Below are 55,979 nucleotides of genomic sequence, written 5' to 3'. Positions count from 1 at the left end.
GATCTACCACGCGCTGAAGCAGATGGCGAAGCAGGGACTGCTGCACGCGCACGAGGTGGCGCAGAGCGAGGTCGGCGGCCCGCCGCGCGTCGAGTACGAGCTGACGGAGCGGGGCACGGAGGAGTACTTCGCGCTGCTGCGCGAGGCGCTGACCACCTACGACCAGAAGATGGACGTCCTGTCGGCGGGCATCGGCTTCATCGTGGACCTGCCCCGCGAGGAGGCCGCCGAGCTGCTGCGCCGCCGGGTGCGGGCGCTCGACGAGTGGCGTGCCTCGGTCACGGAGTACTACACGCCGGAGGGCGGCCCCGCCCAGCTCGGGCACATCGGCGAGATCATGCACATGTGGGTCCACTCGGCCGACGCGGGCAAGGAGTGGACGCTCGGCCTGATCGAGCGGATCGAGGGCGGGGCGTACGTGTTCGCCGGCGAGGGGGAGCCCTTCACGGGCGTGCTCGCCGACGGCGAGGAGAACCCCTTCGCGACCTGAGCGGGCCCCCGGGGGATTCCACTCATCAAGTTTGACTAGCTGATGCCGAGGGCATACCTTGCTCCGTCGGCGGCGACTGGTCAAATTTGACTAAGAGGATTTCGGGAGGAATTGACATGGCGGCGGATGCGATCCTCGTAGAGGGTGCGCGCAAGCGGTACGGGACGAAGGACGCCCTGGCCGGCCTCGACCTGACCGTCGGGCGCGGCACCGTCCACGGGCTGCTCGGTCCCAACGGCGCGGGCAAGACCACGACGGTACGGATCCTGGCCACCCTGCTGCGCCACGACGAGGGCTTGGTGCGGGTGGCCGGACACGACGTGCGGACCGAGGCCGGGGAGGTGCGGCGGCGGATCGGGCTGCTCGGGCAGCACGCGGCCCTCGACGAGGAGCTGGGCGGGCGGCAGAACCTGGAGATGTTCGGCAGGCTCCACCACCTGGGCGCCCGGCGTGCCGGGACGCGGGCCGACGAGCTCCTGGAGCGCTTCGGCCTCGCCGACACCGGGCGCAAGCCCGTCCGGCAGTACAGCGGCGGCATGCGGCGGCGGCTCGACCTGGCCGCCTCGCTGATCACCGAGCCCGAGGTGCTCTTCCTCGACGAGCCGACGACCGGGCTCGACCCGCGCGGCCGCGGCGAGGTCTGGGAGTCGGTGCGCTCGCTCGTCGGCGGGGGCACCACGGTCCTGCTGACCACGCAGTACCTGGAGGAGGCCGACCGGCTCGCGGACCGGATCTCGGTGGTGGACGGCGGCCGGGTGGCGGCCGACGGCACGGCCGACGAGCTCAAGGCCCGGGTCGGAGCGGACCGCATCGACGTGGTCGTACGGGACGCGGCGCGGCTCGACGAGGCGGCCCGGCTGCTGCCCGCGGCGCGCGGCGAGGTGGCCGTGGACGCCGACCGGCGGCGGCTCAGCGCGCCGGTGGAGGACCGGATGGCCTCGCTCGCCGAGACCGTGCGGGCCCTGGAGGCGGCCGGGATCGAGGCGGAGGACATCGCCCTGCGGCGGCCGACGCTGGACGAGGTCTTCCTGCATCTGACGGACGGCGGCCCGGACCGGGAGCCGTCCCGGGGGACGGAGGTGACGGCGTGAGCGCCGCGTACGTGGTGGGCGACTGCTGGACGATGACCCGCAGGGAGCTGGCGCACTGGGCCCGGCAGCCGGTGCAGGTCCTCGTCGGGCTCGTCTTCCCGGTGATGATGCTGCTGATGTTCGGCTATCTGGTCGGCGGCGGACGGGACGTCGACGGCGACTACGTCGACTTCCTGGTGCCCGGGATGCTCACCCTGACCATGGTGTTCGGGCTCGAAGGCACCATGACGGCGGTGACGCGCGACCTGGAGAAGGGCGTGGTCGACCGCTTCCGGTCGATGCCGATGGCCGACGGCGCGGTGCTCGTCGGCCGGGCTGCCGCCGACATGCTCCAGTCCACGGTGGGGCTGCTCGTGATGGTCGGCGTCGGGTACGCCATCGGATGGCGGGCGCACGAGGGGCCGGCGAGCACCCTGGGGGCCTTGGGACTGCTGCTCCTGCTGCGGTTCGCGATGCTCTGGATCGGGATCTTCCTCGCCCTGGTCGCGGGGCGGGCCGAGCTGGTGCAGGCCGTGCAGATCCTGGTCTGGCCGCTCGGCTTCCTCTCCAACGCCTTCGCCTCGCCGGAGTCGATGCCGGGCTGGCTCGGCACGTTCGTGGAGTGGAACCCGATGTCGGCGACGGCGACGGCGACCCGGGAGCTCTTCGGCAACCCCGGCGGCGAGCCGGGGCACGTCATGGCCGCGGTCGTCTGGCCGCTGGTTCTGCTGCTCGTCTTCTTCCCGCTGGCGGTGAGGAGGTTCGGCCGGCTCGGGAAGTAGTCGCACGGAGGTGGGAACCCGGAGGCGGCGAGCGGTGTATTCAAAGCAGCGGTTCACCGCGGGCCGCCCGGGGGACGACAGGGGGACGTGCGATGCGCAGGCCGGTGGCAGTGGCCGGCGCCGTCGTGGCGCTGGTGATGGTGATGCTGAGCGGATGCACGGGGCCGGGGGAGGGCCCGAGGCAGGGGGCCGGGGCGAGGGGTTCGGGATCCGTCGCGTCGGCGGGGGCGTTCGGGGCGCCGCCCCGGATCCCGTCCGGGGAAGGGCTGCCCGGCTGGGCGCACAGCCTGGGATTCGCCCGGGACGGCAGCGGGTTCGCGCTGCTCGTCGGGTGCGTGAGCGCCGAGGCGGCGCCGGGGAGCGGCTTCTGCCGGCAGCAGGTGGCCGTGCGGGACGCGGGGGCGGAGGAGTGGGCCGTGCGGCGGTCGCCGCTGCCCGAGATACCGGTGTCGGAGGGCGTCTCGGCGAACCTGCTGGCGCTCGGGCCCGGCCGGGCCCTGATCGAGGACGGCGGCGGCGACCGGCCGGAGCGGACCTGGTTCACCCGGGACGGAGGTCGGAGCTGGCACCCCGTGGACCGGCGGACGGTCGGCGAGGCCGCGGGGATACCCGCCGGCGCGGTGCTCACCACCGAGTGCGCGGCACCGGCCGGGGCGCTCCCCGACGCGTGCGTACGGGAGCGGCTGGTCGTGGTGTCGCCGCAGGACGGGCGGCGCCGCACGCTGGCCGGGGCGCCGCTTCTCGGGGCGCACCCGCAGCCCGCGGGGCAGCCGGAGCCCGACGGGTCCTGGTGGGTCTCGGGGACGGATCCGCTGTCCGGGCGGGTGGCCGTCGCCTTCTCCCGGGACGCGGGCCGGAGCTGGACGGTGAGCCGGCTGCCGAGTCCGACGGACCGGCCGGGGTGGCGGGTCGTGGTCGCGGTCGGACCGGACGCGGTGTACGCGGCGGAGATGGGGGAGTTGACGGGCGGCGAGCCCGTCAAGAACCCGATGAGGGCGCTGCACCGCTCGGTCGACGGCGGCGTCACGTGGCAGCGGATGTGGACCACGGGCCCGAAGAAGGAGCCGCGCACGCTGATGGGCCTGCCGGTGCCGGGCCCGGGCGGCCGGGTGGAGATCGGCGGGGAGCTGTCCGGGTACGCGAGCGTGGACGGCGGCCGTACGTTCGCCGGGCTCGGCGGCGGCCACTACGTCCGCCGCACCCCGCTCGGCCTGCTGCGCGAGGGGTCCCGCTGTCAGTACGCGCTGACCGCGGACGGGGTGCGGTGGTCGGAGTTCCGGCTCGCCTGCGGGGACGGGGCCGGCTGAGGGCCGGCCCCGGGGCGGCTCAGTGGTGGAAGGAGGTCGCCGCTTCCGTGTCGGCGGTGAGCGGGCCGGACTGGCTGCGGAGTTCGGGCAGGAGTTGGTGAAGGTCCCGGGCGAAGAGGTCGGCGAGGTCGGCGGAGAAGCCGTTGCGGCAGACCACGCGCAGGACGGAGAGGTCCTCCCGGTGGGCGGGGAAGGTGTAGGCGGGGACCAGCCAGCCCTGTTCGCGCATCCGCCGCGAGACGTCGAAGACGTTGTAGGCGGTGACGTCGGGGGTGGTGGTGAAGGCGAAGACGGGCAGTTCGTTCCCGCGGGTGAGGAGGCGGAAGTCGCCCATCGCCTCGATCCGTTCGGCGAGGCCCCGGGCCACGTCCCGGGCGGTCTGCTGCACCGCCCGGTAGCCCTCCCTGCCGAGCCTGAGGAAGGTGTAGTACTGCGCGACCACCTGGGCGCCGGGGCGGGAGAAGTTGAGGGCGAAGGTGGGCATGTCGCCGCCCAGGTAGTTGACGCGGAAGACCAGTTCCTCGGGGAGTTCGGCGGGCGAGCGCCACAGCGCCCAGCCGACGCCCGGGTAGACCAGTCCGTACTTGTGGCCGGAGGTGTTGATCGAGGAGACGCGGGGGAGGCGGAAGTCCCAGACGACGTCCTCGTCGAGGAAGGGGGCGACCATCGCGCCGGAGGCGCCGTCGACGTGGACGGGGATGTCGAGGCCGGTGCGTTCCTGGAGGGCGTCCAGGGCGGCGCAGATCTCGGCGACCGGCTCGTAGGAGCCGTCGAAGGTGGAGCCGAGGACGGCGACGACGCCGATGGTGTTCTCGTCGCAGAGCGCGGCGGCGGATTCGGCGTCGAGGTGGAAGCGGTCGCCCTCCATGGGGACGAGCCGGGCCTCGACCTCCCAGAAGTTGCAGAACTTCTCCCAGCAGACCTGGACGTTCACGCCCATGATCAGGTTGGGGCGGGCGCTGCCCGGGTAGCGGTCGGCGTTCCGCTTGGCCCAGCGGCGCTTGAGGGCGAGGCCCGCGAGCATGCAGGCCTCGCTGGAGCCGGTGGTGGAGCAGCCGACGGCGGTCGCCGGGTCCGGGGCGTTCCACAGGTCGGCGAGCATGGCGACGCAGCGGCGCTCCAGTTCGGCGGTGCGCGGGTACTCGTCCTTGTCGATCATGTTCTTGTCGCGGCACTCGGCCATGAGGACACCGGCCTGGGGCTCCATCCAGGTGGTGACGAAAGTGGCCAGGTTGAGCCGGGAGTTGCCGTCGAGCATCAGCTCGTCGTGGACGAGCTGGTAGGCGCTCATCGGCGGCAGCGGTCCGTCCGGCAGGCGGTGGTGCGGGGGAGCCTCGGTCATGCCGCCGACCGGGTTGGCCTCCCCGTAGAAGGGGTTGAGCGAGAGCCGGCGCTCGGGCGGGGAGGGGTGGGGACCCTGGTGGAGCGGCATGGGGTACTCCTTCTGTCCGGTGGGGGCCCGCCCGGTGGGGGCGGGGGATGCGGGGGCGGGTGGTCAGCGCAGGGAGTTGCCCTGCTGGTCGAGTTCGAGCTGGGGGCGGCCGGTGACGATCAGCCAGGCCGGGAGGGAAGCGAGGCAGAGCAGGGTGAGCATCGCGGCGGAGGGGGCGAGGATCGCGCCGGTGAAGAGGCTGATCCAGCCCTGCCGGGTGGTGGCGAGCAGGACGCCGAGGACGGCGGAGGCGACCGCGACCGCCGGGTGGACCTCGGGGACCAGGGCCTGGGCGAACAGCCCGAAGGCGGCTCCGATGAAGACGGCGGGGAAGATCCGGCCGCCCCGGAAGCCGCAGGACGCGGCGACGACGAGGGCGACGAGTTTGATCACGGCCATCTTGGCGAGTTCGCCCGAGGACCAGCTGCCGATCGACGCGGTCAGCTCCTCGACCTCTTCCAGGCCCTTGAAAAGGGTCAGCTGCCCGCCGACGGCACCCAGCAGGCCGAGCACGAGGCCGCCCAGGGGCAGCATCAGCATGGGGTGGCGCAGGCGCCCGAAGGCGGCGTGGAGGTGGGGGAAGAGGTAGCAGCAGCCGAGGCCGAAGACGGCCGCCGCGGAGGCGATGACCAGGGCGGCGAGCAGGTCGCCGTAGCCGGGGTCGGTCAGCGGCGGCAGACCCATGTCGAAGCTCGGGCCCACCAGCAGCTGGGTGGTCATCGAGCCGGTGCCGGCGGCGACCAGCGGGGCGAAGAGCCGGTCCCACAGGGAGCCCTGGCCGGGCCGGCCCGCCAGGGCCTCGGACAGGATGAGGGCGGCCGCCACGGGCGTCCCGAAGAGGGCTCCGACGGTGGCGGCCGAGGCGAGGGCGACCCAGGCGGCGGCCGGGACCGCGGGGGAGATCCGGTGGCCGAGCCAGTAGATGAGGGCGATGTTGCTCGCGATGATCGGGTTCTCGGGGCCGAGGCTGACGCCGCCGGCGAGCACGAGGACGCTGGCGAGGAGGAGCCCCGGCACGATGCCGACGGGGAGCGGCGCTCCGCCGAGGCCCATGGAGGCCGGGTCCGGCCCGGCGTGTCCGGGCACCTTCCAGACCACGAGCCCCACGGCGACGCCGGTGGCCGTGAGCATGCAGATGATCCAGAGGGAGGAGTAGTGGCCGATGCCGAGGGCGTCCGGCAGGTCGTTCCAGAGGACGCCTTCGAGTTGCTCCGCGAGGGTGCTGACCCCCAGGAACAGCAGGCTCGCCAGCAGCCCGACCACGAGTGCGGGCAGCACCTGGGGCAACAGGATCCGCAGCGGGGTCTCGGCGGCGCCGGACGTCGGCGCGGGCGGAGCATGATCGGTGGCCACCGACCCACCATAAGTGAGCAAAAGCCGCATAACATCCCGAGATTCGGGCCGGAGGGGACTTGCACCTCACGTCGCGTCAGGTCCGAGGCTGTCCCGCGTACCGACAGAGAAAGGGGAGGAAAGCCGATGGACCACTCCGTGGGACGGGTCGCCGGGCTCGCCGGGGTCACGGTGCGCACCCTGCACCACTACGACGCGATCGGGCTGCTCTCACCGAGCGGCCGCAGCGCGGCGGGGCACCGCCGCTACGACGACGCGGACCTCGACCGGCTCCAGCAGATCCTGTTCTACCGGGAGCTCGGCTTCCCCCTCGAAGAGGTCGCCGTCCTCCTCGACGACCCGCACGCCGACCCGCAGGAGCACCTGCGGCGCCAGCACACCCTGCTGACCGCGCGGATCGGCGAGCTCCAGAGGATGGCGGCGGCCGTCGAGCACGCCATGGAGGCGAAGAAGATGGGCATCAACCTCACCCCCGAGGAGAAGTTCGAGGTGTTCGGGGACAAGGACCCCGAGCGGTACGCCGAGGAGTCCGCCCGCCGCTGGGGCGGCACCTTCTCGCACGAGCTGGCGCAGGCCCGCGCCGCCACGTACGGCAAGGAGGACTGGCAGCGCATGAAGGGCGAGGTGGACGCCTGGGGCGCCGCCTACGCGGCCCTGATGGACGAGGGCCGCGCCCCCGGCTCCGAGGAGGCGATGGACCTCGCCGAGGCCCATCGCCGCCACATCACCACCTGGTTCTTCGAGTGCCACCCGAAGACCCACGAGGGCCTCGCGGAGATGTACGTCGCCGACGAGAACTTCCACGCCTTCTACGAGTCGATCCACCCCGGCCTCCCCGAGCACCTCCTCGGGGCCGTCCGGGCGAACGCGGCCCGCCGGGCCGCCTGACCGGAGCGGGGCCGCCCGCCGCGCGGGGGGCCGGGCTCCGCCCAGGGCGGCCCGGCCCCCGGCGAAGGGACCGGTCTCGCCATGAGGCCGGTCCCAGGAGCCGGACGGTCAGGCGTGCGGAGCGATCACCACCGCCGTGCCGTAGGCGCAGACCTCCGTGCCGACGTCCGCCGCTTCCGTCACGTCGAAGCGGAACATCAGCACGGCGTTCGCACCGCGCGCCCGGGCCTGCTCCACCAGGCGTTCCATGGCCTGGTTGCGGGTCTGCACGAGGGTCTTCGTGAGGCCCTTGAGCTCACCGCCGATCATGGACTTCAGCCCGGCGCCGATCTGGCTGCCCAGATGGCGCGAGCGCACGGTGAGCCCGAAGACCTCACCGATCACCTGCTGGACCTCGTGTCCCGGCACGTCGTTCGTGGTCACGACCAGCACGTCGGGGTGCGGCCCCTGGCCGCCTCCGTACTCCTCGATGCCCATCGGCATGCACCTCCTGATCCCCTACCCTCAGGGGCGGGAGCCCGGTCCGCATCCCGTGGGATCCGGGTGGAACCGGGGGCGTCCCGCCCGCGTTGATAGCTTGGGACCAGCCGTCCCCCACACCCCCACCGACCGCAGGAGCCCGGAACCCGTGAACACGCTTGCCCTCGGACCGAGCTGGCTGGACCCGGACTATCTGATCCAGACCTTTGGTCTGATCGGTGTCCTGGTGATCGTCTTCGCCGAGTCCGGTCTCCTCATCGGGTTCTTCCTGCCCGGCGACTCGCTCCTCTTCACCACCGGCCTCCTCGTCACCACCGGCAAGCTGGACACGCCGCTGTGGCTGGTGTGCACCCTGGTGGTGGCCGCCGCCGTCGTCGGCGACCAGGTCGGCTACCTCTTCGGCCGGAAGGTCGGCCCGTCCCTCTTCAAGCGCCCCGACTCCAAGCTCTTCAAGCAGGAGAACGTCGAGAAGGCGCACGAGTTCTTCGAGAAGCACGGCCCGAAGTCGCTGATCCTGGCCCGCTTCGTCCCCATCGTGCGGACGTTCACGCCGATCATCGCCGGTGTCAGCCGGATGAACTACCGCTCGTTCATCACGTTCAACGTCATCGGCGGCGTGCTGTGGGGCGCCGGCGTGACCCTGCTCGGCGCCTCCCTCGGCAAGATCGACTTCGTGCACAAGCACATCGAGATGATCCTCGTCGGCATCGTCCTGATCTCCGTGATCCCGGTCGTCATCGAGCTCCTCCGGGCCCGCTCCCAGTCCAAGAAGGCGGCCCAGGCCGAGAACGACCACGACGCCCCCGGCACCCCGAACCCGGGCGGGTCCCGCGGCGGCCGCCACGCCAAGCGGTAACGACAGCCCCTAGAAGCCTCGGGTCCGCTTCGCCGCCCGCCGCGCAGACGCCGCGGCGGGCGCCTGCATGAAGAGCCGGGCCAGCTCGCTCCCCAGGTTCACCCCGATCGCGATGGCCAGGGCCAGCGCCGCCGCCTTCGCCAGCGAGGCGAAGCCCTGGTCCAGGTTGTTCTGGGCGATGGCGAGCACGCCGAAGTACGTCGCCGAACCCGGCAGCAGCGGGCCGATCGCCGCCGTCACGTACGGCAGCGACGAGGTGTGGTGGTAGCGGGCGATCAACTGCCCGAAGAGCCCCACCAGGCCCGCCGCCACCGCCGTCGCCATCACCGTCGACCCCTGCGCCGTCACCGCGATCGACGCGTAGATCACCCACGCGACCCCGCCGTTCAGCGTCGCGAACAGCACCGTCGACCGCGACTGCTGCAGCAGGACCGCGAAGGTCGCACACAGCACCATCGACGCCAGGATCTGCGTCACCGGCCGCTCCACCGCCCGCAGCGCCCCCTCGGGGTTCAGCTGCGCGTCGAACTGCACGGCGACGTACAGCACCGACAGCACGCCCACCACGATCGCGACGAAGAAGTACGCGACCTCCAGGAGCCGCGCCGAGGCCGTGATGTAGAAACCGGTCAGGCCGTCCTGCACGGCCGCCACGAGCGCCCGCCCCGGAATCAGCGCGAACAGGCCACCGGTGATCACCGCCGACGGCCGCAGATCCGCGTGCAGCAGCGTCAGGAGCACCCCCATCGCCGCCGGCGGCATCGCCGCCACCAGGAACTGGTAGAACTCCGGCAGGCCCCGCCCCGCGCACAGCCACGCGAGCCGGTCGCCGAGCACCGCGCCGAGCGCCGCCACGAAGAACACCGTCGGACCGCCGCCGAGCAGCACCGAGGCCGCACCGGCGAGGACCCCCGCCGCCGCCGTCAGCACCCACCCCGGATACGGATGCCGGTTCCGCCGTATCTCCGCGAGCCGCCGGTACGCCTCCTCCGGCGACACCTCGTGCGCCCGCGCGTTGATGTCCGCGAGCAGCTGGTACACCGCCGCGAGCCGCGTGTAGTCCGTGCCCCGGCGCCGTACGGTCCGGTTCGCCGTGATCGGGTCGTCCACGAGCGACGGCTGGTACGTGACCGACAGCAGGGTGAACGTCACCGTCGGCTCCACCCGGTCCAGACCGTACGAGCGGCAGATGGCGAACATCGCCGCCTCGACGTCCTCCGCGCCCTCCCCGCCCGCGAGCAGCAGCTCGCCGATGCGCAGGGTCAGGTCGAGCACGCGCGGCACCGAAGGCCCGGACTCGTCCTCCTTGCCGGCCGACTCCGGCACCGGCCGCTCGTGCACCGGCAGCCGCAGCATCGTCCGCATCCGGTCCTGCCACGGCGCGTCCTGCGAGAGCCGCACCAGGGGAACCCCGTACGCCGGGGTGAACACGGGCGGCGAGGTCTTCGCCGAGTACGTGGCGGGCGTCGCGAACGCCGAACCCTCCTGCTCCGCCGGCTGCTCCGCCGTCATCCCCGGCGGTAGCGCGAACTCGGAGGTCGGATGCTCCTCCTCGGGCGGTGCGGGCTGCTCCACCCCGGCCGGCGGGACGAACGCGCTCCGCGCCTCGTCCGACTGCGGCTTCCGGTCCTCAGGAGCCTCTTCGGGGCCCTCCGGCTCCGCCACCACTCTCTCCGCCTCATCCCCAGGGAATCGTGAATTCCAGTATGAAGGTGCGACGGACGTGCGAAAGGCGGTACACCCGGAGAGGTGCACCGCCTTCACACGATCACGACAGCAGGGGCTCAGTGGCCGCCCTGCTCCTTGGCGCGCGCGTAGGACTTCTCGATCTCTTCCTCGGCCTCGGCGCGGCCGACCCAGTCGGCGCCCTCGACGGACTTGCCCGGCTCCAGGTCCTTGTAGACCTCGAAGAAGTGCTGGATCTCCAGGCGGTCGAACTCCGCCACGTGGTGGATGTCCCGCAGGTGCTCCATGCGCGGGTCCGTCGCCGGGACGCACAGCAGCTTGTCGTCGCCGCCGGCCTCGTCCGTCATGCGGAACATGCCGATGGCGCGGCACTTGATCAGGCAGCCCGGGAACGTCGGCTCGTCGAGGATGACGAGCGCGTCCAGCGGGTCGCCGTCCTCACCCAGGGTGTTCTCGACGTAGCCGTAGTCGGTCGGGTAGGCCGTAGACGTGAAGAGACGACGGTCCAGACGGATGCGACCGGTCTCGTGGTCGACCTCGTACTTGTTCCGCGATCCCTTGGGGATCTCGATGAGAACGTCGAACTCCACGGGTGGCTCCTCCTGAATCAACACAAGTGAATGCTCGCGACGACGCGCGGTGATTAAGTGTCCCTCACGCACGTGTGTGATCGCGAAAGGGGCTGGTCAGCAGATGCCGGAGCCGAGAACGTGGCAGCTCACGGCGGGCTCCGCCGCCCTCGGACTCGCCCTGGCGGCCGTGGCGGTGACCGCGGCCGGACCATGGGACGGAGGTCAGCGTACGGCGGAGCGGGCCCGCGCCGCCGCCCCCGCGACGGGTGTCACGCGTCACGCCGCCGCTCCGGCCCCCGCCGCACCCCGCCGCCCCGCCCCCGCGCCCAGCGCCCCCGGCGTCCTCGCCGCCCTGCACGCCCCGGCGCCCGCGGGAAGCCCCGCGGACCTCGCCCGCGTCCTCGCCCCGCTCCTCGCCGACCCCGGCCTCGGCCCGCTCCGCACCGCCTCGGTCGTCGACACCGCCACCGGCGGGCAGCTGTACGGCCAGGGCGCCGCCACCCCCATGACCCCCGCCTCCACCGTCAAGATCGCCACCGTCGCCGCCGCGCTCTCCGCCCTCGGCCCCGACCACCGCATCGCCACCACCGTCACCGCCGCCCCCGACGGCGGCGCCGTCACCCTCACCGGCGGCGGCGACCCCACCCTCGACCCGACCCGCCTCAAGGCCCTCGCCACCGACACCGCGCGCGCCCTGAAGAAGCAGGGCCGCACCTCCGTACGCCTCACGTACGACACGCACCTCTACCAAGGCCCCGAACTCCACCCCATCGGCCCCAACGAGAACATCGCCCCCGTCGTCGCCCTCATGACCGACGAAGGCCGCCTCGACGACAGCCGCAGCGGCCCCGCACCCCGCAGCGCCGACCCCGCCGGCGACACCGCCAGGACCTTCGCCGGCCTGCTCGCCCGAGCCGGCGTCAAGGTCACCGGCGACCCCGTGCCCGGCCGCGCCCCGCAGAACGCCCCCCTCGCCCGCACGTACTCCGCGCCCCTCGCCGACCTCGCCGAGCGCACCCTCACCCACAGCGACAACGACCTCGCCGAAGCCCTCGCCCGGCAGACCGCCCTCGCCCACCGGCGCCCCGCCAGCTTCCAGGGCGCCGAACGGGCCGTACGCGACGAGATCGCCCGCCTCGGCCTCCCCGTCGCCGGGGCCCGCTTCGCCGACGGCAGCGGACTCGACCGCCGCGACAAGGTCTCCGCCGCCCTCCTCACCGGGCTCCTCACCCGCGCGGCCGACCCCGCCCGCCCCGCCCTGCGCCCCGTCCTCACCGGCCTCCCCGTCGGCGGCTTCACCGGCACCCTCGCCGGCCGCTACGGCGCCGCGCCCGCGGGCGCCGGATTCGTCCGCGCCAAGACCGGCACCCTCACGGGCGTCAACACGCTCTCCGGCACCGTCGTCACCCCCGACGGCCGCCTCCTCGCCTTCGCGTTCCTCGCCGGCCGCACCCTCTCCCCGTACGAGGCCCAGCCCGCCCTCGACCGGCTCGCCGCGGCACTGGCCGGAACCGACTGACACCTGCCCCGACCCGCACCGAACCGACACCGATCGGGCGCCGAGACCGTACGGTTGACGCATGACGAGCACCGGTGGCGCAGGCACATCAGGGATGGTCGACTGGAACCTCGCGGTCGCGACCGCGACCCGCCTCGTGCGGCCCGGACCCGAAGTCAGCCGCGACGAGGCCCGCGAGGTCGTCGCCGAACTCCGCAGGCACGCCAAGGCCTCCGAGGAACACGTCCGCGCCTACACGCGGATGATCCCCGAAGGCGTCGCCCCCCACGACACCCCCGTCCTGGTCGTCGACCGCGCCGGCTGGATCAAGGCCAACGTCGCCGGCTTCCGCGAACTCCTCACCCCCCTCCTCGGCAAGATGCAGGACCGCCGCGCCGGCACCTCCGGCAGCGCCGTCCTCGGCGCCGTCGGCGGAAAGGTCACCGGCGTCGAGCTCGGCATGCTGCTCTCGTTCCTCGCCTCCCGCATCCTCGGCCAGTACGAGACCTTCGCCCCCGCCACCCGCGACCTGCCGGCCGGCGCGAACGGCGGCGGACGCCTCCTCCTCGTCGCGCCCAACATCGTCCACGTCGAACGCGAACTCGACGTCTCCCCCCACGACTTCCGACTCTGGGTCTGCCTCCACGAGGAGACGCACCGCACCCAGTTCACCGCCGTCCCCTGGCTCCGCGACCACCTCCAAGGCGAGATCCAGTCGTTCCTCGCGGCCACCGACGTCGACCCCGGCACCGTCGTCGAACGCCTCCGCGAAGCCGCCCAGACCCTCGCCGGCGGCCGCCCCGAAGGCGAGGAGGGCGAGCCCGCCCCCTCCTTCGTCGAGCTCGTCCAGACCCCCGAGCAGCGCGAGATCCTCGGCCGCCTCACCGCCGTCATGTCCCTCCTCGAAGGCCACGCCGACTACGTCATGGACGGCGTCGGACCCGAGGTCGTGCCCTCCGTCGCCGAGATCCGCGAGAAGTTCCAGCAGCGGCGGGCCCGCGGCGCCTCCCGCCTCGACCTCGCCCTGCGCAAGCTCCTCGGCCTCGACGCCAAACTCCGCCAGTACCGCGACGGCGAGCGCTTCGTCCGCGCCGTCGTCGACCAGGTCGGCATGGACGGCTTCAACCGCGTCTGGACCTCCCCCAACACGCTCCCCACCAAGACCGAGATCGCCGCCCCCGCCGACTGGATCGCGAGGGTGCACCGTAAGGCAGACTCGTGAGACAGGTGCGGCAGACGACGTAGGAACACGTGAGAACACCCCACCAATCACCCATCCGAGGGACCCTGGGCAGGGGGTGAGGCGTGCAATGCTCGGGTAACGGCCGGGTTTCTGTCACCATCGTCGCACTCTGAGTGACCGAAACCCCCTTTCCGACCGTTAAGACTCCGACCGAGGCACCCCACCCCATCACGAAGGGCACCGGACATGGGTCCCCATCCTGCGGTCGCGGCGATACGCCTGGCGGTCCGCCGCGTACTCCACGACGTTCTCACCGAGCACCAGACCGACCCCACCACCGCACCCGACGCACCCGCACCCCTGGTGCTCGTCGCGTGCTCCGGAGGCGCCGACTCCATGGCGCTCGCCTCCGCCCTCGCCTTCGAAGCCCGCAAGCTCCCCGTGCGGGCCGGCGGCATCACCGTCGACCACGGCCTCCAGGACGGCTCCGACAGCCGCGCCACCGAGGTCGCCGGACGCATGACCGCCCTCGGCCTCACCCCCGTCGAGGCCGTCACCGTCACCGTCGGCCGCGAAGGAGGACCCGAAGCCGCCGCCCGCGACGCGCGCTACGCCGCACTCGACGCCGCCGCCGCACGCCACGGCGCCACCGCCGTCCTCCTCGGCCACACCCGCGACGACCAGGCGGAGACCGTCCTCCTCGGCCTCGCCCGGGGCTCCGGCATCCGCTCCCTCTCCGGCATGGCCGCCGTCTCCGGCGCCACCCGCCGCTACCGGCGCCCCTTCCTCCAGCTCGACCGCCAGACCGTCCGCAAGGCCTGCATCGCCCAAGAACTCGCCGTCTGGGACGACCCCCACAACAGCGACCCCGCGTACACCCGCTCCCGGCTCCGCCACGAAGGCCTCCCCGCCCTCGAAAAGGCCCTCGGCAAAGGCGTCGTCGAAGCCCTCGCCCGAACGGCCCAGCTCTCCCGCGACGACGCCGACGCCCTCGACACCTGGGCCGCCGACGCCGAGACCGCCGTACGCGACGAAGCGGGCGCCCTCGAATGCGCCAAGCTCTTCGGGCTGCCCCCCGCCGTACGCCGCCGCGTCCTGCGCCGCGCCGTCATCGCGGAGGGCGCTCCCGCCGGCTCCCTCTTCGCCCGCCACATCGAAGAAGTCGACCGGCTCATCACCGGATGGCGTGGTCAGGGAGCCATCAACCTGCCCGGCCGCGTCGAAGCCCGCCGCCAGGGTGGCAGACTGGTCATCCGGCAAGGCTGACGCACGCTGCAACGAAAGTGACCCGGGTGAACGAGAAGGACATGGGCACCGACCTCCAGTCGGTGCTCATCACCAAGGAAGAGATCGACGCCAAGCTGGCTGAGCTGGCCGCGAAGATCGACGCGGAATACGCGGGCAAGGACCTGCTCATCGTCGGTGTCCTCAAGGGCGCCGTGATGGTGATGGCGGATCTGGCTCGCGCCCTTTCCACCCCCGTCACCATGGACTGGATGGCCGTCTCCTCCTACGGCGCCGGCACCCAGTCCTCGGGCGTCGTCAGGATCCTCAAGGACCTCGACACCGACATCAAGGGCAAGCACGTCCTGATCGTCGAGGACATCATCGACTCCGGCCTGACCCTGTCGTGGCTCCTGTCGAACCTCGGCTCGCGCGAGCCCGCCTCCCTCGAGGTGTGCACCCTGCTGCGCAAGCCCGAGGCCGCCAAGGTCGCCATCGACGTGAAGTGGATCGGCTTCGACATCCCCAACGAGTTCGTCGTCGGCTACGGCCTCGACTACGCCGAGAAGTACCGGAACCTTCCGTTCGTCGGCACGCTCGCCCCGCACGTCTACGGCGGCTGAGCACCCCGCCGGCGGTCCCGCCGTTCGGGGAACCCGCACCGCCTTCCCCCCGTTGAACCATGGGAAGGCGGTCGCGGGCGACGATGCTGAGGTACCGTCCGAAGAACAGCTTTTTCACATAGCAGCACTCACAGCAGCATTTTCCTACGGGCAGGAGGGACGGGGCGTTCTCGCCCCGTATGGATGGACGTGAAGCGATACTTCCGTGGGCCGGTCATGTGGATCGTGCTGGCCGTCCTCGCCGTGGTCGTGCTGATGCAGGTCGTCGGCTCGTCCGAGGGCTACAAGACGGTGGACACCGGCAAGGTCGTCCAGGCGATCGACAAGAACCAGGTCAAGCAGGCAAAGGTCACCACCGGCGACGAGCAGATCATCAAGATCGAACTCATCGACGGCCAGAAGATCGACAAGAGCAGCAAGGTCCAGGCCAGCTACATCGGCAGCCAGGGCGTGGACATCGCCGACAAGCTCCAGGAGAAGTTCGAAGCCGGGCAGATCGAGAAGGGCTACACCGTCTCCCCGACGAAGCAGTCGCCCTTCGTCTCGATCCTGCTCTCGCTCCTCCCCTTCGTCCTGATCGTCGTCGTCTTCCTCTTCCTGATGAACCAGATGCAGGGCGGCGGCTCCCGCGTCATGCAGTTCGGCAAGTCCAAGGCGAAGCTCATCACCAAGGACACCCCGAAGACCACCTTCGCCGACGTCGCCGGCTCGGACGAGGCCGTCGAGGAACTCCACGAGATCAAGGAATTCCTCCAGGAGCCCGCGAAGTTCCAGGCCGTCGGCGCCAAGATCCCCAAGGGCGTCCTGCTCTACGGCCCGCCCGGAACCGGCAAGACGCTCCTCGCGCGCGCCGTCGCCGGCGAGGCCGGCGTGCCGTTCTACTCGATCTCCGGCTCCGACTTCGTCGAGATGTTCGTCGGCGTCGGCGCCTCCCGCGTCCGCGACCTCTTCGAGCAGGCCAAGGCCAACGCACCGGCCATCGTCTTCGTCGACGAGATCGACGCGGTCGGCCGCCACCGCGGCGCCGGCCTCGGCGGCGGCCACGACGAACGCGAGCAGACCCTCAACCAGCTCCTGGTCGAGATGGACGGCTTCGACGTCAAGGGCGGAGTCATCCTCATCGCGGCGACCAACCGCCCCGACATCCTCGACCCCGCCCTCCTGCGCCCCGGCCGCTTCGACCGGCAGATCGCCGTCGACCGCCCGGACATGCAGGGCCGCCTGGAGATCCTCAAGGTCCACCAGAAGGGCAAGCCGGTCGCCCCGGACGTCGACCTCGGCGCCGTCGCCCGACGCACCCCCGGCTTCACCGGTGCCGACCTCTCCAACGTCCTCAACGAGGCCGCGCTCCTCACCGCCCGCAGCGACCAGAAGCTGATCGACAACAAGGCTCTGGACGAGGCGATCGACCGCGTGGTCGCGGGCCCGCAGAAGCGGACCCGGATCATGTCGGACAAGGAGAAGAAGATCACCGCGTACCACGAGGGCGGCCACGCCCTGGTCGCGGCGGCCTCGCCGAACTCCGACCCCGTCCACAAGATCACCATCCTGTCCCGCGGCCGCGCCCTGGGCTACACGATGGTCCTCCCGGACGAGGACAAGTACTCGACCACCCGCAACGAGATGCTCGACCAGCTCGCCTACATGCTGGGCGGCCGCGCGGCCGAGGAGCTCGTCTTCCACGACCCGACCACGGGCGCGGCGAACGACATCGAGAAGGCCACCGCCACGGCCCGCGCGATGGTCACCCAGTACGGCATGACCGAGCGGCTCGGCGCCATCAAGTTCGGCGGCGACAACACCGAACCGTTCCTCGGCCGCGAGATGGCGCACCAGCGCGACTACTCGGAAGAGGTCGCCGCACTGGTCGACGAAGAGGTCAAGAAGCTCATCGAGACCGCGCACAACGAAGCGTGGGAGATCCTCGTCGAGAACCGCGACCTCCTCGACAACCTGGTCCTCGCCCTCCTGGAGAAGGAGACGCTGGGCAAGGAGGAGATCGCCGAGATCTTCGCCCCCATCGTCAAGCGCCCGGCCCGCCCGGCCTGGACCGGCTCCTCCCGCCGCACGCCCTCGACGCGTCCGCCGGTGCTCTCCCCCAAGGAGCTCGCCCTGACGAACAGCGCCAACGGCATCGCGAACGGTTCGGCCACCCCCGTGGACACCACCAAGGGCATCGACATCGCCCCGGTGGACAACCCCGAGGACTGACCGCCCCACCCCGGAATGGCTGCCGCGCCCCCACAGGTTTTAGCCTGTGGGGGCGCGGCTTTTCCGCGCACATCAGTCAGACGGAACGAGGCACAGAGATGACCGACCCGGTGACCCTGGACGGCGAGGGCACGATCGGCGAGTTCGACGAGAAGCGCGCCGAGGCCGCCGTCCGCGAACTCCTCATCGCGGTCGGCGAGGACCCGGACCGCGAGGGTTTGCAGCAGACGCCTGCACGCGTTGCTCGTGCATACAGGGAACTGCTGGCGGGGATGCGGCAGGAGCCCGAGGATGTCCTGACCACGACTTTTGACCTCGGTCACGATGAAATGGTCCTGGTGAAGGACATTGAACTCGTCTCCTTCTGTGAACATCATTTGCTCCCGTTCCATGGTGTGGCCCATGTGGGCTACATCCCGGCGGAGAGCGGCAAGATCACGGGACTCTCGAAGCTGGCCCGTCTGGTCGACGTCTTCGCCCGGCGGCCGCAGGTCCAGGAGCGGCTGACCACGCAGATCGCCGATTCGCTGATGAAGATCCTCGAGGCCCGTGGTGCGATCGTCGTGATCGAGGCCGAGCACATGTGCATGTCGCTGCGCGGCATCCGCAAGCCGGGCGCGAAGACGACGACTTCGGCGGTACGTGGTCAACTTCGTGACGCTACTACACGCGCTGAGGCCATGTCCCTGATACTGGCCCGCTCGTAGCGGACTGTCCGTCCTGCTCCATACCGTCCCTGATCAGCGGAGTCGATCGCTGATCAAGGGGGGCGGTATGGGGTACGGACCGACCAGCAAGATGCTGGTCAACCTGGTGGACGGTTGTGCGCAGGCCAAGAACGTGGTTTCGGGCCATGCCATGTGGACGCTGGACGGCGACCGGACGGTGCGGACCACGGTCGTGGACGTGACCGCGGTGAAGGGACGCGAGGCTGTCGAGGTGGTCACGGACCACATGGCCTTCACCGCCAGCCCGGATCTGCTGCTGCTCACGCCGGACGGATGGAAGCACGCGGCGGAGGCGGCGGGGACCGAGGTCGCCTGGACGTACGCGAAGAAGCTGTGCCGGGAGCGACTGACGATCCGGCCGGGCTACGAGTTCGGCTACTTCGTGGGTGCCACATGCGCTGATGGGACAGTCGGCAAGAACTACGTGTCGCTGGTCGTGAACGAGGAGGCCTTCGCGGCGCGCTACGCGACGGCCCTGACGGCCTGCACGGGCCTTCCGGCTCGCCTGGAGGCGGTGACCCGGCCATCCGGCTATCTGAAGCGGGAGCTGCCCGGCTTCCGCGTGCGGGTGGTCTCCTCGTACCTCTCGGACACGCTGCGGCACTACGTCGGTGGGGACGCCCACCACATGAGGCAACGCTTCCCCCGGGTGGTCCTACGGGACACCGAGACCTTCGAAGGGTTCCTCGACGGATACATCGAAGGGGACGGCTGCCCCATCAAGGGGTGGGGTGGGCGCGTGGTCACGAGCGCCAACACCCCTTTCCTGGCCGAGATCGCTCCGATCATCGGGGCACGGTTCACCCCGAGAGCCAGGGCCAAAGGAGCCTCGCGGCTCTACGTGTCGAATCGCTGGGCCGACCGAGGCACCTTCCACCCCGAGCACCACCCCCTGCACCCGCCCGAGTCCTCCTGGGTCCAGGTCCGCGAGGTTCGGCCACGACCCGCGCTCGGGGCGAAGCCGTTCACGTTCTACGGCTATCGGCTCGCACCGCACCCCACGTTCCTGGTGAACGGGCATGTCGTGCGTGGGGCCCGGTAGCGCCTAGGCCGCTGGGGCGTGGTTCTTGTCGTCGTCTTCGGGGAGCTTGCAGACGCGCTCCAGGAAGAGGGCGGCGGCGATGACGCCGATGCCCGCCACGACGGCGAGGGCGGCGTAGAGGGCTTGGTCGCGGCGGGCGGGGACGTCGAGGGAGCCGAGGAGGAAGACGCCGGTGCCGCCGTACATGCCGGCGACGATGGCGGCGACGAGGGCGCTGGCCTGGCCGAAGACGACGGCGCGGGCCGCCATGAGGGGTTCGACGCCCTTGGCGCCGGGGCGCCGCTCGCGCTGGGCCTTGAGGCGGACGCGGAGGGAGAGGGCGGTCGCGGTCAGGACGACGGCGATCACGGCGAGGACGATGGGCGCGGCGATCGGCACGCTGGGGAGCGTGCCGACCGAGTCCCAGAGTCGGGCGGCGCCCCAGGAGAGGATTCCGGCCACGAGGAACAGTCCGGTGAGCACCTTGAGCCGCAGTTGTTTCACCGGGTGTCCTTCATGTGGTCGCGGGGCGGTCTGCCACGAGCCTAACGACTACTCGGGCAGACGGAGTTCCAGGTCGACACGGGGAGTGACGCCTTCGCTGCCGAGGGCGGCGAGGAGGGCGGCGACGGTGCCGTGGCCGGGGAGCTGTGCTTCGGGGTCGACGTCGTGCCAGGGGGCGAGGACGAAGGCGCGCTGGTGGGCACGGGGGTGCGGGAGGGTGAGGACGGGGTCCTCGGAGACGACGTCGGCGTACGTGATGATGTCGACGTCGAGGGTGCGGGCGCCCCAGCGTTCCTCGCGGACGCGGTGGAAGGCCTCCTCGACGGCGTGGGCCCGCTCCAGGAGGGAGGAGGGCGGCAGGGTGGTCCGTACGAGGGTGACGGCGTTGAGGTACGAGGGCTGGCTGCCGGGTTCGACGCCCCAGGGCTCCGTCTCGTAGACGGGGGAGACGGCCTTGACCCGGAGGCCCGGGGTGTCGGCGAGGGCGTCGAGGGCCCCCTGGAGGGTCTCCAGGCGGTTGCCGAGGTTGGCGCCGAGGGCGAGGACGGCCCAGCGGGGGTTGGAGAGGGTCGTGTCGGCGGCGTCGACGGTCGCGACGACGGAGGCCGGTACGGGCTGGACGGTGGGGTCGCTCTGCGTCGGCTTCATCGTCGGCTCCGGGTGATGGTGATGGTCACGTCGTCGAAGGGCACGGTGATGGGTGCGTCCGGCTTGTGGACGACGACTTCCACCTCTTGGACCCCGGCGTGGCTGAGGCATTGCTGGGCGATGCGCTCGGCGAGGGTCTCGATGAGGTCGACGGGCTCGCCCTGGACGACGTCGACGACCTCTTCGGCGACGACGCCGTAGTGCACGGTCTTCGCCAGGTCGTCGTCGGCCGCCGCGGGGCGGGTGTCCAGGCCGAGGACCAGGTCCACGATGAAGGTCTGGCCCTCCTCGCGCTCCTTGGGGAAGACGCCGTGGTGGCCTCGGGCCTTGAGGCCGCGCAGCGCGACACGATCCACGCGAATCACTCCTGCTGTCGTAGTTCGGGTGGCCACGCAACCGGGTGCGGACGGCCGGGTGTCCACTCTCGAATCTACCTGCGGGGACCGACAGCGCTTGCCCTCGGGGGCCGTGGGCGGGTCAGACGGGGGGTTCGGCGCCGTCGGGGCCGGGTTGGTCGGGGGTGTCCTCGTCGGTGTCGGTGAGGACGGGGGAGGCGTGGTGGGACCAGAGTTTCCAGCCTTCGGGGGTGCGGCGGAAGACGTTGGTGGCGACGACGAGCTGGCCGACGAGGGGGCCGAGCTCGGCGCCGTCCTCGGCGGGTCCGCCGCTGAGGATGTTCTCGGTGCAGGTGACGACGGCGGTGCCGTCGGCGAGGGAGATCTCCAGGTCGGTGAGGAAGAACTGGATGTACTCGGTGTTCGCCATGATCAGGGCGTAGGAGCGGAGCACGTCGCCGCGGCCGGTGAGGACGGGCCAGCCGGGGTGGACGCAGGTGATGGGGGTGGCGCCGTCGTCGAGCCAGAGGCCGGAGACGCCTTCGAAGTCGCCGGTCTCCATCGCTTCGTAGAAGGCGGTGTTGGCGGCTTCTACGGCCGCCTCGTCGGTGCTGCGGTCCGTGCGGCTCACGCGGCTCCTTCGACGGCTCGGGCGACTCGTACGGCGTCGGCGGTGGCGCGGACCTCGTGGACGCGGACGGCCCACGCGCCCGCGTGGGCGGCGAGTGCGGAGACGGCGGCGGTGGCGGCGTCGCGTTCGCGGGCGGGGGGCGGGGCGGCGCCCTCGCGGGTGAGGACGTGGCCGAGGAACCGCTTGCGGGAGGCGGCGACGAGGAGGGGCCGGCCGAGGGCGCGGAGCTCGGGGAGGTGGGCGACGAGGGCGAGGTCGTGGGGGGCGAGCTTGGCGAAGCCGAGGCCGGGGTCGACGACGATGCGCTCGGGGTCGACGCCGCCGGCGACGACGGCGTCGAGGCGGGTGCGGATCTCGGCGACGACTTCGCCGACGACGTCGTCGTACACGGCGAGGCTGTTCATGTCCTGGCTGAATCCGCGCCAGTGCATGACGACGAAGGGGACCTCGGCGGCGGCGACGGCGGGGACCATGTCGGGGTCGGCGAGGCCGCCGCTGACGTCGTTGACGAGGACGGCGCCGGCTTCGACGGCGCGGGCGGCGACACGGGCGCGCATGGTGTCGACGGAGACGGTGACGCCTTCGGCGGCGAGGCCGCGGACGACGGGGACGACGCGGCGGAGCTCTTCCTCCTCGTCGACGCGGGTGGCGCCGGGGCGGGTGGACTCGCCGCCGACGTCGACGAGGTCGGCGCCTTCGGTGACGAGGTCGAGGCCGTGTTTGACGGCGGCCGTGGTGTCGAACCAGCGGCCGCCGTCGGAGAAGGAGTCGGGGGTCACGTTGACCACGCCCATGACCGCGCAGCGGTCCCACTCCGGCAGGCCTCGGGCGGTTCCCCGGTCGATCGTCGTACTCATGTGTCCAGCGTAGGGCCCAGGGGCGAGATCAGGCCGCGCGGACCTCGCGCTCGCCCGTGGGGGCGGTGACGATGTGGGTGCAGGGCCGGGGGGCCCGTGCGGGGCGCTTGCGGGTGAAGGGGCGGGGCAGGGAGAGGTTCACGAAGCCTTCGGCCTGCATGGCGGCGAAGCCGATGCGGGGCAGGTCGCGGCTGGTGCGGTAGACGACGAAGCGGGGTTCCCAGCGTGGCCGGAACTTGGCGTTGAACTTGTAGAGCGACTCGATCTGGAACCAGCGGGAGAGGAAGACGAGGAGTCCGCGCCAGACGCGGAGGACGGGGCCGGCGCCGATCTTCTCGCCGCGGGCGAGGGCGGAGCGGAACATGGCGAAGTTCAGGGAGACGCGTTCGATGCCGAGGTCGGGGGAGGCTTGGAGGGCGGCGACGATGAGCAGTTCGTTCATGCCGGGGTCGGCGGAGCGGTCGCGGCGCATGAGTTCGAGCGACATGCCGTCGGGGCCCCAGGGGACGAAGTGGATGATCGCCTTGAGGTCGCCGTAGGGGGAGTCGGTGTCGTCGGCGTCGTCGGTCTTGTGGGCGGTCGCTATGACGGCGTCGCCGTCGCCGGGGGCGCCGATGCGGCCGAGGGCCATGGAGAAGCCGCGTTCGGTGTCGGTGCCGCGCCAGTCGGCGGCGGCGCGGCGGACGCGGGCGAGTTCGGCCTCGTCGAGGTCGCGGACGCGGCGGACGCGGGTGGTGTAGCCGTTGCGCTCGATGCGCTTGACCATCTGGCGGACGTTGCGCATGGCGCGGCCGGAGAGGGAGAAGTCGGCGACGTCGACGACGGCCTCGTCGCCGAGTTCGAGGGCGTCGAGGCCGGTCTCGCGGGTCCAGACCTGGCCGCCGGTCTCGGAGCAGCCCATGACGGCCGGGGTCCAGGAGTGGGCCTTGGCCTCGTCCATGAATCGTTCGATGGCCCCGGGCCAGGCTTCGACGTCGCCGATGGGGTCGCCGCTGGCGAGCATGACGCCGGAGACGACGCGGTAGCAGACGGCGGCCTTGCCGCTGGGGGAGAAGACGACGCCCTTGTCGCTGCGGAGTGCGAAGTGGCCGAGGGAGTCGCGGCCGCCGTGCTGGTCGAGGAGGGCGCGCAGTCGGGTCTCGTCGGCGGCGGTGAGGCGGGCGGCGGGGTGTTCGGGGCGGAAGGCGAGGTAGATGGTGGTGAGGGCGGTGAGCATGCCGAGGGCGCCGAGGGAGTAGCCGACGGTCCAGTCGACGCCCTTGGTGTAGCCGACGGGGCCTTCGACGCCGAAGAGTCCGTACAGGACGTGTTCGAGGCGGTCGGCGAGGCTGGGGTCGCCGATGACGCGGCGGGGGTGGGCGCTGACGATCACGAGGCCGAGGGCGATGGAGCCGGCTCCCATGACGACGAAGTTGGCGAGGGCGCGCCAGCGGCTGCGGGGGTCGGGGAGGGCGGCGAACTCACTCCGGTGGCGTAGCAGGAGGGTGAGGAGTGCGAGGGAGAGCAGGGCGCCGAGGACGGAGTGGCGCCAGACGAACTGGGCCAGGCCGCCGAGGGGGAGGAGGACGACGGCGGCGCGCCAGGCGCGGCGCTTGTGGCGCTTGAGGCCGTGGGCGAGGAGCAGGAGGAGGACGCCGGCGCTCAGGGAGAGGGCGGCGGAGAGGGGGCCGAGGGTGCCGGGGAGGACCTCGGCGACGGCGTGCATGCGGCTGGCGCGGAAGCGGGGGAAGACGCCGGCGGCGATGTCGATGAGGCCGATGAGGGTGCAGGCCGTGCCGACGAGGGTCGGGACTTTCTCGGGGGCGGGGCCGCGGAGAATCCGGCGTACTCGAACCGGAACCATTCCGGATTTGTCCCCATCTACCGTGACAGACATGGCTTCCCGTGCTCCCGTGGTTCCTGTGGTCCCGCGAGGGGTCCTGCGAGGGTTCTCGACTCCGGTCGGGCCCCGGTCGCGTGTGCGGCGGGCCCCTCCGGCTGGTGCGCCTTCTAGGACGGAGCCGTGCGGAGTCGGGTTCATCGGTGCGCAGGAAATTCTCGGAAAGAAGGCTCGGACGCCTCATGGGTCTCACCAGCAACAAGGTCCTCTGGTCGGCTGTGGTGCTGGCCGTGGTGCTGTTCGCGGTCACGGTGGTGCTGTGGCCGCGGCTCGCGCGCGGTGGGTGGCGGAGCGTGGTGGGGCGGGTGGGGCTGCTGCTCGTGACGCAGGTGGCGCTGTTCGCGGCGGTGGGCCTGGCGGCGAACCGGTCGTTCCTCTTCTACGGCTCGTGGGCGGACCTGTTCGGGCAGGAGCAGGACATGGGGGTCGTCGTCGACCACGGGGCGGGTTCGAAGGACGTACGGGTGGTGGGGACGCAGGCGCTCGACGTGCCGGGCGGCGGCCGTCCGGCGGTCGGCGGCCAGATACAGAAGGTCGTCATAGCGGGGGACCGGTCGGGCATCGTCTCGCCGGCGTACGTCTACCTGCCGCCGGAGTACTTCCAGGCGCGGTACGCGAAGCGGACGTTCCCGGCGGCGGTGGTGCTCACCGGGTACCCGGGCACGGCGGAGAACCTGATCAAGGGGCTGAAGTACCCGAAGACGGCCTACCTCCAGGCGAAGGAGGGCCGGATGCAGCCGATGGTCCTGGTGATGCTGCGGCCGACGGTGGCGCCGCCGCGGGACACCGAGTGCGTCGACGTGCCCGGGGGCCCGAAGACGGAGACCTTCTTCGCCGAGGACCTGCCGAGGGCCGTCTCGGAGACGTACCGGGTGGGGACGAAGCCCCGGAACTGGGGGTTCATGGGGAACTCGACGGGGGCGTACTGCGCCCTGAAGATCGCGCTGCACCATCCGGACCGGTTCTCGGCGGGGGCGGGGTTCTCGGCGTACTACCGGGCCGCGGAGGACGTGACGACCGGTGACCTCTTCCACGGGGACGAGGCGCTGCGCCGGCGGTCGGACCTGCTGTGGAGCCTGGACCACCTGCCGCAGGGGGACTCGTCCTTCCTGGTCACGACGTCGAAGCGGGGCGAGGACAACCTGAGGGGGACGCGGGAGTTCGTCCGGAAGGTGAAGAGCCCGGCGAAGGTCTCGTCGATCACGCTGGAGAGCGGCGGCCACAACTTCAACACGTGGAACCGCGAGATCCCGCCGGGCCTGGTCTGGATGGGCGGGAAGCTCAGCGCGGGCTGACGCTCACCGCGGGGTGGCCCGGCGCAGCGCGCGGTGGACGCCGGCCGGGGTGAGGACGCCGAGCGGCGTCCCGTCGGCGCCGGTGACCGTGAGGCGGCCCGTGTCGTGCTGGAGGAGCGCGGCGAGGGCGTCCTTGAGGGAGGTCCCGAGGGCTACTTGGGCGTCGCCCTGGTACCCCTCGGGGCCCCCGGCGTACCGCTCGGTGCTTTCTCTCCAAGAGTCGAGGTCGGCCTCGGTGACGGGGGTGACGGCGAGCCGCTTGAGGCCGCGGTCGCTGCCGACGAAGTCCGCGACGTACGGGGTGGCGGGGGAGCCGAGGACGGTCGCGGGGGCGTCGAACTGCTCGATGCGGCCCTGCCCGTAGACGGCCATGCGGTCGCCCATCCGGACGGCCTCCTCGATGTCGTGGGTGACGAGGAGGACGGTCTTGCGGACGGTGGCCTGGAGGGCGAGGAACTCGTTCTGGAGGCGCTCGCGGACGACGGGGTCGACGGCGCCGAACGGCTCGTCCATGAGGAGGACGGGCGGGTCGGCGGCGAGGGCGCGGGCGACGCCGACGCGCTGGCGCTGTCCGCCGGACAGCTGGGCGGGGTAGCGGGAGCCGTACGTGGCCGGGTCGAGGCCGACGAGGTCGAGGAGTTCGGCGGCACGCGCGCGTGCAGCGGCCTTCTTCCAGCCGAGGAGGGCGGGGACGGTCGCCGTGTTGTCGAGGACCGTGCGGTGGGGGAAGAGCCCGACCTGCTGGATGACGTAGCCGATCTTGCGGCGCAGGGCGACCGGGTCGACGCCGGCGATGTCCTCGCCGTCGACGAGGACGCGGCCCGAGGTCGGCTCGACGAGCCGGTTCACCATCATCATCGTGGTCGTCTTGCCGCAGCCGGACGGCCCGACCAGGGTGACGAGTTCGCCCTCGGCGACTTCGAAGGAGAGGTCGTCTACGGCCGTGGTGCCGTCGGCGTACCGCTTGGTCACGTGCTCGAACCGGATCATGGTTCCCCATTCTGGCCCCTGGGCACCGGGGGTGTGTGAAGGGCGTGTTGCCGCATTGTGGCGGGTCCGGTGGATTGTCGGTGGCGGGGGTTAGGGTCGTCAGACAAGCGTTCGGGAAGGTGGACGGCCCGGGGGAGGGACGATGAGCGCGCCGAACTGTCTGGTCGCGAACGACTGGATCTGCGGGGAGTATCTCCGCACCCGCAGCACGGAGTTGACGGAAGCGCTGCTCCAGCATGTGGGAATCACGGCCGCGTCCGTGCTGATCGCCCTCGCGGTCTCGGTCCCCCTCGCGCTGCTGGTGCGGGCCAGGCCCCGGTTCGCCGGACCCGTCCTCGGTCTGACCACCCTGCTCTACACGGTGCCGTCGCTCGCGATGTTCTCCCTGCTGCTGCCCTTCTTCGGCCTCTCCGCGGCGCTCGTGGTCACCGGCCTCGTGCTGTACGCCCTGACGATCCTCGTGCGGAACACGCTGGCCGGGCTCGCCGCGGTGCCCGCCGAGACGCGGGAGGCCGCCCGGGGCATGGGGTACGGCTCGTGGCGACTGCTCTGGCAGGTCGAACTCCCGCTGGCGCTGCCGGTGCTGATGGCCGGCATACGCATGGCGACGGTCTCCACGATCGCGCTGACCACGGTCGGCTCGGTCGTCGGCCGCGGCGGCCTCGGCAATCTCATCGAGGACGCGCTGCCCACCTTCTTCAAGGCGCAGATGCTCGCCGCGTCCGTGCTGTGCGTCCTGCTCGCCGTCACCGCCGACCTGCTCCTCCTGGGCCTCCAGCGGCTGCTCACGCCGTGGACCCGGATACGGACCGCGCCGGGAGGTGAGTGAGGTGGGGGTCGTGACGGATGCCTGGGCCTGGCTCACCACCGGCGCGCACTGGACGGGCGAGGAGGGCGTCGGGCAGCGCCTCGCCGAGCACGTGTACGTGAGCGGGGCGGCGCTGCTGATCGCCGCGGCGCTCGCGCTGCCGCTCGGCCTCTGGCTCGGCCACCTCGGCCGGGGCGGGACCCTCGCGGTGAACGTGTCCAACGTGGGGCGGGCGGTCCCCGTCTTCGCGGTCCTCGCCCTCTTCATGGTGTCGCCCCTGCGGAACGCCGGCTACGTGCCGACCGTCGTCGCCCTCGTGCTCTTCGCGATACCCCCGCTCCTCACCAACGCGTACGTGGGGATGCGGGAGGTGGACCGGTCCGCCGTGCGGGCCGCGCGCGGCATGGGGATGACCGGCGGCCAGCTCTTCCGGCAGGTCGAACTCCCGCTGGCCCGGCCGGTGGTGATGACCGGGGTGCGCTCGGCGGCGGTGCAGGTGGTGGCCACGGCGACGGTCGCGGCGATGGTCGGCCAGGGCGGTCTGGGCCGGATCATCACGGCCGGCTTCGCCACCTACGACACCGCGCAGGTGGTCGCGGGCGCCGTGCTCGTGGCCCTGCTCGCCCTGCTCGTGGAGGGCGTGCTCGTGGGCGCGGACCGACTGCTCGCGGGGCCTGCGCGGGCCCGACGACTCGACGGCTGAACGAACGATCTGAGATGGGTGATTCGGTGAACAGGATCTCGCGTATCGCGGGTGCGGTGCTGGGCACGGCGGCGCTGACCGTCGCCCTCGCCGCGTGCGGCGGCGACAGCCTGGAGGGAAGCAAGAAGGGCTCCGGCAGCTCGGGCGGCTCCGGCTCCGGCGGCGCGACCGCCGGGGGCAAGGGCTCGCTGGTGGTCGGCGCGGCAGCGTTCACCGAGGCCAAGGTGCTCGCCGAGCTGTACGCCCAGTCGCTGGAGGCCGCCGGATACTCGGTGTCCATCACGACCGTGAAGAACCGCGAACTGTACGAGCCGTCCCTGGAGAAGGGCGAGATCGACGTCGTACCGGAATACGCGGCGACGATCGCGGAATTCCTCAACGCGAAGGCGAACGGGCCGAAGGCGCCCGAGGAGAAGCCGGTCGCCACGGGTGACGCGGCGGCGACCGTCGAAGCGCTGAAGAAGCTCGCGGAACCGCGCGGTCTGAAGGTCCTCGCGGTCGGCGATGCCGTCGACCAGAACGCCTTCGCGGTGACGAAGGAATTCGCCGCGAAGAACAAGCTGACGACGCTTTCCGATCTCGGCCGTTCCAAGCTGAAGGTGAAGATCGCGGCCGGCGACGAATGCGCGGTGCGACCGTTCTGCGCGCCCGGTCTGAAGAAGACGTACGGGATCGACGTGACCGGCATCGACCCCAAGGGCGTCGGCACCCCGCAGGCGAAGCAGGCCGTCAAGGACGGCGTGGACCAGCTGGTCCTGACCACCACCACGGACGCCACGATCGACGGCTACGGCCTCGTCTTCCTCACCGACGACAAGAAGCTGCAGAACGCCGACAACGTGCTTCCCGTGGTCAACGCGAAGGACGCCGGTTCCCCGGAGATAGCCGCCGCGCTCGACCGGCTCACCCGGGTGCTGACCACAGCGGATCTCGCCGAACTCAACCGCAAGGTGGACGCCGAGCGGGCGAAGCCGGAGGACGTCGCCAAGGCCTATCTGGTGGAGAAGGGGCTGGTCGACAAGTAGTCCACGGGCGAGGGCAGTCGGCTCGAAACGGAACCGGAACGGCCTATATCCACTTCTCGCGGCGAGAAGTAGCCAAGAGATTGCCGGGGCGACCCCCCACGTGCCGCCTACGCACGGTAAATTTCAGGCCATGCCACGTGGACGCCACCGCCATTCCCCGCCTCTGCACAAGCTGCTTCCGCCGTCCGCGGTCGCCGGCGCCGCGGTCGTGTGCGCCGCGGCCGCCTGGCTGCCCGGCGGCCTGGTGGTCGCCCGGCTGCTCGCCGCCGCCGCGGCGGCCGCGGCCGTGACCGGTGCCGTCCTCATGCGCAGTTGGGACCGGGGCGCCGGACTCCGGGTCGCCGAACTCGACCGGGCGCGCGCCGCCGACCAGTGGAAGGCCGAGGAGCGGACCGCCGAGCTGGAGTCCGACCTGGACGAGTCCCGCGCCCTGCGCGGCAAGCTCGACGCCAAGCTCCGCGCCAAGCGCGTGGAGCTCGCCGGCCTGCGCGGCGAGCACGCCGACCTCCTCCGCCGGTACGCCACCGCCGAGACCGAGCGGGCCAGCGCTCTGGAGGGCGCCCGCGTCCTCGCCCTGGAGACCACCTCCGAGGCCAAGGCGCTGCCGGCCGCCGGTTCCGCGCCCACCCCGGAGGCCTACCGCCGCGCGGCCCAGGCCCTGCGCGACCTCCCCCGCAACGCCGCCGCACAGCAGGCCCGCCGCACCACCGAGGCCGCCCGCGCCCGCGACCTCGCCGAGCGGGCCCGCGAGACGGAGGAACCCCAGGGGAAGCACGCGGCGGCCGCCGGAACCGAGCACACCCGCCCGGCCGCCTCCACCCTCGCCCTCCCGCCAGCCGCACCCGCCGCCACCGCCCTGCCCGCGGTGCCGACCGCGAGCGCGATCGTCCCCTACGCGGCCCGCAGGCCCGTCCCGCGCCCCGAAGGCGGCTTCGACTTCTTCGGTACGCAGAAGGCCGCCGCCGCCATCGAGGCCGTCCAGCACACCGACCTCGCCGACGTCGTCGGCGAAGAGGTCCTCGCCGCCGAGACCTCCACCGGCGCGCCCCTCCTCACCCCCGTCGCTGCGTCCGCCCCGCCGCGCACCATCGGCCACGTCATCGACCTCACCGCCCACGACGAAACCGAACAACTCGACCTCGCCCACCTCCGCGGCGCCGTCAACTCCTGACCCCACCCACACCACCACGGCGCCCACACCTGGTACGCCCGACGCCCACGCGTCGCGCGGGCCCGCGCTCGCGCCCCGTGCGGGCTGCACCCGCCGCCCTGCGCCCGCACGCCGGCCTACCGCCGTGTGGGCAATCGTCCCTCCCCCCGGACGAAGTCTGGGGGAGGAACGAATGCCCACAACGGGGGTGGCGGGTGCGGCGGGGGTTATTTGTCGATGTCGCCGACGACGAAGAAGAGGGAGCCGAGGATGGCGACCATGTCGGCGACGAGGGTCCCGGGGAGCAGTTCGACGAGCGCCTGGATGTTGTTGAAGGACGCGGAGCGGAGCTTGAGGCGGTAGGGGGTCTTCTCGCCCTTCGAGACGAGGTAGTAGCCGTTGACGCCGAGCGGGTTCTCGGTCCAGGCGTACGTGTGGCCCTCGGGCGCCTTGAGGACCTTGGGCAGCCGCTGGTTGATCGGCCCTTGGGGGAGCTCGGCCATGCGGTCGAGGCAGGCGTCGGCCAGGTCGAGGGAGTTGTGGGTCTGGTCGAGGAGGCACTCGAACCGGGCGAGGCAGTCGCCCTCGTCGCGCACGGCGACCCGCAGGGTGTCCTGGAGTTCCCCGTAGGCGAGGTAGGGCTCGTCGCGGCGGAGGTCGAAGTCGACGCCCGAGGCGCGGGCGATCGGCCCGGACACCCCGTACGCGTGCACGGCGGCCTGCGACAGGACGCCGATGCCGCGGGTGCGGCCGCGGAAGATCTCGTTGCCGAGGACGAGTCGGTCGTACACGTCCATCCGCGACCGGACGTCGGCGACGGCCTGTCGGGCCCGGCCCAGCCATCCGGCGGGCAGGTCCTCCTTGAGGCCGCCGACCCGGTTGAACATGTAGTGCATCCGGCCGCCGGAGACCTCCTCCATGACCGCCTGGAGCTCCTCGCGTTCCCGGAAGGCGTGGAAGACGGGTGTGATTCCGCCCAGTTCGAGGGGGTACGAGCCGAGGAACATCAGGTGGTTGAGGACCCGGTTCAGCTCGGCGAGCAGCGTCCGTGTCCATACGGCGCGCTCGGGGACCTCCATGCCGAGCATCCGCTCGACGGCCATGACCACGCCGAGCTCGTTGGAGAACGCGGAGAGCCAGTCGTGCCGGTTGGCCAGCATGATGATCTGCCGGTAGTCCCGGGCCTCGAAGAGCTTCTCGGCGCCCCGGTGCATGTATCCGATCACCGGCTCGGCCTCCCGCACGACCTCACCGTCGAGCACGAGCCGCAGCCGGAGCACTCCATGGGTCGAAGGGTGCTGCGGCCCGATGTTCAGCACCATGTCGGTGCTCTCCGCCGCCCCGCCGATCCCGACCGTCGTCTCCGTCATGCGGCCCAGTATCCCCCGTGCCCCCGGCGCCCGTTCGCCCCGCTCACAGCGGGACCCGCTGGGTGAGCCAGAGGAAGTCGCCGAGGCCGCCGGGGGCGGTGAGTTCGGCGGCCTCGCCCGCCGAGGCGAGCGCGCGGACGTAGCCGGTGGGGTCGGTCGAGGCCAGGGCGAGGGGCGGTCGTTCCCCGGACACGCCGAGCCGTCGCAGGGCCTCCCGCTGGGTGACCAGTTCCGGGCCGGAGGCCGTGGACGCGCGCGCGTGGGCCTCCGGGCCGGGGCTCGTGGACGCGCGCGCGTGTGCGTCCGGGGCCTGGCCGTCCGAGCCGGGGACGTGGGCGTCCGGGCCGGGAACGCGGGCCTCCGAGCCGGGGGCCTCCGAGCCGGGGGCGCGGTCGTGGCCGCGGTCGTGGCGGGGTTCCCCGGCCGGCAGGCCTCCGCAGGCGTCCATGGCGACGTGGGAGGTGAGGTCGCAGGTGCCGTCGGGGACGGGGGGAACCTCGCGGCCGGCGCGGAACCCGGTGAGGGTGCCGAAGGGCGGCCGGGCGCCGCGGACGTGGGCGTAGTCGACGGCGACCGCGCGGCCGGCCGCGAGGGAGGCGACGGCGAGGGCCCAGGCCCGGTCGCGGGGGAGCCCGATCTCGGCCCGGGCGCCCGGCTCGGGCAGGGGCCACCAGCGGGTCAGCCAGTCCGCGTCGGGGCCGGAGACGGGCGGGCCGAGCCGTTCGGTGCCGTCGGCGCGGACCTCCACGTACCGGGCGGTGCCCGTCGCGTCGGCCTCGGCGACGTCGACCGGCACGTTGTCGAGCCATTCGTTCGCGAAGAGGAGCCCGCGCACGCCCGGCGGGATGCGGTCGGTCCACTCGACGCGGGGGTCGAGCCCGGTGGGCCGGGCGGCGCGCTCCACGGCGACCGCCCGGACGGCGAGGCCGCTGCCGGCGGTCGCCGCGAGCACCCCGGTGAGCAGTTCGCCGCGTCCCGCGCCCACGTCCACCAGGTCCACCTCGGCCGATCCCAGCTCCTCCGCGACCTCGTGGAGGAGCCGGGCCACGGCTCCCGCGAAGAGCGGGGAGGCGTGCACGGAGGTGCGGAAGTGCCCCGCCGGTCCCTCGGGCCGCAGATAGAAGCCCCCGGGGCCGTACAGCGCCCGTTCCGTGGCCTCGCGCCACCCCTGCCACTGACACGTCTCATCCGTCACGGGCCCCAGTCTCCACCTCGGGGAGTACGGGCTCCGCGCCAAGGATCGACCCCACGGTTGATCCCTGCACCATCTCGCTGTCCCTACTCTGGGTGACGTGCAGCGCCTCTACGACTTCCTCCGCAGACACCCGACGGGCGTCGACACCTTCTGGGCCGTCGTCCTCCTCGGGTTCTCCCTGCTGTGGGTGGGGTCGACCCACCCGGCGGCCGACCACCCCGTCGGCTCCGGTGTCGTCGCCGTGCTCTTCTCGCTGGTCGTGGCCCTGCGCCGGCGCGCGCCCGAGAAGATGCTGCTGCTCTCGGTCGCCCTCGGGATCGTCCAGCTCGTGTTCGGCCTCGTGCCGTTCGTGGCCGACTTCGCCATGCTCGTGATCATCTTCACGGTCGCGGCACACGACGGACCCCGCTGGGCGTCCCGGCTGGCACTCGCCGGCGGCCTCTGCGCCGCCACGCTGTCCCAGCTGAGATGGCCGATGGAGGGCACCGACTCCGGCGCCGCCAAGGTCTTCTTCACGGTCATCATGACCGTGCCGTTCGCGCTGGCCTGGGTGCTCGGCGACTCGCTCCGCACCCGCCGGGCCTACTTCGCGCAGCTTGAGGAGCGCGCCTCCCGGCTGGAGAAGGAGCGCGAGGCCCAGGCCAAGGTCGCGGTCGCCGCCGAGCGCGCCCGGATCGCCCGCGAGCTGCACGACGTCGTCGCGCACAACGTGTCGGTGATGGTCGTCCAGGCCGACGGCGCCGCCTACGTCATGGACACCTCCCCGCAGACCGCCAAGCAGGCCCTGGAGACCATCTCCACGACGGGCCGGCAGGCCCTCGCCGAGATGCGCCGGCTGCTCGGCATCCTGCGCACCGGGGAGCACCAGGAGGCCGGGGAGTACGTGCCCCAGCCCGACGTGCGGCAGATCGAGGACCTCGTCGAGCAGGTCCGCAGCGCCGGTCTCACCGTCGACTTCGCGATCGAGGGGAGCCCGCGCCCGCTGCCGAGCGGCGTCGAGCTCACCGCGTACCGGATCGTGCAGGAGGCCCTCACCAACACGCGCAAGCACGGCGGGCCGGACGTCGGCGCCAGTGTCCGCCTGGTCTACTTCGACGACGGTCTCGGGCTGCTCGTCGAGGACGACGGCCGGGGAGCGCCGCAGGAGATGTACGAGGACGGCGGCGCCGACGGCCGGGGGCATGGTCTGATCGGCATGCGGGAGCGGGTCGGCATGGTCGGCGGCACGCTGGACGCGGGCCCGCGTCCGGGCGGCGGATTCCGGATCAGCGCCCTGCTCCCCCTCAAGTCCGCGCACTGACGACCCTTAAGGAACTGACCTGATGTCCATCCGCGTGATGCTCGTCGACGACCAGGTGCTGCTGCGCACCGGTTTCCGCATGGTGCTCGCCGCCCAGCCGGACATGGAGGTCGTCGCGGAGGCGGGCGACGGCGTCGAGGCCCTTGAGGTACTGCGGTCCACGGCGGTCGACGTCGTCCTGATGGACGTGCGGATGCCCAAGCTGGACGGGGTGGAGACGACCCGGCGGATCTGTTCGGAGCCGGACGCCCCGAAGGTCCTGATCCTGACGACCTTCGACCTCGACGAGTACGCGTTCTCGGGTCTCAAGGCGGGTGCGAGCGGCTTCATGCTGAAGGACGTGCCGCCCGCCGAGCTGCTCGGCGCGATCCGTTCGGTGCACAGCGGCGACGCGGTGGTGGCGCCGTCCACCACCCGCCGGCTCCTGGACCGCTTCTCGCCGATGCTCCCGTCGTCGGGGAAGGAGCCCGAGCACAAGGGCCTCGAACGGCTGACGGACCGCGAGCGCGAGGTCATGATGCTCGTCGCCCAGGGCCTCTCGAACGGCGAGATCGCCGCCCGGCTCGTCCTCTCCGAGGCCACCGTCAAGACCCACGTGGGCCGCATCCTCACCAAGCTGGGCCTCCGCGACCGCGTCCAGGTCGTGGTCCTCGCGTACGAGTCCGGCCTGGTCCGTGCGGGCGGCGGCCCGGCCTGACACCACCCGTCGGACGCCGCGGGCGGCCGCCAGGGGGTGTCCCCGCCCCCGAGGGCGGCCGCTAGCGCAGGACCGACTCCAGGAAGTCGCTGCCGAGGCGGGCGATGACGGACACGTCGAGCTGGTGGAGGACGTACCGGCCGCGGCGCTGGGTGGTGAGCAGACCGGCCTTCCGCAGGACGGCCAGGTGCCGGGAGACCTCGGGGGCGGTGATGCCGTACGCGTCGGCGAGCTCGCTCGTCGTGTACGCGCCCCGGGCGAGGCTGCGGCACAGCCGCATCCGCATCGGGTGGGCGACCGCTTCCAGGCGCAGCTTGACCGCCTCGACGGACGCGGCGCCGCCGAGGTCGCGGGTGGGCACGGGGTACTGGACGACGGGCTGCCAGCCGGGCGCGTGCAGCGCGAAGAGGTGCGGCCAGCCGAACGCGGTCGGCAGGAACGTCACGCCCGAGCCCTCGGCGCTCGTACGGCCGTGGAGCAGCTTGTCGACGACGATCCGGGAGCCCTGCTCGTCCTCCTCCAGGACCATCGCCGAGGAGGCGTCGGCGACGGCCTCGGCCAGGCCCTTGTGCCGCATCAGCTCGGTCTTGTGACGGGCGTCGGCGGCCAGCTGGACCCGGACCCGGCGCCAGGTGTCGCCGAAGAAGGCGGCGTCGCAGTCCTCCAGGAGCCGTCGCACCCACGCACGCGTGCCGGGCGGGTCGGCGAGCATCCGCTCCACGAACGCGGCCTGGCGCGGGCCGCGCGCGGCGGCCAGGTCGAGGGCCCGGCGCCGCATCCGCTCGTCGACGAGCGGTGAGGGGGCGCCGTGCGGGTACTGGCTGGAGCAGGAGATCTCCAGGGCCGAGCCCACGAAGATCTCGTCGTCCATGCCGTCGAGGTCGTCCAGCTCCTCGGCGAGCGTCTCGCGGGGCCTGGCCGGCAGCAGGATGTCGGAGCGGGTGGAGCGCCACATGAAGTCGGCCTCGTGCAGCCGGTCCGCCAGCTCCGGCTTCAGCGCGGCCGCCGTCGTGGTCGTCCAGGCGTGCAGCCGGGCGTGGTGCGCGGGCTCGGCGAGGGCGTGCAGGGCCGCGCCCAGCTCCGCCAGCGGCGAGGGGCAGAAGACGATCCGCTCGCGCGGCAGTCCGGTGATGTCGATGGTCACGCTCACCCGTCCATGGTGCGGGGTGCCCCCGGGGCCCTGTCGCGTCGTTTGACGCGGGCCGTCAATCGACGCGCCCGGCCGCCCCGGAGCGCCGTTTGACGGGAGCCGTCAAGTGGCGCGCCGCGGGGCGCGGGCCCGGCGCACGGTGAGGTCATGAACGCGCTGCATCAGTACCTCTTCGACACCTACCGCGCCGCCCGGCTCGGCGAGCCCGCGCCGCCCGAGCCCGGCGCCCATGACGTCGCCGTCCTGCGCGCCCTCCGCGACCGGCGCCGCTTCGAACGCGTGCTCGCGGGCCGCCCGCCACGAGGCCCCGTCGGCACCGCCCTCCGCACGGCCCTCCGCACGGTCGCGGGCCGCCGCCCGCGCCCCCGCTCCTGCTGACCCGGGCGCGCCGCTCCTTAGCCGGCGCCCCACGTCAGCGGTCGCGCTGCCTCAGCCGTCGCCTCCATGTCAGCCGTCGCCCCCGTGCCAGCCGCCGCCTTCGTGTCAGCCGGCACCCCACCCCAGCCGCACACCCGCCTCAGCCGTCGATCCGCGACAAGAAGTCCCGTACCGCCTCCTTCACGTCCTCCGCGGTCCATGCGAGGCCGGGCGCCGTGACCGTGAGCTCGGTGGTCGCGACTCCCGGCGGGCCGCCCGCGCCGGGGGAGAACCAGCGGCGGAAGAGGGCGGTGCCGGTGGCCTCGGTGGCCGCGACGGACGCGGCGGTGAGGGCGTCGGGGGAGTACGGCAGCCAGACCTGGAACTGGTGGGTGTGCGGGGTCTCGGGGTGGACGCGGGACCAGCCGAGGCCGGCGTCGGCGAACGCCTCGCGGACCGCGTCGGCCACCACGCGCGCGTGGGCCACGTACGAGGGCAGCCGGGGCAGCTCGACGTCGAGGCCCCGGAGCGCGGCGAGCGCGGCCGGGTACTGCTGGAAGAGCATGCCGCCGTAGCGGTGCCGCCAGATCCGGGCCTCCTCCATGACGTCCTCGGGGCCGGCGAGCGCGGCCCCGGACTGGCCGCCGAGGGACTTGTAGAACGAGACGTACACGCTGTCGGCGAGCCCGGCGATCTCGGAGAGGCCGCGGCCGAGGTGCGTCGGGCACTCCCACAGCCGGGCCCCGTCGAAGTGGACCACCGCGTCCCGCTCCCGGGCCGCCTCCACGACCTCGGTCAGCTCCTCCCAGGACGGCAGGACGAAGCCGGCGTCCCGCAGCGGGAGCTCCAGCATCAGCGTCCCGAAGGGCTCCGGGTGGTCCCGCACCTCCTCGGCGGTCGGCAGCCGCGGCGCGTCGGTCGGGTGGACCGTGCGGAGCCCGGAGACGGCCCCGAACGCCCCGTTCTCGTGGACCTCGGGGTGGGCGAGCGGGTGGAGGGCGACGACGGGGCTGCCGGTGCGGCCGGCCCAGCAGCGGAGCGCGACCTGCTGGGCCATGGTGCCGGTCGGGAAGAACACGGCGGCGGGGAAGCCGAGCTCCTCGGCGACGCGTCGCTCCAGCTCCTCCACGAGCCCGTTCCCGTACGTGTCGATCGGCGCGTCGCCGTGGCCGGCGGCCTCCGCCCAGTCGGCCAGTTCACGCAGCCGGGGGCCGGCCGCGCCGTCCACGGAGGTGTCCCACAGCTTGCGGGCGGCGCCTCCCCACAGCCCGGCCCGGTACAGCCGGGCCGCTTCCTCGTCCACAGGGCTCACAGGGCTCACAGGATTCATGGGGTGATCATCACACCACCGCCCACACCCTGTGGACAGCCACGGGCAGCGCGAAACGCTGGCGTAGCATGACCAGAAATCGTCCGGTACCCGCCGAGGACTGGAACGGAAGGCCGTCCCCACCGTGAACGCACCAGCAGCGCCAGAGCCCCGAGCCGAGGACCGACCCGCCCGGCTCACCGTCGGAGTCGTCGGCGCGGGCCGCGTGGGCCCCGCACTCGCCGCCTCCCTCCGGCTCGCCGGACACCGACCCGTCGCCGTATCGGCGGTCTCCGACGCCTCCCGGCGCCGCGCCGCGGACCTCCTGCCCGACGTCCCGGTCGTCGAGCCCGCCCGCGTCCTCGCCCTCGCCGACCTGGTCCTCCTGACCGTCCCCGACGACGCCCTGCCGGGCCTGGTCGAGGGCCTCGCCGACACCGGAGCCGTACGGCCGGGACAGCTGATCGTCCACACCTCGGGGCGGTACGGGGCACGGGTCCTCGACCCCGCCCGCCGGGCCGGCGCCCTGCCGCTCGCACTGCACCCCGCCATGACGTTCACCGGCACCGCGGTCGACGTCCAGCGGCTCGCCGGCTGCTCCTTCGGCGTCACCGCGCCCGAGGAGCTGCGGCTCGCCGCCGAGGCCCTGGTGATCGAGATGGGCGGCGAGCCCGAATGGGTCGCCGAGGAGGCCCGCCCGCTCTACCACGCGGCCCTGGCCCTCGGCGCGAACCACCTGGTCACCCTGGTGGCGCAGTCGATGGAACTGCTCCACAAGGCAGGCGTCGCCGCCCCCGACCGGATGCTCGGCCCCCTCCTCGGCGCCGCCCTGGACAACGCCCTGCGGTCCGGCGACGCGGCCCTCACCGGCCCCGTCGCGCGCGGTGACGCCGGCACGGTCGCCGCCCACGTCGCCGAGCTGCGCAAGCACGCGCCCGGCACCGTCGCCGGCTACCTGGCGATGGCCCGCACGACCGCCGACCGGGCGCTCGCCCACGGCCTGCTCAAGCCCGAACTGGCCGAGGACCTGCTGGGCGTGCTCGCCGCCGACAGCACCACCCCCGCAGACGGGCCGCAAGGAGACGACCGATGACCCTGTTCGCCCGCAAGAGCGCCGAGGACGGCCGGACCGTCCGCCACCAGCCGGCGGAGCTGCTCCGCGCGGTCGAGGACCTCCGGGACGCCGTCGCCCACTGGAGCACGCCCGGCCGTACCGCCGTGGTCATGACCATGGGCGCCCTCCACGAGGGCCACGCCACCCTGATCAGGGCCGCACGCGAGCGCGTGGGCCACGAGGGCTTCGTCGTCGTCACCGTCTTCGTCAACCCGCTCCAGTTCGGCGCGGGCGAGGACCTCGACCGCTACCCGCGCACCCTCGACGCCGACCTGGAACTGGCCCTCGACGCGGGCGCGAGCGCCGTCTTCGCGCCCTCCGTCGACGAGGTCTACCCGGGCGGAGAGCCCCAGGTCCGCATCACCGCGGGCCCGATGGGCGAGCGCCTCGAAGGCGCCTCGCGGCCCGGCCACTTCGACGGCGTGCTGACCGTCGTCGCCAAGCTCCTCCACCTCACCGGACCCGACCTGGCCTTCTTCGGCCAGAAGGACGCGCAGCAGCTGGCCCTGATCCGCCGGATGGTCCAGGACCTGAACTTCCCGGTCGAGATCGTCGGCGTGGACACCGTCCGGGAGGCCGACGGCCTCGCCCTGTCCAGCCGCAACCGCTACCTGTCGGCCGAGGAGCGCCGTACCGCGCTGGCGCTGTCCCGCGCGCTGTTCGCCGCCGGCGACCGGCTCGCCGCCCAGGAGGCGCTGCGCGCGCGTGCCGCCTCCCTGCCCGGCGCCCAGGGCCGGGCCGAGAACCGCGCCGAGGGGCTCTCCCGGCTCGGCGAGGCCCGCGCGGCCGCCGACGCCCACGCGGTCGCGCAGGCCGCGGAGCGCGGCGGAGCCGAGGCCGTGCGGGCCGCGGCCCGCACTGTCCTCGACGACGCGGCCAGGGTCCGGCCGCCGCTCGCCCTCGACTACCTGGCCCTCGTCGACCCGGCCGACTTCACCGAGGTCGGCGACGACCACGTCGGGCCCGCGATCCTCGCCGTCGCCGCGCGCGTGGGCGCCACCCGGCTGATCGACAACATCCCCCTCGTCTTCGGGACCCCCGTCTCGGGGACCGCCGGGACCGGAACCGCCGGGACCGGAACCACCCCGTTCGGAGCCGCCAAGTGACCGGAATACGGCTGCACGCCCCCGCGCCCGGCTGGGACATCGACGCCGACGTCGTCGTGGTCGGCTCCGGTGTCGCCGGTCTCACCGCCGCCCTGCGGTGCACCGCCGCCGGACTCCGCACGGTCGTCGTCACCAAGGCGCGGCTCGACGACGGCTCGACCCGCTGGGCCCAGGGCGGCATCGCCGCCGCGCTCGGCGAGGGCGACACCCCCGAGCAGCACCTCGACGACACCCTGGTCGCCGGCGCCGGCCTCTGCGACGAGGACGCCGTGCGGCTGCTCGTCACCGAGGGCCCGGACGCCGTCCGCAGGCTCATCGCGACCGGCGCCGACTTCGACAAGAGCTCCGACGGCGGGATCGCGCTGACCCGCGAGGGCGGCCACCACCGCCGGCGGATCGCGCACGCGGGCGGGGACGCGACCGGCGCGGAGATCTCCCGCGCCCTGGTCGAGGCGATACGGGACCGGGGAGTCCGCTTCATCGAGCACGCCCTCGTCCTCGACCTCCTGACCGACGCCGAGGGCCGTACGGCGGGCGTGACCCTGCACGTCATGGGCGAGGGCCAGCACGACGGCGTCGGCGCCGTCCACGCGCCCGCGGTGGTCCTGGCCACCGGCGGCATGGGCCAGGTCTTCTCGGCCACCACCAACCCGGCCGTCTCCACCGGCGACGGCGTCGCGCTCGCCCTGCGGGCCGGCGCGGAGGTCTCCGACCTGGAGTTCGTCCAGTTCCACCCCACGGTGCTGTTCCTCGGCGCCGGCTCCGAGGGCCAGCAGCCGCTGGTCTCCGAGGCGGTACGCGGCGAGGGCGCCCACCTGGTCGACGCCGACGGGGTCCGCTTCATGCTCGGGCAGCACGAGCTGGCCGAGCTCGCGCCCCGGGACATCGTCGCCAAGGCGATCACGCGGCGGATGCTGGAGCAGGGCACCGAGCACATGTACCTCGATGCCCGGCACTTCGGCGCCGAGATGTGGGAGCAGCGCTTCCCGACGATCCTGGCCGCCTGCCGCTCGCACGACATCGACCCGGTGACCGAGCCGATCCCGGTCGCCCCGGCCGCCCACTACGCCTCCGGCGGCGTCCGCACCGACCTGCGCGGCCGGACCACGGTCCCCGGCCTGTACGCGTGCGGCGAGGTGGCCTGTACGGGCGTCCACGGCGCCAACCGGCTCGCCTCGAACTCGCTCCTGGAGGGCCTGGTCTTCGCCGAGCGGATCGCCGAGGACATCACGGCCGCCGCGCCGCGCGTGGCGGGCGCCCCGGTGCCGCACCCGGCGCCGGTGACCCTGCCGCTGCCGGTGGCGGGCGCCCGGACCCGCGTCCAGCGGGTGATGACGGCCGGCGCGGGCGTGCTCCGCTCGGAGACCAGCCTGCGGACGGCCGCCGAGGCCCTCGACGCCCTGCACAGCGACGCCGTGGCCGGCGGCACGGACGACACCAAGGCCGCCGAGCCCGGTGTGGAGTCCTGGGAGACCACCAACCTGCTGTGCGTCGCCCGGGTCCTGGTCGCCGCGGCCCGCCGCCGCGAGGAGACCCGCGGCTGCCACTGGCGCGAGGACCGCCCGGACCGCGACGACGCGGACTGGCGCCGGCACCTCGTCGTACGCCTCACGCCGGAGCGGACCCTGGACGTCCGCACCACCGACACCTTCGACTTTCCCCCCACCGTCGACGCCCCCAGGGAGCCGTAAGTGAGCACGCCCGAGGAAGCCCGTCCCGAGCCCGTGGACGTCCCTCTGATCCAGATCAGCGCCCCCTCCGAGGCCGGTGGCTGCGGCGACGGCTGCGGTTGCGGCGGCGAGGGCGAGGAGTTCGAGTGCGGGCTCGACCCCGCGCTCGCCGAGCTCCTCGCCGAGGCCGGTCTCGACCCCGTCCAGGTCGAGGACATCGCCCACCTGGCGATCGCCGAGGACCTCGACGGCGGCGTCGACGTGACGACCGTGGCGACCGTCCCGGAGGACGCCGTCGCCACCGCCGACTTCACCGCCCGCGAGGCCGGCGTCGTGGCCGGTCTGCGGGTCGCCGAGGCCGTCCTGTCCATCGTCTGCACGGACGAGTTCGAGGTCGAGCGGCACGTCGAGGACGGCGAGCGCGTCGAGGCCGGGCAGACGCTCCTCAGCGTCACCGCCCGCACCCGCGACCTACTCACCGGCGAGCGCAGCGCGCTCAACATCCTGTGTCGCCTCTCCGGCATCGCCACCGCCACGCGCGCGTGGGCGGACGCCCTGGAGGGCACGAACGCGAAGGTCCGCGACACCCGCAAGACCACCCCGGGCATGCGCGCCCTGGAGAAGTACGCGGTCCGCTGCGGCGGCGGCGTCAACCACCGCATGTCGCTGTCCGACGCGGCCCTCGTCAAGGACAACCACGTGGTGGCGGCCGGCGGCGTCGCCGAGGCCTTCAAGGCCGTGCGGGAGCTGTTCCCCGAGGTGCCGATCGAGGTCGAGGTCGACACGATGCACCAGGTCCGCGAGGTCCTGGACGCGGGTGCCGACCTGATCCTGCTCGACAACTTCAGCCTGGGCGACACCGAGGAGGCCGTCGCCCTGGTCGCGGGCCGCGCCGTCCTGGAGTCCTCGGGCCGGCTGACCCTGGAGAACGCGGCGGCGTACGCGGCGACCGGCGTTGACTACCTGGCGGTCGGCGGGCTCACCCACTCCTCCCCGATCCTCGACATCGGCCTGGACCTGCGCGAGGTGCGGGCCTGATGCTGCTCACCATCGACGTCGGCAACACGCACACGGTCCTCGGCCTCTTCGACGGCGAGGAGATCGTCGAGCACTGGCGGATCTCCACGGACCCGCGCAGGACCGCCGACGAGATGGCGGTCCTGCTCCAGGGCCTCATGGGCATGCACCCGCTGCTCGGCGTCGAGCTGGGCGACGGCATCGAGGGGATCGCCATCTGCGCGACGGTCCCCTCGGTGCTGCACGAACTCCGCGAGGTGACCCGCCGGTACTACGGGGACGTGCCGGCGGTCCTGGTGGAGCCGGGCGTCAAGACGGGCGTCCCGGTCATCACCGACAACCCGAAGGAGGTCGGCGCGGACCGCATCATCAACGCGGCCGCGGCGGTCGAGCTGTACGGCGGTCCCGCGATCGTCGTCGACTTCGGCACGGCGACGACGTACGACGCGGTCACCGCGCGCGGCGAGTACGCGGGCGGGGCCATCGCGCCCGGCATCGAGATCTCGGTCGAGGCGCTGGGCGTGAAGGGCGCCATGCTCCGCAAGATCGAGCTGGCCCGCCCGCGCAACGTCATCGGCAAGAACACGGTCGAGGCGATGCAGTCCGGCATCATCTACGGCTACGCGGGCCAGGTCGACGGCGTCGTCGCCCGCATGAAGCGCGAGCTCGTCGGCCCGAACGGCGACCCCTCCGACGTCACCGTCATCGCCACGGGCGGGCTCGCCCCGATGGTCCTCGGCGAATCGGCCGAGATCGACGAGCACGAGCCCTGGCTGACCCTGATCGGCCTGCGCCTGGTGTACGAACGGAACGTCTCCCGCATGTGAGGCGGCGGGCCGCGGGGGGCGTCGCGGTGGGCGATCATTCCGGCGCGCCGGAATGATCGCTAAGGGAAAATTGTCCGATTAGCGCGTAGTGTCGGCCCATGCCCACGCCATACGGATCCCGCGGCGGCATGGCGTTCAGCGCGGACGAGCTGCGTGTGCTCCGTCGTGCCCTTGCCACCGCCCTCCACCCCGCCCCCCTCCAGGACGAGGACGTCCAGGACTGCCTGCTCCTGGCCGAATCCGTGGACGAGGCCGTGCGCGAGGCCGGCCGGCTGCGCGCCTTCCTCCTGGACGACCTGGCCCGCTACCGCGAGGCGCTGCCCGGGTCGCTCGGCGGCTACCTGGAACTCCTCAGGGGCGCCCTGGTCGCCGGTTACGACCCCGCGGCCGACGACCTCGCCGCCCTGCGCGCGCTGCGGAGCAACGCGGAGGCCGCCGAGCTGCTGGCCCGCTGCCGGATCCTCGCGGAGCGCTCCGTACGCGCCCGCCTGGCCCGGGTCTCCCAGACCACCGCCGCCACGGCGTCCGGCGCGCCCCGGGCCCGCCTGCTCGCGCTCCCCGGCGGGCGCGCGGCGGCCGACGAGCCCAAGCCCACCCCGCCCGTTCCGGCGGAGCGCCCGGTGCCCAAGCCCTCCGAGGTGTTCCCGCCGCGCCGCCGCCCCGTACCCCCGCCCCCGCCCGAGGAGCGGGTCGCCGGATAGCTACCCTGGTCGTCATGGACTACGTATCCGCGCTCCTGCCCCCCGTCGTGATGGCCGCGTTCTTCATCGGCCTCGTCGTCACGATCGTCAAGAGCCAGGGCGGCCCGAACAAGGCCAAGGAGGACGCGGTCGTGGACGCCGCGCTCGCCCGCGCCGAGGCCGCCCGCCAGGCGGACGGCACCACCGCCTCCTGAGGCCGCCGCCCTCCGGGGCGGCCACCGCAGCACCCGGGACGTGCGACCCTTCGAGGTCGTGCATCCCTTTTGCTTCGTTTCCTTCCTTCAATGGCCGTTAATTGGCTCTTTGCGCACTAAGGTGACGTTGTGCCCCGTCCATTGGGAGAGCTCGAAGACGCCGTCATGACGCGCGTGTGGCAATGGAACCGCCCGGTGACCGTCCGGGAAGTTCTGGAGGACCTCCAGCAGGAACGGTCCATCGCCTACACGACCGTCATGACCGTCATGGACAATCTCCACCAGAAGGGCTGGGTGCGCCGCGAAGTCGAAGGCCGTGCCTATCGATATACCGCGGTCTCCACCCGGGCCGCCTACTCGGCCGCCCTGATGAACGAGGCATGGGCCCAGAGCGACAACCCGGCCGCCGCACTCGTCGCCTTCTTCGGGATGATGTCGCAGGACCAGCGCGAAGCCCTGAACGACGCCATCCGAATCGTCCAGCGCGACACCCCGCAGGCCACCCCGCCCGAGGAGGGCGCCGACGGAACCGGGGGCGGGGAGCGATAGCGTCCCCCCATGTCGACGCCTGCCTTCCCGGCCGCCTCCGCCAAAGCCGTCACCGTCCGCAGGGCCCGCACCACCGATGTCGCCGCGGTCCGCCGTCTCGTCGATCCTTTCGTGCAGCGCGGCATCCTGCTCGACAAGGCGACCGTGACCCTTTACGAGTCGATCCAGGAGTTCTGGGTCGCGGAACGCGACGACGACGCCACCGTCGTCGGCTGCGGCGCCCTCCACGTGATGTGGGAAGACCTCGCCGAAGTCCGCACTCTCGCCGTCGATCCCGAGTTCAAGGGAGCCGGCGTCGGACATCAGGTGCTGGACAAGTTGTTGCACACGGCCCGATGGCTCGGGGTGCGGCGGGTATTCTGCCTGACCTTCGAAGTCGACTTCTTCGCGAAGCACGGCTTCGTCGAGATCGGCGAGACCCCGGTCGACGGAGATGTCTACAGCGAGCTCCTGCGTTCCTATGACGAGGGAGTCGCCGAGTTCCTCGGTCTCGAACGAGTGAAGCCGAACACCTTGGGCAACAGCCGGATGCTTCTGCACCTGTAACCCTATGTCCGAATCGCGCACGTTTCCCGCGTTGCCGGGGTTCTGAACCTCTGCCAGGGGTTTGTGTTTTTCCGGGAAAAGCGGTTTCCTTTCCGCGTACTGCATTTTCGATGAAAGGAAATCCGGTGGCACAGAAGGTTCAGGTCCTTCTTGTCGACGACCTCGACGGCGTCGAAGCGGACGAGACGGTGACGTTCGCACTGGACGGGAAGACCTACGAGATCGACCTCACCACCGCCAACGCCGAAAAGCTCCGCGGTCTGCTGGAGCCGTACACCGCGGGTGGTCGTCGCACCGGTGGCCGCACCACGGGCGGCCGTGGCAAGGGCCGCGTCGCGGCCGGCAGCCCCGACACCGCCAAGATCCGCGCGTGGGCCAAGGAGAACGGCTACGACGTGAACGACCGCGGTCGCGTGCCCGCCACCGTCAAGGCGGCCTACGAGGACGCGAACCGCTGAGGCGACAGCTGCTGAGCCGCCGACCCACGGGTGCGGGCACTCAGCAGCCGCACCCGGTGGCACTCCGCAGCGGCGGCGGCCACGAGACGCACCAGGCAGGGGGCGTCCGCACCGCCCCACGGCGCGGACCGCAGGGCCGGCAGCGAGGACTCGACCTCGTGCCCCGGCACGGGAGCCCGCAGCCACACGGCGGCGCCCTGCGTGCCGGAGTCGCCGCGCCCCGGAGGAAGGGGCGCGGCCATCCGGCCGTCGGCGCCCAGCGCGGCGAGATCCAGTGAGATCCCGCCCCACTCCAGCCAGTCGAGCAGTCCCGGGAGCTCCTCCGCGCTCCCCGCGGCCACGAGCAGCCGCATCCGGCGCCCCATCAGGGCCACCGGACCCGTTGCCGCGCCCATCCGGCGCAGCACGCCCCGGCCGGCCGCGGCGGGCAGCTCCAGGACGTCGAACCGCAGCCCCGTGACGAGCTGCACCGGCGGACCGGCCACCGTCGCCCAGCCGAGCCCGTCCTCGTACCACCGTGCGATGCCGCCGTCGATCGGCGTGCGGGGCAGCGGGACGGTGAGGGCCATACCCGGGGAACTCCCGCGAGGGCGTGTTGGTTACGCCTCCGGCGGCCCCGCGGTGACGGTCGGTCCCCCTTCGGACGCGCAAGGTGTCCGTGATGGGGCGTACGCGTGCATTCGACCGCGCAAGGGTGTTCGCTGGTAGCGGAGGGAACCGGGGTGCGCCGCATGGAGTGTCAGTCCTTACGGGTAAGACATTCCTAGTGGAGAGGGGCGACTCGCGGGCTTCGGCGTCTCACGTTCGCCATCGGCGTAGTGAAGGCGCGGGTAACTACTTGGCCTGCGGGAACATCGTCTCGCACCATCGGGTTGGAGCATTTGTCGGCTGTTCGGCAGCAGGTCTCCCCGCGGAAGAGGGGGTGATCCGGACGGATGTCGGCAGTTGGAATGAGCGGTCCCCGCTTGCGGGACTAAGCTGCGGAAGGACAGGGAGGGGATCGACCCCTAACTGACTGACCGCTCTGAGGAGCGATTAACGATGTTCGAGAGGTTCACCGACCGCGCGCGGCGGGTTGTCGTCCTGGCTCAGGAAGAAGCCCGGATGCTCAACCACAACTACATCGGCACCGAGCACATCCTTCTGGGCCTTATCCACGAGGGTGAGGGTGTCGCCGCTAAGGCCCTGGAGAGCCTCGGGATTTCGCTCGAGGCGGTCCGCCAGCAGGTGGAGGAGATCATCGGGCAGGGGCAGCAGGCCCCGTCCGGGCACATCCCCTTCACCCCTCGCGCCAAGAAGGTCCTGGAGCTCTCGCTCCGCGAGGCCCTCCAGCTCGGCCACAACTACATCGGCACCGAGCACATCCTGCTCGGCCTGATCCGCGAGGGCGAGGGCGTCGCCGCCCAGGTCCTCGTGAAGCTGGGCGCCGACCTCAACCGGGTGCGACAGCAGGTCATCCAGCTGCTCTCCGGCTACCAGGGCAAGGAAGCCGCCACGGCCGGCGGTCCTGCCGAGGGCACGCCCTCGACGTCCCTGGTCCTCGACCAGTTCGGCCGGAACCTCACCCAGGCGGCCCGCGAATCCAAGCTCGACCCGGTCATCGGGCGCGAGAAGGAGATCGAGCGGGTCATGCAGGTGCTGTCCCGCCGCACCAAGAACAACCCGGTCCTCATCGGCGAGCCCGGCGTCGGCAAGACCGCCGTCGTCGAAGGCCTCGCGCAGGCCATCGTCAAGGGCGAGGTGCCCGAGACCCTCAAGGACAAGCACCTCTACACCCTGGACCTCGGCGCGCTGGTCGCCGGCTCCCGCTACCGCGGTGACTTCGAGGAGCGCCTGAAGAAGGTCCTCAAGGAGATCCGCACCCGCGGCGACATCATCCTGTTCATCGACGAGCTCCACACCCTCGTGGGTGCGGGCGCCGCCGAGGGCGCGATCGACGCCGCCAGCATCCTCAAGCCGATGCTGGCCCGTGGTGAGCTCCAGACCATCGGTGCGACCACCCTCGACGAGTACCGCAAGTACCTGGAGAAGGACGCGGCCCTCGAGCGCCGCTTCCAGCCCATCCAGGTCGCCGAGCCGTCGCTGCCGCACACCATCGAGATCCTCAAGGGTCTGCGCGACCGGTACGAGGCCCACCACCGGGTCTCCATCACCGACGAGGCCCTCGTCCAGGCCGCGACCCTGGCCGACCGGTACATCTCGGACCGCTTCCTCCCGGACAAGGCGATCGACCTGATCGACGAGGCCGGCTCCCGGATGCGCATCCGCCGGATGACCGCGCCGCCGGACCTCCGCGAGTTCGACGAGAAGATCGCCGGCGTCCGCCGCGACAAGGAGTCCGCGATCGACTCGCAGGACTTCGAGAAGGCCGCCTCGCTCCGCGACAAGGAGAAGCAGCTCCTCGCCGCGAAGGCCAAGCGCGAGAAGGAGTGGAAGGCCGGCGACATGGACGTCGTGGCCGAGGTCGACGGCGAGCTGATCGCCGAGGTCCTCGCGACCGCCACCGGCATCCCGGTCTTCAAGCTGACCGAGGAGGAGTCCAGCCGCCTGCTCCGCATGGAGGACGAGCTCCACAAGCGCGTCATCGGCCAGAAGGACGCCGTCAAGGGCCTCTCGCGTGCCATCCGCCGTACGCGTGCCGGTCTGAAGGACCCGAAGCGGCCCGGTGGCTCGTTCATCTTCGCCGGTCCGTCCGGTGTCGGTAAGACCGAGCTTTCGAAGGCCCTCGCCGAATTCCTCTTCGGCGACGAGGACGCGATGATCTCCCTCGACATGTCGGAGTTCAGCGAGAAGCACACGGTTTCCCGTCTCTTCGGTTCGCCGCCCGGATACGTCGGCTACGAAGAGGGCGGCCAGCTCACCGAGAAGGTGCGCCGCAAGCCGTTCTCCGTCGTCCTCTTCGACGAGGTCGAGAAGGCCCACCCCGATATCTTCAATTCCCTTCTCCAGATCCTGGAGGACGGTCGCCTGACCGACTCCCAGGGCCGGGTCGTGGACTTCAAGAACACGGTCATCATCATGACCACCAACCTCGGGACCCGGGACATCTCGAAGGGCTTCAACCTGGGCTTCGCCGCCCAGGGCGACACGAAGTCCAACTACGAGCGGATGAAGGCGAAGGTCAGCGACGAGCTGAAGCAGCACTTCCGCCCCGAGTTCCTCAACCGTGTGGACGACATCATCGTCTTCCCGCAGCTGACGCAGGACGACATCCTCCAGATCGTCGACCTGATGATCGGCCGCGTCGACGAGCGCCTCAAGGACCGGGACATGGGCATCGAGCTCTCCCAGTCCGCGAAGGAGCTGCTCGCCAAGAAGGGTTACGACCCGGTGCTCGGCGCCCGTCCGCTCCGCCGGACGATCCAGCGCGAGATCGAGGACACGCTGTCGGAGAAGATCCTCTTCGGCGACCTGCGCCCCGGTCACATCGTGGTCGTCGACACGGAGGGCGACGGCGAGGAGCGCAAGTTCACCTTCCGCGGCGAGGAGAAGACGGCCCTCCCCGACGCCCCGCCCATCGAGACCACGGGCGGCACCGGCCCGAACCTCTCGAAGGACGCGTAAGGCACAGCCGCACCAAGGGGCGGCCCCGGAACCATCTGGTTCCGGGGCCGCCCCTTTGCCATGGGCCGAGGACGGTCACGCGCCTATCGGCCGCCCTTTCAGGTCGACGAACCGCACACGGTCGGGGAGGTACTCCTGGCCCGCCAGGGGGCCGTTGCTGAACACGGTCGTCAGCAGGGGCAGGTCTGAGAAGGGTTCGATGTCCATGGCCTCGCCCTCGTCGGCGTGGGAGTCCAGCTCGATGCTCTGCACGGAGGGGAACATCCGGGCGAGCAGTGCGAAGCCGGAATCGTCGTCGTGCATCATGGTCAGTTCCTCGATCCCTGGCAGAACCACGTCGTCCGGGCACCAGGGCAGGTCCTCTGCGTCGATCTTGAGAATCTTCAGGGCCGGGACGGCGGACAGCTCGCGCCACTGCTCGGGTGTGAGCGCCGAAGCCCTGGTCACGTCCAGCGTTGTCAGATGGCGCAGACGCTCGGGATCGCGCAGTCCGTCCGCGGGCCAGCAGGACACGTCGAGCGCGGCGAGCGGCACCGATGCGGGCAGGTCCGCGACCGACCAGGTGGCACCGGCAACCAGGTTGAGATTCAGGGTGGTCAGCCGGTCCAGCGAGGCCAGGAGGCGGGCCGGGGAACCGGACCTCCCCAGCTGGAGATGGGTGGGCGTGCACCGTGCGAGGAGGGCGGACGCCTGGTCGTCCGACACGCTCACTCCGATGCTCAGCCGGGGAGGGTGGAGGTCGAGGCGTTCCAGTTCGAGGGCTTCGTCGTCCTTGCCTACGGTGAAGTCGAGGTCGGTCGGGTCGAGACGGGCGACGACCTCCTCGGCGAAGAGGCGCGTCTCGAACCGGTGCCACCCCCAGATCACCTGGGAGCGGACCGCCAGGGAGGGGTGGGTGGCGTAGCGCGCCAGGTAGGGGAGGGGGGCCTCGCCCCCGATCCAGGTCATGGTGATCACCGACATGAGGGCCTCCGACAGGCGCTGCGGGTCCTCAGGCCCCCGCATCAGCCCGAGGACCATGGGTCCCACACCGGCCAGTTCGCGGGCCTCGCGGGGCGTGCGGGGCGGGATCACCTCGGCGGTGCGCCGCAGGACGTCCTCGCGGATGTCCGTGGCCACCTCCGTGGCGTGGCTCAGGGCGGTCGCCGCCAGCAGCACGAGCCGCAGGCGTACCGTCCGGTCCCGGGTCGCGTCGGCGGCGGCGAGCAGCTCGTGCAGGATCTCCGCGCATTCGCGCGGTCTGGCGTGGCCCACGGCCATGCGGACGACGTCCTCCCACTGGTCGTCCGCCGCGTGCCGGATGAGCACGCCGATGTCCCAGTGCTCCACCAGCGCCTTTGCCGCCAGGTACTCCTGGAAGGTGCGGTGGACGAATTCGACGGTGTCCGGTGTCGGCTCGCGCAGCAGGCCGCTGCGGTGGAGCAGATGGGTGAAGACGGTGTCCGGGTCGTACGCCGCGGCCTCCTGGATCGAGGGGAGGGCGTCGGAGACGATCCCCTTCGCGTGGGCGCGGTCCATCTGGGTGCGGCCGTTCAGCGTCAGCCAGTACGCGATGCGCTGGATCAGCTGGATCTGCGGGGCCTCGTCGAGGGTGATCCCGTAGGGCGTCCCCATGTCCCGTTCGCGGTCGCGGCGGGAGAGGAGCATGGACAGGGCGGCTTCGTAGAGCGCCTTGCGGCCCCGGGGCAGATAGCCGTGCCGGTCGCGGTGGAGGGCGCAGATGAGCCCGCACATGAGGGGGTTGGTGGCGAGCTGGGCGACGTGCTCGGTGGTGCGGAGGGCGTCCAGGAGGGGCTGCTCGTACGCGGCGGCACCGGGCCCGGCGGCGCAGTGCCAGCGGCGTACGAACGTGGTGACCTCGGTACGGGTCATGGGTGCGAGCGTCAGTTCGGTGAAGCCGTCCCGGGCCAGCCAGTCGTCGCCCACGGCGGTGGGCCGGGAGGTCACGAGCCAGCGGTTGCCCTCGTACGTGGTGAGGAGGTCGCGGAGCCATGCGCGGGCCCGGCCGCGCTCGGCCTCGGGGATCTCGTCGATGCCGTCGACGAGGACGAGGCCCCGGCCGGAGGCGAGGACACGGTCGGTCCAGCCGTCGGGCGGGGCGAGCGGGCAGCCGGCGGCGGCGAGGAAGTGGCCGGGGGCGGGGAGCCGCTCGCCGTGGCGGGTGAGGGTGCGCAGCGGGAGGACGAAGGGGACGCGGCCGCGGAGGTAGCCCATGCCGTCCGTCCGGCCCTCGGTGGCCGCCGAGACGGTCAGCCACTGGACGAGCGTGGTCTTGCCGGACCCGGCCAGGCCGCGCAGCAGGATCCTGTCGTGGCGGGCGAGGGCGAGGTCGGCCCGGACGGGGGCGGCGTGCTCCCGTTGCTGGGGCAGGAGGCGCCCGGCCCCGTCGAGTGTCCTGAGCGCGGCATCGGCTCCGGTCGCCTCCAGCGACAGGTAGGCGAGGTCCAGTGGCCAGTCGTCCGGCGAGTGGTGCAGGTCGATGCCGTAGATCGTCAGGCGGCCGTGCTTCTTCGCGAGGTGGTCGAGGTAGCGGCGTTCGAAGGCGGTGTCGCGGCCGTCGGGGCGGGGGGTGCGGCGGATGAGCTCGTCGAGCTTCGCGATGAGCTCGGTCTGGCCGCGGGTCTGTTCGACGAGGCTGCGGGCGATGAAGGTGGAGCGCTGGGTGAAGAAGTCGAGGATGTGGAGGCAGGCCCACTCGGTGAGGGATTCGAGGTAGCGGACGGAGTCGGTGGAGAGGCCGTCGGGGGCGGGGGCGGCGGCCCGGAGGCGGCGGGCGAGGGCCTGGTGGCCGAGGCGGACGGCCTGGACGTCGTCCATGTCGAGGTCGCCGAGGGCGAGGAGGGTCGTTCCGAGGGTGTGGGCGAGGGCCTCGGTCTCGTCGGCGGGGAAGGGCGCCTCGCCGCCGTCGTCGCGGGACCGCTCGACCAGCGTCGCCGCGAGCTTGCGGACGTCCTTCTCGGTGAGGGTGCGCTTCTCGCCGCGGAAGGAGACGAGTCCGGAGAGCCTGACCTTGGGCGCGTTTCCGGTGAGGCCGGCCCCGGGGGCGTCGCTGACCAGCAGTTTCTTCAGGAGTGGGCTGATCGCCGCCGAGGCGAGCCGGGTGCCGATGAGTGCCGCGTCCATGTGTGTCCCCCCGAAGATCACCGAATCGGCCAGCGTAGTGCGGGACGGCGTTTCCGGTGGGTCGGTTGCGTGACCCAGGTCCCATTGGGGGCGGTCGGCTGGTGACAAGGCGCACAGGCGTTTCGAGGGGTACTAAGTGGAATAGTGGCGACGTTTGGTGGTGATTCGGGACGTTTAGGGATCAAGCGCCGGGACGTTGGTCCCGTAGCGGTCCGAACCGGGCGCCACGCGGCCTTTCGGGCGGTTCCGGCCCCTCGCGACGTGCGGATAAACCGTTTCCGTTGTGCCGGTATGTCCGGTTTCAGGAGTTGAAGGCAAGGCCGTCAAGAGCCGATCTCCGGGGGAGATCGCTACGACGCTATGTCGTAGATGGGGTGTTTTGGGCTTGGCGGGGGTCCGGGTTACCAAGGATGAGCAAGCCCGACGCAGCGCACCGTTCGCGTCGGGTCCCGTACTTCCCGGAGGTTTTCCCCCGTATGTCGAAGCGCGTCATGAACCCCGCCACCCGTACCGCCGCCGTCGCCCTCGCCGCCGCGGGTCTGGGAGCGTCGCTGGTGGCCGGAGCAGGGTCCGCCTTCGCCGCCGAGGGCAAGGCCGTCGGCTCGATCGCCACGACCGCGTCCGCCGCCGTCGCGGCCCAGGCCCAGACCCAGGCCCAGGTGGCCGCCCAGGCGAAGGCCGTTGCCGCCAAGGCCGCCGCCGCGAAGACCGCGGCCGTGAAGGCCGCAGCGGTGAAGGCCGCGGCCGCGAAGAAGGCCGTCACGGCCAAGAAGGCCGCCTCCTGGGTCAAGCCGGTCAGCTCGTACTCCCTGAGCGCCAGCTTCAACCAGGGCGGCGCCATGTGGGCCCACAAGCACTCCGGCCAGGACTTCGCCGTCCCGGTCGGCACCCCGGTCAAGGCCGCGGGCGCGGGCACCGTCGTGAAGGCCGGCCCGAACGGCGGCGGCGACGGCCCCGCGTACGGCAACGCGATCGTCGTCAAGCACGCCAACGGCACGTACTCGCAGTACGCCCACCTGTCGAAGATCAAGGTCCACATCGGCCAGAAGGTCGCCGCCGGCCAGCAGATCGCCCTCTCGGGCAACACCGGCAACTCCTCCGGCCCGCACCTGCACTTCGAGATCCGTACGACCCCGAACTACGGCTCCGCCGTGAACCCGGCCGCCTTCCTGCGGTCCCACGGCGTCGGCATCTGACCGACCCCGCCTCAGTGGGCCGAGTAGGCCTGGCTGATCAGATCGAGGGCGACCTCCAGGACGGCTCCGTGCTTGTCCTCGGGGTCGCCCTCGACGTTCTGCATGAAGAACGTGCCCGCGTGCAGGGTGAAGATCGCGCTGACGCAGCGGACCCGGTCCGTCATCGGGAGGTCCGGCTCCTGGATGAGGTCGCTCAGCGTGAGCATCCGCTCCTTGAAGGTCAGGCCGACGCTGAGCTCGCGCACGGTGGCCTGGTTCTCCTGGATGAAGCGGAAGAGGGGTTCCGCCGCGCGCAGCGCCACCTGGTAGCGGCGCAGGACCTCCTGCTTGGTCTCCAGGGTGCGGGGCTGTCCCTCGGCCCAGGCGATCAGCTCGTCCATGGGTCGGGTCAGGTCCTCGAAGATCCCGATGAGGATGTCTTCCTTGGTCTTGAAGTGGTAGTAGAGCGCGGCTTTGGTGACGTCGAGGCGCTCGGCGATCTCGCGCAGCGAGGTCTTCTCGTAGCCCTGCTCGGCGAAGAGGTCGAGGGCCACGTCCTGGATGCGCTGGCGGGTGTTGCCTCGGGCCTGGGCCATGGTCTCTCGCTTCCACACTTACTTACTTGACGACCGGCTAGTTCCGCGTCTACCGTCCCCAGTGTAGTAACTAGCCGGGCGGCAAGTAAGGGAACGACATGGCGACGAACGAGACAGTCAAGGCAGCCGAGGAGGAGACACCACCTGCGCGCAGCGTCCGGGTCGTCCTGCTCGCCCTCATGATCGCGATGCTGCTCGCGATGCTCGACAACATGATCATCGGCACCGCGATGCCGACGATCGTCGGCGAGCTCGGCGGCCTGGAGCACCTCTCCTGGGTCGTCACCGCCTACACCCTGGCCACCGCCGCCTCCACCCCCCTCTGGGGCAAGGTCGGCGACATGTTCGGCCGCAAGGGCGTCTTCCTCACCTCGATCGTGATCTTCCTGATCGGCTCGGCGCTCAGCGGCATGGCCCAGGACATGGGCCAGCTCATCGGCTTCCGCACCATCCAGGGCCTCGGCGCCGGCGGCCTCATGGTCGGCGTCATGGCGATCATCGGCGACCTGATCCCGCCCCGCGAGCGCGGCAAGTACCAGGGCATGATGGCCGGTGTGATGGCCCTCGCCATGATCGGCGGACCGCTCGTCGGCGGCACCATCACCGACCACTGGGGCTGGCGCTGGTCCTTCTACATCAACCTGCCGCTCGGCATCGTCGCCCTCGCCATGGTGACCACCGTCCTGCACCTGCCCAAGAAGCAGCGCGCCACCGGCACCCGGATCGACTTCCTCGGCGCCGGGCTGCTGACCGCCGGCATCACCGCGATCGTCCTCGTCACCACCTGGGGCGGTACGGAGTACGCCTGGGGCTCGGCCACGATCGTCGGCCTCGCCGTCGGCGGAGCCGCCGCGCTCGCCGCGTTCCTCTTCGTCGAGACCCGGGCGAGCGACCCGATCATGCCGCTGCACATCTTCCGCAGCCGCAACTTCACCCTGATGTCCCTGATCGGCTTCATCACCGGCTTCGTGATGTTCGGCGCGGTCCTCTACCTGCCGATCTTCCAGCAGTCCGTCCAGGGCGCCTCCGCGACCAACTCCGGTCTGCTGCTCCTGCCGATGCTGCTGTCGATGATGGTGGTCTCGCTGGTCGTCGGCCGGGGCACCACCAGCACCGGCAAGTACAAGGTCTTCCCGATCGTCGGCGGGGCCCTCATGGTCGTCGGCCTCTTCCTGCTCTCCACGATGGACACCGGCACCTCGCGCCTGGTCTCCGGGGTCTGGATGGCCGTCCTCGGCGCCGGCATGGGCTTCCTCATGCAGATCACCATGCTGGTCGCCCAGAACAGCGTGGAGATGAAGGACATGGGCGCCGCCTCCTCCTCCACCACCCTGTTCCGGACGCTCGGCTCCTCCTTCGGCGTCGCGATCATGGGCGCGCTGTTCACCAGCCGCGTCCAGGACGAGATGGCGGCCCGCGGCGGATCCGGGCTGACCGAGCGGACCGCCCAGCTCGACGCGGCCAGCCTCGCCAAGCTGCCGGCGGCGCTCCGCGAGGCCTACCAGCACGCGGTCGCCACCGGCACCCACGGCGCCTTCCTGCTCGCCTCGGCCGTCGCCGTCCTCGGCTTCGCCCTCGCCTTCTTCGTCAAGGAGGTCACGCTCCGCGGCGCGGGCCCGGCGGCGGCGCCGAAGCCCGCGGCGGACGACGACAGCGCCAAGGTCGCCGAGACGGTCTGACCCTCCGGCACACGCGTACGGCAGTGGGGCAGGTCCTTCGAAGGACCTGCCCC

General features: G+C 72.1%; 53 protein-coding genes (1 of these 53 running past the window's edge). 34 read left to right on the top strand and 19 right to left on the bottom strand.

The window, feature by feature from the left end; translation table 11 throughout:
• The 4 genes from ACFCY7_RS16040 to ACFCY7_RS16025 all read left to right on the top strand — a co-directional run.
• Positions 1–490 carry the 3' portion of a PadR family transcriptional regulator gene (locus ACFCY7_RS16040; RefSeq protein ID WP_376485248.1) on the top strand. The gene continues 125 nt to the left of window position 1, outside the view, so 490 of the gene's 615 nt are visible here — the last part of the coding sequence; its start codon lies off the left edge, out of view; the stop codon is at positions 488–490.
• Between the two features lie 116 nt (positions 491–606).
• Positions 607–1,581 carry an ATP-binding cassette domain-containing protein gene (locus ACFCY7_RS16035; RefSeq protein ID WP_376485247.1) on the top strand — a complete coding sequence of 325 codons (975 nt, stop codon included), beginning with the start codon at positions 607–609 and terminating at the stop codon, positions 1,579–1,581.
• A gap of 32 nt (positions 1,582–1,613) precedes the next feature.
• Positions 1,614–2,342 (top strand): ABC transporter permease, encoded by a 729-nt coding sequence (locus ACFCY7_RS16030; protein ID WP_376485272.1) that lies wholly within the window; start codon positions 1,614–1,616, stop codon positions 2,340–2,342.
• Positions 2,343–2,434: 92 nt separating this feature from the next.
• A complete protein-coding gene (locus ACFCY7_RS16025; RefSeq protein ID WP_376485245.1) occupies positions 2,435–3,649 on the top strand; it encodes a WD40/YVTN/BNR-like repeat-containing protein in 1,215 nt (404 codons plus the stop codon).
• 19 nt (positions 3,650–3,668) lie between these two features.
• On the opposite strand, the gene ACFCY7_RS16020 is transcribed toward ACFCY7_RS16025, so the two are convergent.
• On the bottom strand, positions 3,669–5,081 hold the full coding sequence (locus ACFCY7_RS16020; protein WP_376485243.1) for a glutamate decarboxylase: 1,413 nt from the start codon (positions 5,079–5,081) through the stop codon (positions 3,669–3,671).
• A 63-nt stretch (positions 5,082–5,144) separates the two neighbouring features.
• A complete protein-coding gene (locus tag ACFCY7_RS16015; protein ID WP_376485241.1) occupies positions 5,145–6,434 on the bottom strand; it encodes an ion channel protein in 1,290 nt (429 codons plus the stop codon).
• A gap of 126 nt (positions 6,435–6,560) precedes the next feature.
• Here ACFCY7_RS16015 and ACFCY7_RS16010 point away from each other — a divergent pair, with 126 nt between their 5' ends.
• Entirely contained in the window at positions 6,561–7,322 is a 762-nt protein-coding gene (locus tag ACFCY7_RS16010) for a MerR family transcriptional regulator (protein ID WP_376485240.1), read from the top strand.
• A gap of 108 nt (positions 7,323–7,430) precedes the next feature.
• Here ACFCY7_RS16010 and ACFCY7_RS16005 read toward each other — a convergent pair whose 3' ends face one another.
• Positions 7,431–7,799 carry a YbjQ family protein gene (locus ACFCY7_RS16005; RefSeq protein ID WP_376485269.1) on the bottom strand — a complete coding sequence of 123 codons (369 nt, stop codon included), beginning with the start codon at positions 7,797–7,799 and terminating at the stop codon, positions 7,431–7,433.
• Between the two features lie 151 nt (positions 7,800–7,950).
• On the opposite strand from ACFCY7_RS16005, the gene ACFCY7_RS16000 reads away from it, so the two are divergent.
• Entirely contained in the window at positions 7,951–8,658 is a 708-nt protein-coding gene (locus tag ACFCY7_RS16000) for a DedA family protein (RefSeq protein ID WP_376485238.1), read from the top strand.
• Positions 8,659–8,667: 9 nt separating this feature from the next.
• Here ACFCY7_RS16000 and ACFCY7_RS15995 read toward each other — a convergent pair whose 3' ends face one another.
• Both ACFCY7_RS15995 and ACFCY7_RS15990 read right to left on the bottom strand, forming a co-directional pair.
• Positions 8,668–10,326: a threonine/serine exporter family protein gene (locus tag ACFCY7_RS15995; RefSeq protein WP_376485236.1), complete on the bottom strand. Its 1,659-nt coding sequence runs from the start codon at positions 10,324–10,326 to the stop codon at positions 8,668–8,670.
• A 116-nt stretch (positions 10,327–10,442) separates the two neighbouring features.
• The gene (locus ACFCY7_RS15990) at positions 10,443–10,934 is read right to left on the bottom strand and encodes an inorganic diphosphatase (protein WP_024758444.1); all 492 of its coding nucleotides are present in this window, start codon (positions 10,932–10,934) and stop codon (positions 10,443–10,445) included.
• A gap of 103 nt (positions 10,935–11,037) precedes the next feature.
• Here ACFCY7_RS15990 and dacB point away from each other — a divergent pair, with 103 nt between their 5' ends.
• From dacB to ACFCY7_RS15955, 7 genes are all read left to right on the top strand, one after another.
• Positions 11,038–12,435, top strand: a complete 1,398-nt coding sequence (gene dacB, locus ACFCY7_RS15985) for a D-alanyl-D-alanine carboxypeptidase/D-alanyl-D-alanine-endopeptidase (protein WP_376485233.1) — start codon at positions 11,038–11,040, stop codon at positions 12,433–12,435.
• 61 nt (positions 12,436–12,496) lie between these two features.
• Positions 12,497–13,636 (top strand): zinc-dependent metalloprotease, encoded by a 1,140-nt coding sequence (locus ACFCY7_RS15980; protein ID WP_376485231.1) that lies wholly within the window; start codon positions 12,497–12,499, stop codon positions 13,634–13,636.
• Positions 13,637–13,843: 207 nt separating this feature from the next.
• Positions 13,844–14,863 (top strand): tRNA lysidine(34) synthetase TilS, encoded by a 1,020-nt coding sequence (tilS, locus tag ACFCY7_RS15975; RefSeq protein WP_376485229.1) that lies wholly within the window; start codon positions 13,844–13,846, stop codon positions 14,861–14,863.
• A gap of 41 nt (positions 14,864–14,904) precedes the next feature.
• A complete protein-coding gene (hpt, locus tag ACFCY7_RS15970; RefSeq protein ID WP_030219931.1) occupies positions 14,905–15,444 on the top strand; it encodes a hypoxanthine phosphoribosyltransferase in 540 nt (179 codons plus the stop codon).
• A gap of 183 nt (positions 15,445–15,627) precedes the next feature.
• Positions 15,628–17,655 (top strand): ATP-dependent zinc metalloprotease FtsH, encoded by a 2,028-nt coding sequence (ftsH, locus tag ACFCY7_RS15965; protein WP_376485227.1) that lies wholly within the window; start codon positions 15,628–15,630, stop codon positions 17,653–17,655.
• Positions 17,656–17,753: 98 nt separating this feature from the next.
• Entirely contained in the window at positions 17,754–18,362 is a 609-nt protein-coding gene (gene folE, locus ACFCY7_RS15960) for a GTP cyclohydrolase I FolE (protein ID WP_376485225.1), read from the top strand.
• A gap of 67 nt (positions 18,363–18,429) precedes the next feature.
• Positions 18,430–19,425, top strand: a complete 996-nt coding sequence (locus ACFCY7_RS15955) for a hypothetical protein (RefSeq protein WP_376485222.1) — start codon at positions 18,430–18,432, stop codon at positions 19,423–19,425.
• A 3-nt stretch (positions 19,426–19,428) separates the two neighbouring features.
• Here the strand turns inward: ACFCY7_RS15955 and ACFCY7_RS15950 are convergent, their stop codons facing one another.
• The 6 genes from ACFCY7_RS15950 to ACFCY7_RS15925 all read right to left on the bottom strand — a co-directional run bounded on the left by ACFCY7_RS15950 (position 19,429) and on the right by ACFCY7_RS15925 (position 24,222).
• Entirely contained in the window at positions 19,429–19,908 is a 480-nt protein-coding gene (locus tag ACFCY7_RS15950; protein WP_376485221.1) for a DUF3180 domain-containing protein, read from the bottom strand.
• A 48-nt stretch (positions 19,909–19,956) separates the two neighbouring features.
• The gene (gene folK, locus ACFCY7_RS15945; protein ID WP_376485219.1) at positions 19,957–20,556 is read right to left on the bottom strand and encodes a 2-amino-4-hydroxy-6-hydroxymethyldihydropteridine diphosphokinase; all 600 of its coding nucleotides are present in this window, start codon (positions 20,554–20,556) and stop codon (positions 19,957–19,959) included.
• A complete protein-coding gene (folB, locus tag ACFCY7_RS15940; protein WP_189508219.1) occupies positions 20,553–20,912 on the bottom strand; it encodes a dihydroneopterin aldolase in 360 nt (119 codons plus the stop codon). The genes folK and folB overlap by 4 nt, the downstream gene beginning before the upstream one ends.
• 121 nt (positions 20,913–21,033) lie before the next feature.
• Positions 21,034–21,453: a nuclear transport factor 2 family protein gene (locus ACFCY7_RS15935; RefSeq protein WP_376485267.1), complete on the bottom strand. Its 420-nt coding sequence runs from the start codon at positions 21,451–21,453 to the stop codon at positions 21,034–21,036.
• A 65-nt stretch (positions 21,454–21,518) separates the two neighbouring features.
• The gene (gene folP, locus ACFCY7_RS15930; protein WP_376485264.1) at positions 21,519–22,316 is read right to left on the bottom strand and encodes a dihydropteroate synthase; all 798 of its coding nucleotides are present in this window, start codon (positions 22,314–22,316) and stop codon (positions 21,519–21,521) included.
• A gap of 91 nt (positions 22,317–22,407) precedes the next feature.
• On the bottom strand, positions 22,408–24,222 hold the full coding sequence (locus tag ACFCY7_RS15925) for a phosphatidylglycerol lysyltransferase domain-containing protein (RefSeq protein WP_376485214.1): 1,815 nt from the start codon (positions 24,220–24,222) through the stop codon (positions 22,408–22,410).
• A gap of 218 nt (positions 24,223–24,440) precedes the next feature.
• Between ACFCY7_RS15925 and ACFCY7_RS15920 the strand changes: the two genes are divergently transcribed.
• A complete protein-coding gene (locus ACFCY7_RS15920) occupies positions 24,441–25,553 on the top strand; it encodes an alpha/beta hydrolase (RefSeq protein ID WP_376485212.1) in 1,113 nt (370 codons plus the stop codon).
• Between the two features lie 3 nt (positions 25,554–25,556).
• Here ACFCY7_RS15920 and ACFCY7_RS15915 read toward each other — a convergent pair whose 3' ends face one another.
• A complete protein-coding gene (locus ACFCY7_RS15915; protein WP_376485209.1) occupies positions 25,557–26,543 on the bottom strand; it encodes an ABC transporter ATP-binding protein in 987 nt (328 codons plus the stop codon).
• Positions 26,544–26,685: 142 nt separating this feature from the next.
• Here ACFCY7_RS15915 and ACFCY7_RS15910 point away from each other — a divergent pair, with 142 nt between their 5' ends.
• From ACFCY7_RS15910 to ACFCY7_RS15895, 4 genes are all read left to right on the top strand, one after another.
• Positions 26,686–27,372 (top strand): ABC transporter permease, encoded by a 687-nt coding sequence (locus tag ACFCY7_RS15910; RefSeq protein WP_376485207.1) that lies wholly within the window; start codon positions 26,686–26,688, stop codon positions 27,370–27,372.
• Between the two features lies 1 nt (position 27,373).
• Complete coding sequence (locus tag ACFCY7_RS15905; RefSeq protein WP_376485205.1) at positions 27,374–28,054, top strand: ABC transporter permease; 681 nt, start codon at positions 27,374–27,376, stop codon at positions 28,052–28,054.
• A 14-nt stretch (positions 28,055–28,068) separates the two neighbouring features.
• A complete protein-coding gene (locus ACFCY7_RS15900; protein WP_376485203.1) occupies positions 28,069–29,079 on the top strand; it encodes an ABC transporter substrate-binding protein in 1,011 nt (336 codons plus the stop codon).
• 130 nt (positions 29,080–29,209) lie between these two features.
• The gene (locus ACFCY7_RS15895) at positions 29,210–30,250 is read left to right on the top strand and encodes a hypothetical protein (RefSeq protein WP_376485201.1); all 1,041 of its coding nucleotides are present in this window, start codon (positions 29,210–29,212) and stop codon (positions 30,248–30,250) included.
• A 206-nt stretch (positions 30,251–30,456) separates the two neighbouring features.
• Here ACFCY7_RS15895 and ACFCY7_RS15890 read toward each other — a convergent pair whose 3' ends face one another.
• Positions 30,457–31,599 carry an NADH-quinone oxidoreductase subunit D gene (locus ACFCY7_RS15890; RefSeq protein WP_376485199.1) on the bottom strand — a complete coding sequence of 381 codons (1,143 nt, stop codon included), beginning with the start codon at positions 31,597–31,599 and terminating at the stop codon, positions 30,457–30,459.
• Between the two features lie 43 nt (positions 31,600–31,642).
• On the bottom strand, positions 31,643–32,794 hold the full coding sequence (locus ACFCY7_RS15885; RefSeq protein ID WP_376485196.1) for an SAM-dependent methyltransferase: 1,152 nt from the start codon (positions 32,792–32,794) through the stop codon (positions 31,643–31,645).
• Between the two features lie 97 nt (positions 32,795–32,891).
• On the opposite strand from ACFCY7_RS15885, the gene ACFCY7_RS15880 reads away from it, so the two are divergent.
• Both ACFCY7_RS15880 and ACFCY7_RS15875 read left to right on the top strand, forming a co-directional pair.
• A complete protein-coding gene (locus ACFCY7_RS15880) occupies positions 32,892–34,094 on the top strand; it encodes a sensor histidine kinase (RefSeq protein WP_376485194.1) in 1,203 nt (400 codons plus the stop codon).
• 22 nt (positions 34,095–34,116) lie between these two features.
• The gene (locus tag ACFCY7_RS15875) at positions 34,117–34,791 is read left to right on the top strand and encodes a response regulator (RefSeq protein ID WP_376485193.1); all 675 of its coding nucleotides are present in this window, start codon (positions 34,117–34,119) and stop codon (positions 34,789–34,791) included.
• A gap of 61 nt (positions 34,792–34,852) precedes the next feature.
• Here the strand turns inward: ACFCY7_RS15875 and ACFCY7_RS15870 are convergent, their stop codons facing one another.
• On the bottom strand, positions 34,853–35,935 hold the full coding sequence (locus ACFCY7_RS15870; protein ID WP_376485262.1) for a DUF5937 family protein: 1,083 nt from the start codon (positions 35,933–35,935) through the stop codon (positions 34,853–34,855).
• A 153-nt stretch (positions 35,936–36,088) separates the two neighbouring features.
• On the opposite strand from ACFCY7_RS15870, the gene ACFCY7_RS15865 reads away from it, so the two are divergent.
• A complete protein-coding gene (locus tag ACFCY7_RS15865) occupies positions 36,089–36,319 on the top strand; it encodes a hypothetical protein (protein ID WP_376485190.1) in 231 nt (76 codons plus the stop codon).
• A gap of 139 nt (positions 36,320–36,458) precedes the next feature.
• On the opposite strand, the gene ACFCY7_RS15860 is transcribed toward ACFCY7_RS15865, so the two are convergent.
• A complete protein-coding gene (locus tag ACFCY7_RS15860; protein ID WP_376485187.1) occupies positions 36,459–37,628 on the bottom strand; it encodes a threonine aldolase family protein in 1,170 nt (389 codons plus the stop codon).
• A 124-nt stretch (positions 37,629–37,752) separates the two neighbouring features.
• On the opposite strand from ACFCY7_RS15860, the gene ACFCY7_RS15855 reads away from it, so the two are divergent.
• The 10 genes from ACFCY7_RS15855 to ACFCY7_RS15810 all read left to right on the top strand — a co-directional run bounded on the left by ACFCY7_RS15855 (position 37,753) and on the right by ACFCY7_RS15810 (position 45,789).
• Positions 37,753–38,700, top strand: a complete 948-nt coding sequence (locus ACFCY7_RS15855) for a Rossmann-like and DUF2520 domain-containing protein (protein WP_376485184.1) — start codon at positions 37,753–37,755, stop codon at positions 38,698–38,700.
• Positions 38,697–39,827 carry a pantoate--beta-alanine ligase gene (panC, locus tag ACFCY7_RS15850; RefSeq protein WP_376485182.1) on the top strand — a complete coding sequence of 377 codons (1,131 nt, stop codon included), beginning with the start codon at positions 38,697–38,699 and terminating at the stop codon, positions 39,825–39,827. Before ACFCY7_RS15855 ends, panC begins: the two co-directional genes overlap by 4 nt.
• The gene (locus ACFCY7_RS15845; protein WP_376485179.1) at positions 39,824–41,518 is read left to right on the top strand and encodes an L-aspartate oxidase; all 1,695 of its coding nucleotides are present in this window, start codon (positions 39,824–39,826) and stop codon (positions 41,516–41,518) included. The genes panC and ACFCY7_RS15845 overlap by 4 nt, the downstream gene beginning before the upstream one ends.
• Positions 41,519–42,535, top strand: a complete 1,017-nt coding sequence (gene nadC / locus ACFCY7_RS15840; RefSeq protein ID WP_376485178.1) for a carboxylating nicotinate-nucleotide diphosphorylase — start codon at positions 41,519–41,521, stop codon at positions 42,533–42,535. It abuts the gene before it with no gap.
• Positions 42,535–43,341 carry a type III pantothenate kinase gene (locus ACFCY7_RS15835; RefSeq protein ID WP_376485176.1) on the top strand — a complete coding sequence of 269 codons (807 nt, stop codon included), beginning with the start codon at positions 42,535–42,537 and terminating at the stop codon, positions 43,339–43,341. Before nadC ends, ACFCY7_RS15835 begins: the two co-directional genes overlap by 1 nt.
• A gap of 128 nt (positions 43,342–43,469) precedes the next feature.
• Positions 43,470–44,042, top strand: coding sequence for a hypothetical protein (locus ACFCY7_RS15830; RefSeq protein WP_376485259.1), 573 nt, complete (start codon positions 43,470–43,472; stop codon positions 44,040–44,042).
• A gap of 14 nt (positions 44,043–44,056) precedes the next feature.
• The gene (locus ACFCY7_RS15825; protein ID WP_376485175.1) at positions 44,057–44,236 is read left to right on the top strand and encodes a hypothetical protein; all 180 of its coding nucleotides are present in this window, start codon (positions 44,057–44,059) and stop codon (positions 44,234–44,236) included.
• Positions 44,237–44,365: 129 nt separating this feature from the next.
• The gene (locus ACFCY7_RS15820; RefSeq protein ID WP_376485173.1) at positions 44,366–44,785 is read left to right on the top strand and encodes a BlaI/MecI/CopY family transcriptional regulator; all 420 of its coding nucleotides are present in this window, start codon (positions 44,366–44,368) and stop codon (positions 44,783–44,785) included.
• Positions 44,786–44,794: 9 nt separating this feature from the next.
• Positions 44,795–45,331 (top strand): amino-acid N-acetyltransferase, encoded by a 537-nt coding sequence (locus tag ACFCY7_RS15815; protein ID WP_376485171.1) that lies wholly within the window; start codon positions 44,795–44,797, stop codon positions 45,329–45,331.
• A gap of 125 nt (positions 45,332–45,456) precedes the next feature.
• Entirely contained in the window at positions 45,457–45,789 is a 333-nt protein-coding gene (locus tag ACFCY7_RS15810; RefSeq protein ID WP_017240029.1) for an Lsr2 family protein, read from the top strand.
• On the opposite strand, the gene ACFCY7_RS15805 is transcribed toward ACFCY7_RS15810, so the two are convergent.
• Positions 45,768–46,358 carry an SCO3374 family protein gene (locus ACFCY7_RS15805; RefSeq protein ID WP_376485168.1) on the bottom strand — a complete coding sequence of 197 codons (591 nt, stop codon included), beginning with the start codon at positions 46,356–46,358 and terminating at the stop codon, positions 45,768–45,770. The two genes, ACFCY7_RS15810 and ACFCY7_RS15805, sit on opposite strands and share 22 nt — an antisense overlap.
• A gap of 472 nt (positions 46,359–46,830) precedes the next feature.
• On the opposite strand from ACFCY7_RS15805, the gene ACFCY7_RS15800 reads away from it, so the two are divergent.
• On the top strand, positions 46,831–49,353 hold the full coding sequence (locus ACFCY7_RS15800) for an ATP-dependent Clp protease ATP-binding subunit (RefSeq protein WP_376485167.1): 2,523 nt from the start codon (positions 46,831–46,833) through the stop codon (positions 49,351–49,353).
• Positions 49,354–49,428: 75 nt separating this feature from the next.
• On the opposite strand, the gene ACFCY7_RS15795 is transcribed toward ACFCY7_RS15800, so the two are convergent.
• Positions 49,429–52,476: an NACHT domain-containing protein gene (locus tag ACFCY7_RS15795; protein ID WP_376485164.1), complete on the bottom strand. Its 3,048-nt coding sequence runs from the start codon at positions 52,474–52,476 to the stop codon at positions 49,429–49,431.
• 476 nt (positions 52,477–52,952) lie between these two features.
• On the opposite strand from ACFCY7_RS15795, the gene ACFCY7_RS15790 reads away from it, so the two are divergent.
• Entirely contained in the window at positions 52,953–53,672 is a 720-nt protein-coding gene (locus tag ACFCY7_RS15790) for a M23 family metallopeptidase (protein ID WP_376485162.1), read from the top strand.
• Positions 53,673–53,683: 11 nt separating this feature from the next.
• Here ACFCY7_RS15790 and ACFCY7_RS15785 read toward each other — a convergent pair whose 3' ends face one another.
• Positions 53,684–54,247: a TetR/AcrR family transcriptional regulator gene (locus ACFCY7_RS15785; RefSeq protein WP_376485160.1), complete on the bottom strand. Its 564-nt coding sequence runs from the start codon at positions 54,245–54,247 to the stop codon at positions 53,684–53,686.
• A gap of 98 nt (positions 54,248–54,345) precedes the next feature.
• On the opposite strand from ACFCY7_RS15785, the gene ACFCY7_RS15780 reads away from it, so the two are divergent.
• On the top strand, positions 54,346–55,926 hold the full coding sequence (locus ACFCY7_RS15780) for an MDR family MFS transporter (protein WP_376485157.1): 1,581 nt from the start codon (positions 54,346–54,348) through the stop codon (positions 55,924–55,926).
• Positions 55,927–55,979: the final 53 nt, after the last annotated feature.

It is taken from the genome of Streptomyces sp. NPDC056361 (genome assembly GCF_042262805.1).
Lineage (GTDB): Bacteria > Actinomycetota > Actinomycetes > Streptomycetales > Streptomycetaceae > Streptomyces.
Note: the sequence above shows the minus strand (reverse complement) of the source record. Positions and strands in the feature narration are given on the sequence as shown.

Bases quoted from the DNA above. Each gene is read 5' to 3' on its own strand.
- ACFCY7_RS16035 (WP_376485247.1), top strand. From the start codon at position 607: ATGGCGGCGGATGCGATCCTCGTAGAGGGTGCGCGCAAGCGGTACGGG.
- ACFCY7_RS16030 (WP_376485272.1), top strand. From the start codon at position 1,614: ATGACCCGCAGGGAGCTGGCGCACTGGGCCCGGCAGCCGGTGCAGGTC.
- ACFCY7_RS16025 (WP_376485245.1), top strand. From the start codon at position 2,435: ATGCGCAGGCCGGTGGCAGTGGCCGGCGCCGTCGTGGCGCTGGTGATG.
- ACFCY7_RS16020 (WP_376485243.1), bottom strand. From the start codon at position 5,081: ATGCCGCTCCACCAGGGTCCCCACCCCTCCCCGCCCGAGCGCCGGCTC.
- ACFCY7_RS16010 (WP_376485240.1), top strand. From the start codon at position 6,561: ATGGACCACTCCGTGGGACGGGTCGCCGGGCTCGCCGGGGTCACGGTG.
- ACFCY7_RS16005 (WP_376485269.1), bottom strand. From the start codon at position 7,799: ATGGGCATCGAGGAGTACGGAGGCGGCCAGGGGCCGCACCCCGACGTG.
- dacB (WP_376485233.1), top strand. From the start codon at position 11,038: ATGCCGGAGCCGAGAACGTGGCAGCTCACGGCGGGCTCCGCCGCCCTC.
- ACFCY7_RS15980 (WP_376485231.1), top strand. From the start codon at position 12,497: ATGACGAGCACCGGTGGCGCAGGCACATCAGGGATGGTCGACTGGAAC.
- tilS (WP_376485229.1), top strand. From the start codon at position 13,844: ATGGGTCCCCATCCTGCGGTCGCGGCGATACGCCTGGCGGTCCGCCGC.
- hpt (WP_030219931.1), top strand. From the start codon at position 14,905: ATGGGCACCGACCTCCAGTCGGTGCTCATCACCAAGGAAGAGATCGAC.
- ftsH (WP_376485227.1), top strand. From the start codon at position 15,628: ATGGACGTGAAGCGATACTTCCGTGGGCCGGTCATGTGGATCGTGCTG.
- folE (WP_376485225.1), top strand. From the start codon at position 17,754: ATGACCGACCCGGTGACCCTGGACGGCGAGGGCACGATCGGCGAGTTC.
- ACFCY7_RS15955 (WP_376485222.1), top strand. From the start codon at position 18,430: ATGGGGTACGGACCGACCAGCAAGATGCTGGTCAACCTGGTGGACGGT.
- folK (WP_376485219.1), bottom strand. From the start codon at position 20,556: ATGAAGCCGACGCAGAGCGACCCCACCGTCCAGCCCGTACCGGCCTCC.
- ACFCY7_RS15935 (WP_376485267.1), bottom strand. From the start codon at position 21,453: ATGGAGACCGGCGACTTCGAAGGCGTCTCCGGCCTCTGGCTCGACGAC.
- folP (WP_376485264.1), bottom strand. From the start codon at position 22,316: ATGGGCGTGGTCAACGTGACCCCCGACTCCTTCTCCGACGGCGGCCGC.
- ACFCY7_RS15925 (WP_376485214.1), bottom strand. From the start codon at position 24,222: ATGGTTCCGGTTCGAGTACGCCGGATTCTCCGCGGCCCCGCCCCCGAG.
- ACFCY7_RS15920 (WP_376485212.1), top strand. From the start codon at position 24,441: ATGGGTCTCACCAGCAACAAGGTCCTCTGGTCGGCTGTGGTGCTGGCC.
- ACFCY7_RS15915 (WP_376485209.1), bottom strand. From the start codon at position 26,543: ATGATCCGGTTCGAGCACGTGACCAAGCGGTACGCCGACGGCACCACG.
- ACFCY7_RS15910 (WP_376485207.1), top strand. From the start codon at position 26,686: ATGAGCGCGCCGAACTGTCTGGTCGCGAACGACTGGATCTGCGGGGAG.
- ACFCY7_RS15900 (WP_376485203.1), top strand. From the start codon at position 28,069: ATGGGTGATTCGGTGAACAGGATCTCGCGTATCGCGGGTGCGGTGCTG.
- ACFCY7_RS15895 (WP_376485201.1), top strand. From the start codon at position 29,210: ATGCCACGTGGACGCCACCGCCATTCCCCGCCTCTGCACAAGCTGCTT.
- ACFCY7_RS15890 (WP_376485199.1), bottom strand. From the start codon at position 31,599: ATGACGGAGACGACGGTCGGGATCGGCGGGGCGGCGGAGAGCACCGAC.
- ACFCY7_RS15875 (WP_376485193.1), top strand. From the start codon at position 34,117: ATGTCCATCCGCGTGATGCTCGTCGACGACCAGGTGCTGCTGCGCACC.
- ACFCY7_RS15865 (WP_376485190.1), top strand. From the start codon at position 36,089: ATGAACGCGCTGCATCAGTACCTCTTCGACACCTACCGCGCCGCCCGG.
- ACFCY7_RS15860 (WP_376485187.1), bottom strand. From the start codon at position 37,628: ATGAATCCTGTGAGCCCTGTGAGCCCTGTGGACGAGGAAGCGGCCCGG.
- panC (WP_376485182.1), top strand. From the start codon at position 38,697: ATGACCCTGTTCGCCCGCAAGAGCGCCGAGGACGGCCGGACCGTCCGC.
- ACFCY7_RS15835 (WP_376485176.1), top strand. From the start codon at position 42,535: ATGCTGCTCACCATCGACGTCGGCAACACGCACACGGTCCTCGGCCTC.
- ACFCY7_RS15830 (WP_376485259.1), top strand. From the start codon at position 43,470: ATGGCGTTCAGCGCGGACGAGCTGCGTGTGCTCCGTCGTGCCCTTGCC.
- ACFCY7_RS15825 (WP_376485175.1), top strand. From the start codon at position 44,057: ATGGACTACGTATCCGCGCTCCTGCCCCCCGTCGTGATGGCCGCGTTC.
- ACFCY7_RS15815 (WP_376485171.1), top strand. From the start codon at position 44,795: ATGTCGACGCCTGCCTTCCCGGCCGCCTCCGCCAAAGCCGTCACCGTC.
- ACFCY7_RS15805 (WP_376485168.1), bottom strand. From the start codon at position 46,358: ATGGCCCTCACCGTCCCGCTGCCCCGCACGCCGATCGACGGCGGCATC.
- ACFCY7_RS15800 (WP_376485167.1), top strand. From the start codon at position 46,831: ATGTTCGAGAGGTTCACCGACCGCGCGCGGCGGGTTGTCGTCCTGGCT.
- ACFCY7_RS15795 (WP_376485164.1), bottom strand. From the start codon at position 52,476: ATGGACGCGGCACTCATCGGCACCCGGCTCGCCTCGGCGGCGATCAGC.
- ACFCY7_RS15790 (WP_376485162.1), top strand. From the start codon at position 52,953: ATGTCGAAGCGCGTCATGAACCCCGCCACCCGTACCGCCGCCGTCGCC.
- ACFCY7_RS15785 (WP_376485160.1), bottom strand. From the start codon at position 54,247: ATGGCCCAGGCCCGAGGCAACACCCGCCAGCGCATCCAGGACGTGGCC.
- ACFCY7_RS15780 (WP_376485157.1), top strand. From the start codon at position 54,346: ATGGCGACGAACGAGACAGTCAAGGCAGCCGAGGAGGAGACACCACCT.